We start from the raw sequence: 57,671 nt of genomic DNA, 5'->3' as shown, positions 1-57,671 counted from the left end.
ATACGCTCACGAAAACCATGATCACGTTTACGTTTTAAATTACTTGGTTGAAAGGTGCGTTTCATGATGAACCTGTTAATCAAATTATGAGGCAGGCAATGATAGATAACTTTTTTTCTACTGTCAATTTTGTAATTTGATTATTTTTTGTCTATTTTTTTTTTAACGCATAAATTTATTGTCTGTTAATAACTACATTATTTTATATTTTTAAATTCTTTTGTTGTTATTGTATGTCTTCTTCCTTGTTTATAAGTTTTTTATTTTATTATAAATCAATATGTTAAGTTAAAAATAACTTTGTTTGTAAGCCCTTTTTTATCCTGTGATCTATTTGTATGTATCTTTGTTATTTGATTTATTCATCACTTTATCATCATCTTATTCCCTATATTTGATCCCATTTATTCATAGTTAACTTGATTCAATATGATTTATATTTGCTTGTTTTACTTCGTTCTTAGGTATTTTTCACATGCTTTTTCTTGTTTATTGAACGTTTTCATAATTGGTACTGACTAAAATGGAAGCTTGTGGATGAGTTGATATTGCAAGATATAGAATCATAATTTTTTAAAAAATGTCTGTATTTCTCTGTTTCTTAATTTAAAGTTTAATCTTTTAATTTTGTTTGTTCTGTTTTTACATTAAAGATATGTTTTTAATATGACTCTTTTGATTCTTTCTACTTATATTGATTTCACATTGCTCGGGAACAATTATGGTTTTTTTAAAATCACTTTTAAATGGAGTTGGCTCGGGATCTGGTGTTGCGTGGCCATTGTTTGGTATTCTATTCGCGGTATTAGGTGGGGCGATCGCCAGTTTTTTTTCTTTAACCCTAGGGGTTATTTCCATCAGTTTATTTTTTACAGTTGGTTGTCTTATTTTTTATTTTTCCTATCAAGAGCAGAAAGATAATGAGAAACTTTTTCAAAATCAATTTCAAAAAAATCAACACAAATTAGTAACGGACATTAATGAATATATAAAGAGTATTTATATTTACTCCTCGCATAAAAAGAATGTTGAAGACTCTAATGAATTATTTAAACGAATACTCATTATGGATCTTAATAAAATAGGGGATGTAGATGCAAATTCACCTTTATATAATATTTTGACAGTTCTAAAAGAAGAGTATGAATTAAATCAACGTATTCCAAATGATAAAAAAGTATTAAAAAATATTGCTTATAAAGCATCGAAACAATCTGTACCCGCATCAAAAAAAATGATTCCAGCTTTTTCTGCCTTTGTAGGTACTTTTGGTTCTATCGCCGGGAGTTGTGCTGGAGTATCGGGTTTATTAACTGGCATGGGAATTTTTTCTGGTTTTGCAGCTTTTCCTCTATTAGGGTGGGGTGTTTTGTTATTTGCATTAATTAGTGGCGCTGTTTTGGCTTACGAAGCCTTTACTGAGTCAATTGATGATTTTAAAAAGATACAGCTTAATCTAATGATGAAAAATATGCATCAACAATTGAGTAAAGCTACGATGGAGCGTAATCTCAATGCAGCATTATACAATGCTTCTATATCTTTAAGTTTTAAAAATAAAGGGGAGTGGGAAGATACTCCTATTAACCATCGAATCTTTGCAAGTCCATATTTTAGAAATTTACATGGAAACAAACTCAGATTCTCCTTTTTTAATATGAATCAAGCGCAACCCCAACATGATCCTGTCCTAATTAATAGTTCTCTACAATGTTTTCTATAGAGCTATTTACGTGTTATTTAAATAGATTCAAGCCAATTTGCATGTTGTTTTTTAAAAATATCCACACTTTTTTTGTGGATAACTTTTCTTTATCCAAAAGCCTGAGTATAATTTGCCTGCAGCACCTTGGTGAATCGAAGAAATTCTACTTTTTCACTTCATGCAAAGTAATTTCATACTTAATTATCTTGCTGTCCGGGTACTTTCAGTGGCATATTTAAATGCTGTGGCTAATTAGTTTTAATATTCTTTTTACCACCCTTCTTTGATGAGGAGTTATGTTGTGTCAGCATCTGTTTGGCAAAAATGTTTAGGTCTATTACAAGATGAATATTCTGCTCAACAATTTAATACCTGGTTGCGTCCTTTACAGGCTCATACAGATGAGCAGCGTTTCATTTTATTTGCGCCTAATCGATTTGTTGTTGACTGGGTTAAAAAGCATTTTTTCTCTCGAATTGAAGAGTTAATCAAACAGTTTTGTGGTGACGAGATTAAATCAATTTCTATTGAAATTGGCAGCAGAACTTCCAGTACAGACTCAGATTCGAGCTCTTCTGGTTCATTTTCTCCTGAAATAAATACATCTCCTTCAGTCAGTTCTCCTGCAAGTAAGGCTGCACCGAAAAAGGCTGTTGATTATAAGAGTAGCCACTTAAATAAAAAATTTATCTTTGAAAGCTTTGTTGAAGGCAACTCTAACCAACTTGCTCGTGCAGCTTCAATGCAAGTGGCCGAGAGACCTGGCGATGCCTACAATCCTTTATTTATTTATGGTGGTGTTGGTTTGGGAAAAACACATTTGATGCATGCTATTGGAAATTCCATCTTAAAGAATAATCCTGATGCTAAAATACTTTATTTGCATTCTGAACGTTTTGTAGCAGATATGGTTAAAGCGATCCAGACGAATTCAATAAATGAATTTAAACGATTTTACCGTTCTTTAAATGCATTACTTATTGATGATATACAGTTTTTTGCTGGTAAGGACCGATCGCAAGAAGAGTTTTTCCATACTTTTAATGCTTTATTGGAAGGACAACAGCAAATTATTTTAACTAGTGACCGTTATCCCAAAGAAATTGAAGGCATGGAAGAGCGTTTAAAATCCCGATTTGGTTGGGGGCTAACCGTTGCTGTTGAGCCTCCTGAGTTGGAAACGCGTGTTGCTATTTTAATTAGCAAGGCAGAACAATCGAATATTGAATTGCCATATGAAGTTGCATTTTTTATTGCGAAACGTATTCGTTCTAATGTAAGAGAGCTTGAGGGAGCGTTACGCAGAGTTATTGCGAATGCTCATTTTACAGGTAAGGCAATTACCATTGAGTTTGTTCATGAAGCGTTACGTGACCTTTTGGCATTACAAGATAAATTAGTCACTATAGAAAATATTCAAAAAACTGTTGCTGAATATTACAAGGTCAAGGTGGCTGATATTTTATCAAAACGCCGCAGTCGCTCTATTGCTCGACCTCGACAAATGGCAATGGCCTTAAGTAAAGAGCTAACGAATCACAGCTTGCCTGAAATTGGTGATCATTTTGGTGGTCGTGATCATACAACGGTCATTCATGCATGTAGAAAGGTTAAGGAATTGATTCAGGACGACAGTGATTTTGCTGAAGATTATAAAAATTTAATGCGTATTTTATCATCTTAGAGTATGGATATGTCCTTATTAAGTCCTATTTGTAATCTGTGTAGATGGTTTTTTATTCTGTTTATTAATAAATCATTCTGCTTGGGCATACCTGTGTTGTGAGTTAGATGAACCGATTTATTTGTTATTTTATTCTTAAGATTCATATGGAGTTCTATCTTGTTTGAATTCGCTATTAAAAAAGAAGATTTACTTGCTCCCCTACTCACAGTGGCTGGTGCTGTAGATAAAAAACAATCTTTAGCTATTTTGTCAAATTTTTATCTTAAATTAGCGGATGATTTGTTGAATATAACTGCTACTGACTTAGAAATTGAAATTTCTGCGCAAGTTGCTTGTGAATCTGGACAGCACTCTGGCAGTATTACCGTACCTGCAAAGAAATTTATCGATATTATTCGCTCTTTAGATGATGAAACCAACCCAAATGTGATTGTTAATAATGGGCTTTTAACAATTAAACAAGGACGTAGCTCATTCAAATTAACGACTTTACCTGCTGAGAGTTATCCATTAAGTGAAGATGAATGTAATGAAGTTGAGTTAACTATTCCTCGTTTGGTTTTATTAAAGTTGTTGCAATCAACTCATTTTGCCATGGCACAACACGATGTACGTGTTTTCCTTAACGGTTTGTTTCTTGATTTTGAACCGAATCTTATCTCTGCTGTTGCAACGGATGGGCACCGAATGGCGATTTGTCGTCATCCGTGTTCTAACACCAGTGAGAAGAAATTGTTATTACCTAAAAAGGGAATTCAGGAGTTGTTACGACTTCTTAATGGTATTGATGATGAAGAAGTTTTATTGGCTGCAGGTAAATCGCATTTTAAGTTAGTCTCTCGTCAGTTTATGTTTTTATCGAAATTAATTGAGGCGCGTTTTCCTCCCTATTCCAAGGCGATTCCAAAAAACCAAGATAAACAGATTATTATCGACTGTTCTGTTTTTAAACGTTCTTTATCACGGATTGTTATTTTGGCCCATGAAAAGTCAAGGGCTGTTATGCTTCATTTACAACCCGGTATACTCACCTTAATTGCCAATAATAATGAACAAGAAGAAGCTGTTGAGTCCCTAACTGCTGAAACCCAGGGTGATGAATTAAAAATTGGTTTGAATGCTACTTATTTACTTGATGTGCTTTCTCACTTTGGGGAAGGAAAAATTCGCTTGTCTCTATCGAATACGGACAGCAGTATTTTAATTGAGTCATTAGATGATGATAATTATCAATATATTATTATGCCCATGAAAATATGATCCTTTCTGAATTAAAAATTCATCACTTACGAAATATTTCATCGGTACATCTTGGCTTAAGTCCTCGATTCAATTTCATATTTGGGCCAAATGGAAGTGGCAAAACTTCTATCATTGAAGGTCTTTATCTTTTAAGTTGCGGTCACTCCTTTCGTTCTCGTGAAATCTCGCCAATTATTTCATATGAACAACCATCTCTAACTGTGTTTGCTCGTTCGCAGCAAGAGGAAACGATCAGTATTCAAAAGTCTTATTCTGAAGCTACTCAAATTAAGTTGAACAATCAATTTTGCTCTACTACCAGTCAACTGGCTTATGCTTTACCTTGTCAAATTTTTTATGCCGATATTTTTCAAATTATTGATGCTGGTCCTTCCGTACGACGTAGTTTATTGGATTGGGGATTGTTTCACGTGAAACATAATTATCATTCCATATGGAAAGAATATAGAAGAGTACTTAAACAGCGTAATGCACTTTTGAAACAACATGCTCCACATATACATTTTATCCCTTGGAATAAACAATTAGGTCTGCTTGCAAACCAGCTTCATTTACTTAGAGAAGAATATTTTAACCAATGGGAGCAAGCGTTTATCACTGTATTAAGTGAATTAAGTGATCTTGATTGTACGATAACTTATTATAAGGGCTGGGATAAAAAAAACTCAGGCAAAGATTTAGAACACATTTTATCAGAGTGCTTTACTAGTGATCTTCAAAAATCATACACACAATATGGGCCTCATCAAGCAGATATTGTTATTGAAATAAATCATAATAAAGCAAAACAGGTTTTATCACGCGGCCAACAAAAAGTAGTTTTGATCTCATTGCGATTGGCACAGGCAAATCTACTTCAACAGGATTGTTTGTATTTAATTGATGATTTACCTGCGGAACTTGATGAGGACCATCAAAAAAAAATAATGGACTATTTAGCAAAAAGGACGGGCCAATATGTTATTACTTCCACAAATCACCCATCACCTTTTATCTCTGCTATATCGAGTCAAGAATATTTGTTATATCAGATTAATGAAGGTATTTTAAATCAAAGATAATGTTTCACGTGAAACAAACTGCAATGTGACTCTGATTATGATTTCTTGGTTCCATCTTTAGCCCGTTTTGCAAACCTTAAAGTTCCTCAATGAGATATAAACATAAGACAAAATATGCTATGATAAATTATTTAGAACACCATAAATAGGGTTAAGAGGACCACTAATGAGCGTTGATGCCAGTTATGATTCAAATAATATTAAAGTCCTAAAGGGTTTAGATGCAGTAAGAAAAAGACCAGGGATGTATATTGGTGATACAGATGATGGCACTGGTCTACATCACATGGTTTTTGAAGTTGTTGATAACTCAATAGATGAAGCACTGGCGGGCCATTGCAAAGAGATTTTTGTTACCATTCATACCGATGAGTCGATTACTGTAAAAGATGATGGACGAGGAATACCTATCGATATTCATAAAGAAGAAGGACGATCCGCTGCTGAAGTGATTATGACTGTACTTCATGCCGGTGGTAAATTTGATGATAATTCTTATAAAGTATCAGGTGGTTTGCATGGGGTGGGTGTTTCTGTAGTTAATGCCTTATCGGAAGAATTACATTTAACGGTGCGTCGTCATGGTAAAATTCATGAGCAACATTACCGTAATGGCGTTCCAGATGCACCAATGGCAGAAACAGGCGCTGCACCAACGACTGGAACTCAAATTTGGTTCAAACCAAGTGCCGGAACATTCTCTAATATTGAATTTCATTACGATATTTTAGCAAAACGGCTAAGAGAATTATCTTACTTAAATTCAGGTGTTTGCATCCATTTATTTGATGAGCGATCCCAAAGACAAGACACTTTTCATTACGAAGGTGGAATCACTGCATTTGTGGAGCATCTCAATAAAAATAAAAACGTCATTATACCCACAGTTTTTTCCATGACAGCTGAAAAAGATAACATCGTTGTTGAACTGTCAATGCAGTGGAATGATTCTTACCAAGAAACACTTTATTGCTTTACAAATAATATTCCACAGCGTGATGGTGGAACCCACATGGCTGGGTTTAGAGCTGCATTAACCAGAACTCTAAATAATTACATTGAAAGTGAAGGTTATGCGAAAAAAGCTAAAGTATCGCCAACAGGTGATGATGCTCGTGAAGGATTAACCGCAGTACTGTCCGTTAAAGTACCCGATCCAAAATTCTCTTCACAAACAAAAGATAAATTAGTTTCTTCAGAGGTAAAATCAGTAGTTGAATCCAGTGTTGCGGAAAAGTTCAATGACTTTCTGCTGGAAAATCCATCGAGTGCAAAAGCAATTGTCGGAAAAATAATAGACGCTGCACGGGCAAGAGAAGCCGCGCGACGCGCACGGGAAATGACTCGTCGTAAAGGAGCATTAGATATTGCCGGCCTTCCTGGAAAACTTGCTGATTGCCAAGAAAAAGACCCTGCACTGTCCGAACTCTATCTGGTAGAGGGAGATTCAGCAGGTGGTTCAGCAAAACAAGGACGAGATAGAAAGTTCCAAGCAATTTTACCGCTCAAAGGCAAGATATTGAATGTTGAAAAAGCACGTTTTGATAAGATGCTTTCATCGCAAGAAGTTGCAACCCTTATTACTGCCTTAGGTTGTGGCATAGGTCCAGATGAATATGATCCAGATAAAGTTCGTTATCATCGTATTATCATCATGACAGACGCTGATGTTGACGGATCACACATCAGAACTTTATTACTTACCTTTTTTTACAGACAAACACCGGAATTACTGGAGCGTGGTTATATTTATATCGCTCAACCACCCTTGTATAAAGTTAAACGTGGAAAACAAGAGCAATATGTAAAAGATGATGAGGCATTGTTTGAATATTTGACACAAAGCGCTTTGGATGGAGCCGCATTCTATCCAGGGAAGGACGCTCCTCCAATTGCCGCTTTAGCATTAGAAGAGTTAGTACAGCAGTATAGACGCGTTGAAAAAATTATTAAGCGTTATAAAAGAAGATATCCAGCGGAGATACTGAAGCGTGTTGCCTATTTACCTATATTGCAAAATGAGGATTTTAATCAGCAAGAAAAAATAGAAAATTGGTGTAAACAGCTGCATTTAAGCTTGCAACAACTTGGAAGCAAGACAGAGCAATACCAAGTTGTAGTGCGAGCAATTGAGGACACAAGTCAATTTATACCGCAAATAATGGTTACACAGCATGGAATGGAAAATTATATACCCATGAATCCTGAGTTCTTCTATTCAAAAGACTATAAAGAGTTGATAAATCTAGGATCCAAATTAGCAAGCCTGGTAGAAGAAGGCGCTTTTATCAAACGAGGTGATAAGGAGTTAGTGGTAGAAAACTTTGAACAGGCCTTAAACTGGCTCATGGACGAAGCGAAAAAAGGACAGACCATACAGCGTTACAAAGGCTTGGGTGAGATGAATCCCGATCAACTCTGGGAGACAACGATGGATCCAGCAGTTCGTCGTATGCTGCAAGTTAACATCGAAGATGCAGTTGCTGCTGATGCTATTTTCACTACCTTAATGGGTGATATCGTTGAGCCTAGAAGAGAGTTTATTGAATCTAATGCTTTAGAGGCAGAAAATATAGACATCTAAAATTTTCTCGCGTGCTCATAATGTTTAAATGATCACGCGACATCTATCTGAATAACTTCCAAATCTACTCTGCTTGCCTTCGGGTTACCTATAACTTTTAAAATAGTATAATCAATGAGCAGATAATCATTCTTAAATTAAGGCCTGCTTTTATCAGCTTCTTTTTTCTAACAGGCCTGTGTACTTTTCTTAACTTAGTAAAATTCTGCGGGCACAGCGAATATTATGTGGAGTAAATTTGTCATTGATTCCTTGCTGGCCATTAAAAAAACTCAGAAACCATGCATTATTTGTAGGATTAAGACTGGATTGAGTAGAACTCCAATATTGTCCAGATAATCCCGAAGTAAATCCTAAACTAAATAAATTAAAAATCGTTGGGAAATTTGCAGGGCAACCAGCGCTTCCCGAAGTTCCCAGTTCACAAATAGAAGGTAGGTACCAAGTAGCAATGGGATTCATTTCAAAGTAACAAAAACCCGCAGCAAGATTCATTGGATCAAAGCTTGTAATTTCCTGTGTATTACAGAATCCATCCGTAGCCCCATTGCATGCATCAGGAGGATGGGAGGTTTCATTAATTCCGGGCACGTTAACTTTATCGCTACTCCAAGCGAAGGGCATAGAAAAATCAGTATTTGCTATGACATGAGGAATGCCATCTGCCACAGAAAATACCAGAAAACCATCGATAGAAAAGGCCAGGGCGATTGCGGGTGGAGAAATCACATTATCTCCTGTAACTAATATACCACCTCGAGGAGCGAAAGGAGTAAAGGCTGTAGAGGTGATGTGTATAACACACGAGTCGTTTCCTGGAATAACAGCACAGGTGCTGCTGGTGACATTTGTCCAGAAAGAAGGCAAATCTATCCTAACATTGCGGGCTGGGGTGCTGGTTTGATTTGTCACTGTGATATTAACGCCAACAGAGTCATTGGTAGGAATAACAGCGTTAGTAGGGATGCTGAGTGTTGTTTGTTCAGCAGGACATTGTAAAGCTTGCATATCAAAGAAAGTGGCATTGGTATTGGTTCCTTTCACCATAACATTGGGAATAAAAAACGCTATAGAAGTATTGGTAAAAAAGGAAATGGTGCAACTTGCATGAGGCAATAAAGCATGTGGGCAGCTATTATTTTGGATGACATAAGAAAAATAACCATTTGTCGAAGAGGCCCTAATATCGTATGCAGTGACTCTGGAGTTATTCGTAATAGTAACAGTGCCTGGGCCTGGGAGACATCGAGGTAGATTTTGGCTCACTTGAATCACGCAATTTTGCATTGATTTGGAACCGCAAGTAACTCCATTTTTACCGGTACTAATTCTTAAATGAGCTTTCTTAGTGGTTGTAGATGATTCGAGTGCCCATAGAGATTGAATTGGAACCATAAAAAAAAGAAAAAAGTAGAATAGTAGTGATTTCAAGCGGCGCATAAAATTCATCCTTTAAATTAAACTGGGCGCATAGTTTTGCAACCATATTACAGACTCTGGCTTTTTTGCAAGAGTTTATTTATATATGTCGAAAGTTTTCCATGAAATGAAGCTCGCTGATCTGTTCACAGCTCATTAATATTTTCTTAAGTTTTTTTCATTAAAATAATCAAAACGTTTTAAATTAGATCAATATGTCAACAAAAAAAATATGTGCTACGCTAGAATCTGGAAGGCATTGTATCGATGCGAGTAGTCTTAATAAAAAACAAATGCTGAAATATGCGGATTCTGCAAGAGGAGCTATTGTTAACCGAAAACTAGATGATGGTACAGAAGGAATGGTTGCACGTGCGTTGTATCAAGTACTGGAACCACAAAAAGATAACTCGGGTCAATTTAAATTAATTGAAGCTACGAGTTTACAGGCTCAAGATTTACCTCCTGCAAAAAGACCAACTCTTCGCATTACATCAAAAGAAGTTTTATTTAATGCACACTGGTTTTCCCAATATGAAATGCCTGCGTGTGCTACAGATGGTAGTTCAAATGCATTTGGAGGGTTTGGGACCATAAAAATGCTATCAAATGATTCATTGCATATACCCGTTATCAATGCTCTTTATACCACAGATGAATTTTTAGCAGCATATGGAGTTAAGTTGGTGCATTTAACTGAATCCACCATCATTGATTTTGGAACGAGTCACGATTTAATGTTATTTCGTTATGATGTCCACGCCGAGTATTTCGACAAATATATTAAAACACCAAAAGGCGGTGGGGTTTATCTTGAAACGCACGATGATTTTCCTCACCTAGCCATACCACTACATCCATCTTGTGGTGGATCCTATACCATTGCAAGGAGAGTCAAAGAGGACGAATATGCAATCGTTTCTATTAAAGTAAGCTATGGTTGGGGGCTTGTGATTGCTCCTGGCGCTATTCATGACGATGCTACTTTGACTGGACCCTATATTATTGGTTTAACTACTAATGTGGACCCAACGCACGTAAATACTGCCTTAATGCGCACAAAAGATGGCAAAATCATGGACGCAGTTTTGACGAATCCTTCAACTGAGCGTTTGTCCGGTGATGGAGTTACAAGTATAAGCCAATGTAAAGCACATATGTTTGCGCAATTCCAAATAGGTAGAAAATATGATTTAGAAATGATTGCTCGTTCTGCAGATAAGCGTCCTGAAGAAGAGCGGTTAAAAATTTTGGCTTATCTAAAAACGTTACCTCTAGATACTTTATCTGAGATCCGCTATCTATCAGATACAGCACAGGAAGCATATGATCAAACATACGGGCTTGTGTTATCGAAATGTATCACTTGAGCAATTTAATAAATTAAGTTGTATCCAGAACAGATATAATCTCTCTTCCCACCAAACAGGAGAGAAGAGAGGCCTTTTTCTTATGGAGAAATAAGATATATTAAGCGGTTAGTGTGCTGCATCCTTGCAGCGAAGTACATTCCATGTACTGGTCCCTTAGTTTGACTTCCTGTCAGACAAATCCTTGTCATCCCTTTGAGTTACAGTATAGTATTTTGATGACAGTTGTCATCACGCTGATAGAGTAAGAGAGTGTAAGAAATATCTCAAAGAGTAGAGGGTATTGTCTTCGGTTGCTGTTGCGTAATGCAATGAATCCCTCCGCCGCCAGCAAATACATCCAGAGCATCAATTTGGGTAATTTGATAATCAGGATATAATTGCGTAAATAATTCGTAGGCTGCTTTATCTTGTTTTTCATAACCGAAAGCAGGCATGACAATTCCTTTATTTGCCAAATAAAAGTTGATATAAGACAAGGTTAGTCGTTCGTCATCAAGATACGTCGCTGGGGGTTGCTCTACAGTATAAACTTCTAACTTTCGTCCTTTCGCATCAGGTGTTGACTTAAGAATTTCCAGGTTTTCATGTAACGTAGAATAGTTTGGATCATTTTTGTCATGAGTAATAAGACATAAGACTTTTCCTGGTGCTATAAAACAGGCAATTTCATCAATATGACCATTGGTTTCATCACCTAATAATCCCTTGTTTAACCAGATAATTTTTTGACTGCCGAGGAAATGATACAGATAGTTTTCAATCTCTTGTTGATTGAGTTGAGGATTTCGATTTTTATTCAGCAAGCATTCACGAGTAGTTAAAATGGTCCCTTCGCCATCTACATGGAATGAACCTCCTTCCATAACCAAAGGTGCTGAAAAAGATAAAGCATGAGTTTCCTTTATGATTGCTGCTGCAATTTGGTTATCCAGCGCAGAATCTTGGTAGTTACCTCCCCAGGCATTGTGAATCCAATCGACGCCAGCTAATTGATGTTTTTGATTTAATAAAAAGGTGGGGCCTGTATCTCGTGTCCACGAGTCATTGAGGGGAAGAGGAAATAGGGTAATACCATCGCTACATAAGCTTTGAGCAGATTCTTCATCTTCAGGATTAACTAACATGGTTACTGGTTCATATTGAGCGATTGCTTGAGCAACTCGTGCATAAGCTGCTCGTGCTTTTTGCAGACCTATCTTAGACCAGGTTTCAAGATGACAAGGCCATGCCATCCAGCATCGCTCATGTGGATACCATTCTGCAGGCATAAAAAATCCACTTTGTTTTGGCGTCATCTTATTTTCTCCGAATGTTTTCGTCTAAATAGGTTAATTGAGAAAAAATGCTTCTTAATTCATTTAAATATAAAAGAGTTGTTTCTTTAGGCAATTCTGCGTGAATTAATTGTTTCTCATAGGATTGAACTAATTTTTTAGTGTCAAAATGAGCGAGATTCAGAACGTTGGTTACTGTATCTCCACTCACCAAATCATTCAGTTCAAACTGTCCATCGTCAAAAAGTTTAACATCCAGTGAATTGGTATCCCCAAATAAATTATGTAAATTACCCAATATTTCCTGATAAGCACCTACTAAGAAAAAACCCAATGAGTAAGGATTATTACTATCATATGGAGGAAGCATTAACGTTGAGTTAACGCAAGAACTGCCAAGATATTCTTTAATGGTGCCATCTGAATCACAGGTTAAATCTTGCAATACACTATGCATGGCTGGTATTTTTGTAAGATGTGAAATCGGTGCGATTGGAAAAATTTGACCTATAGCCCAAGCATCAGGAATCGATTGGAAAAATGAGATATTACAAAACACTTTAACAGCCATATTTTCGTTGATTTTTGCTAACAAAGTTACTTCATTAGGATTTTCCACATTGAGCCGCTTTTTAAGCTCCATGCATATATTGGTATAGAATGCTTCTACCTTAGCTTTTTCTTGCAAACTAATAACTCCATGCTTAAATAAAGAATGAGCTTCATTTAACGAATGTTCTGCATAGTTATAGATTTCAGTGGGTGAGCTTGCTGTGATTGAATGATACGTATCATAAATATCACGAATCACATGGGAATCTTCCTCGGTAATTTCTGGAAGGGAGGGCGATTTATTAATTATTTCTATATCACTGATATCTGAAATTAAAACAGCATGATGGGCCGTTAGCGCTCTTCCTGACTCTGAAATAATGTTAGGTTCAGGAACATTGGCTTCCTGGCAAAGATATTGAATTGCAAGGAGAATATGCGTGGCATATTCATGCAAACTGTAGTTCATCGAGCAGCCATGATTTGAATGAGTTCCTTCATAATCCACGCTGAGTCCACCCCCCACATCAATTGTATCTATGGGTGCATTTAATCTGCGCAACTCGACATAGTAGCGAGATACTTCTTGCATGCAATGGCGAATATCATGAATATTGGCAATTTGTGAACCTAAATGACAATGCATGAGTTGCAAGCAATCAAGCATATCATGCGCTTTTAACTGATTGATTAACTCAAGCACCTGTTTTGCTGTAAGGCCAAATTTGGATTTGACGCCGCCAGTATGTTCCCATTTTCCTGCACTTTTAGTGATTAAGCGGATACGAACGCCAAGAGAGGGCTTTATTTTCAAACGAGCAGATTCTTTTAAAATAATATCCAGTTCAGAAATTTTCTCAATAACAATAAAAACCTTATGTCCCATTTGCTGGGCGATTAATGCGGTGCGTATATAGTAGCTGTCCTTATAACCATTACAAACAATTGTACTGTTTTGATGATTGCTTAACATGCCAATTACTGCCATAAGCTCAGGTTTTGAGCCAGCCTCCAGTCCTATAGAGTGATTGGGGGACTTCAACAATTCTCTAACCACACTTTGCTCTTGGTTTACTTTAATGGGATAAACCAGTTTGTAGTGGCCTGTATATTCATTTTCTTCTATGGCCTGATTGAATGCCTCATAAATGCGGTGCACGCGATCATGTAAAATATCGGAACAGCGAATTAGAAGAGGTAAATGGAGTCCTGTCCTACTCGCCGCGTTAACAATAGCTTGCAGTTCAACACCAGGTTTACCGGGTGCCTTGCTGATTTCGATATTCCCTTCGGTATTAATACTGAAGTAGCCCTCACCCCAGTTGTTGATGTTATATAAATTTTCTTCAGATGGTGCACTGATGTTCATAATGTCGATAGTTCCAAAGGGATTAACGTGGTTTTACAAGTTCATGGTAGGTTGAAGGCTCTCGCTGTTGTGCAAAAGGAAATAATCTTCCCCATAATGCACGTTGGCTAAAGTCTAATTCTGCTACTAATACCGCAGGCTTGTCGCGAGATGCTTGCGCCAAAATTTCACCCATAGGCGTGCTAATGAAGCTGCTGCCATAAAATTCCAATCCATCTTCACAACCTATTCTATTGACTGCAATGATAAATGTGTTGCTCATGATTCCTTGTGCAACCATAACTTTTTGCCACATCGGTTGCGTATCCACCTCAGGAGCAGTAGGCTCCCCGCCTATTGCTGTGGGATAAACTAAAATTTCTGCTCCTTTTAAACCGTAAATTCGAGACAACTCAGGAAACCACTGATCATAGCAGGTAGGTAATCCCCATTTGTGGCTTACGATTTGATGGACTGGGTAATTGGAGTCCCCTGGTTTAAAATAGAAATTTTCATGGTATTTTTCACCGCTGGGGATATGTTGTTTTCGGGTTAGGCCAATAAGCTCTCCCTTATTACTGTACGCCACAGCGGTATTATAGCCAGCTTTTTCAAACAATGAGGCAGTAATGTATATATTATGAGCCTTTGCCATTTTACTAACAAATTGGGCAGTAGGGCCAGTATGAATATCTTCCATAAATGGAGTCGAATTTACATCTGAACGAGTACAAAAATAAGGGCTTAGTGTAAGCTCTTGCAAACAAACTACAGATGCTCCTTGTTGTGCTGCAGCATGAATTCCAGAGGCTAGCTTATCTTGATGTTCTTTGGGGTTTTCGTGCCATTTTTCTTGTACCAGTGCGACAGTCAGTTTTTCTTGCGTCATTAATTTACCTCTCGTGAAATTAAGGGTCAAAAAAAAGCGCCCTTACTTTGTAAGGGCAGATGTATTTAAAGCGAAGTGCTGGTGAATGAACCACTGAGTGTGCTTTCCTCATATTCTTCCTCTTTATTACATTGGGTGAGCTCTTTTTCATCAGCATCATTGATTAGTGATATACTCAACGGTGGTGTTGGTGATCTGCTATTAAAATAACCATGCGGATTTGTGGTTTGAAATCCTGTTTTCTTTTGTTCCGAGCTTTCTTTTGCACTCAGTGAATCAGCAATAAGCTTGAACGGATTTGTTTCATCAAATACTTCAGTATGCAACAATTCTAGGCGACGCTTGACGGATGCTCGTGCGCTTTCAGATTCGATAGAACCTAATTTTTCGCCGATTGTTTCTTCGTGACCTTTTAATAAGGCACGAAACATATTAATGAACATCCTGCAGGTATCTTTACTGTAATCGCGACTTGTAAAAAATTTCTCCGGGTTGTCTCCTAATAACAATTTTTCTATATTCCGACGCAGCATAAATGCGATTTGAATTTTTTCTGCAAGAATATGCCTGGGGAACGTAGTGCTTATGTTATGGGCTAATTGACTGCGATCCTGTTCTGGTGCGCACAACGCTAAGCGTTCTGCAATCGCTGGTTCATTACTTTCCAATACGTGCTTGGCTAGAGAGCTAAAACGATGGAAAGGAGCAGGATTAAATTCCTGTAAAAATAAAGCATGTGGTGCTTTATTTCGAGAATCAAGCAATGAATTGATGCACTGTCTGACTTGGTATGCTTCAGAAAGTACAGAGTGGAAGCTATCCTCGTTTTTAGTTAGATTCCCTAACGCGCTAATATGATAAGCATATTGTTTGAACTTTGCTTCAGGACAGGCAGCAATTATCTTAGTAGCAAGTGCGACTTGTTCTTTATCGATTAATGTATTGAGCATCTTTGCATTCTTTGCCAATGCATCACCATCGCTGAGTTGCTCATAGGGATTTTCTAGCGCAATTAGTTCTCTACGAGTAAATGTCATTTAATCCTCCTTAAATAAAGATGAGAAAGTGTAACCAATTATACAAAGGAGTTACTCCAACAAAAAATAAATGTTATCTCCTTCGCTCTCTTCCGGCGTAAGTGCTACCGAAATTCCTTTTTACTGACATTAGAGTTAAATTTGGAGACTATATTAACGGATTAAAACCGAACTGTCATGAAATTAAGCTAAAGTTTTATGAAAAAATGTCGAATAAGTGATCAGATGCATGTTTTGCCTTTAAAAAATACAATAACAACAAGGAGTGGGCAATGTCTAAAACTCATTTATTACAAGATCCCTTTTTAAATGAATTACGCAAAGAAAAGGTGCCTGTATCCATTTTTTTGGTAAATGGTATCAAATTACACGGTATTGTGGATTCTTTTGATCAATATGTGGTTATGCTAAAGAATTCGATTACTCAAATGGTTTATAAGCATGCAATTTCTACAGTAGTTCCTTCACGCGCAATAAAAATGCCTGTTGAAGACGAAACTGGTGGAAGCGAAGAAACTGTGGCAGACTAGAAAAATTTGCGTGTTCCATTATAGGTTAAGTCTTAGTTATTACCATCAAGTTAAGAGTATAGGCTTTTGTCATTCCCGCGAAGGCGGGAATCCATTTTTAGATAGCCGCAGTGCCTTTTTTAGGGATAGATTCCTGCTCATGACATAAGCTTTAACTTAATGGTAGAAAGCCTTAGGCTCAACCTGAATTCCTGGTAATGAGAAGATAATCCATATCGGGTGAGCGTATTTATTTAAGAATTTATTCTCTCAGCGAAGGCTTTTGCTTATACTTAACCGCGGATTATTAGTTTTTATCGGAGAATAGGTTAGTGTTTGAACGTCCTCAAGGTGGTGAGCGAGCGGTATTAGTGCAACTGGCACTACCGGGAGTCGATGCAGATAAGGCATTGCAGGAATTTGAAGAATTAGCTCTTTCAGCAAAAGCGGAAATATTGGATTGTGTTTTAGGTACGCGGGCAACTCCTGACGCCAAATATTATATTGGTAAAGGCAAGGCAGAAGAAATTGCGCAGAGGGTTAAAGCGCTTGATGCAGAGTTGGTTCTGGTCAACCATGAATTGTCCCCATCACAAGAACGAAATTTGGAGCGTTTATTTGAATGTCGTGTAGTAGATAGAAGCGGCTTGATTCTCGATATTTTTGCTCAGCGTGCACGAACTTTCGAAGGGAAATTGCAAGTCGAGTTAGCTCAATTACAACATTTATCGACGCGCCTGATACGGGGCTGGACTCATTTGGAGCGGCAAAAAGGGGGTATAGGATTACGAGGCCCTGGTGAAACGCAATTAGAGACAGACCGTCGTTTATTACGAGAACGCATCAAATACATTAATAAACGTTTGGAAAAAGTACGTAGTAGTCGTGATCAAAACAGACAGGCCAGACGAAAAGCCTCTTTGCTTACAGTGTCTTTAGTAGGCTATACCAATGCGGGTAAATCGACTTTGTTCAATACATTGACTGGCGAAAGCATTTACGTGGCAGATCAGTTGTTTGCTACTTTGGATCCCACCATGCGCCAACTCAACTTACCTGGTTCTTCCTCAGTGATTTTAACGGATACAGTAGGTTTTATTCGCGATTTACCTCATCAATTGATAGAAGCATTTCGCGCGACCTTGGAAGAGACACAACAGGCTGATTTATTACTGCATGTAATAGATATTTCTGACGTTCATTGGCGAGATAACGTTTTTTCAGTGCAATGTGTTCTAGACGAGCTGGGAGTGCATGACATCCCTATAATACAGGTATTCAATAAGATTGATTTAAAAGAGGGATGGAAGGCCAAGATCGATTATCAGGAAGAGAACTGCAAAGTCTGGATTTCTGCTGCAGCAAATTTAGGATTGGATTTGCTTAAAGAAGCAATTAGTACTCAATTGCATGGAGCAGTGTTTATTGAAAATGTAGTACTTAAAGCGACCCAGGCGAAATTACGTGCGCAACTGTATGAATTGGGCTCTGTTTTAAGTGAGTCACATAATGAAAAAGGTGACTGGTTGCTAAAGATTCGGATTACGCAAGCACAAAAACAACGTTTGTTTGCAAGTGAGAACTCCTATAGGGAGGGGTAATTTTTAAGTTAAGAAAAAACTGTTGTTCCGCAGAAGGCATTTCTAGCGAGGTACGGTGCCACTTTAAGAATAGATCCCGCTTCTATAATTTAAGTCTTTTCTATCTCCATATCCAAAGTCTTCAGGTCTTGGCCGCCATATAGAGTATTAACAAGCTCTCCTTGGGGATTAATGACGAAGGTAACCGGTACCCCAATAATATCACCTAATCCCAATGCAAGAGCTGGATCTGTAACCAGCGAGGGATACTGTATATTGAATTTTTGAATAAGTTTTTTTTGCTTATATACCGGTAGCCCGTCGTAATTTACTGCAAATAATGCAACAGGATCTTTTTCATGTTTTTGATAAAATCGATTCAATTCTGGAATTTCATCAATACAGGTTTTGCACCAGCCAGCCCAATAATTAATAAGTACCCATTTCCCTTTCAAAGAGGCAAAAGGAATGGTATTGCCTTGAGTATCCTTAAGTAGAACATCCGCCTGGCATAGGGGTGCAGTAGCCATTAAAATCAGGAGAACAAATAAGGTTTTTATTTTCGTCATAGTTATCTCATGCAATATTCGGGAATTACTTCATTCTATTGTAAGGGGCTGTCGATAATTTTACTATCTTGGTTAAAAAGCAGCGCTTTTATGTGTACCGATACTCACATATTTCATGTATGTATGCTGCGTTTCGGTGTTCTAAAATATCCCCATTTTGGCTCAATCTAGAGAATTGTCAACAACCCCTAAGGAGAAAAAATATTTTTTTACTGTATCAAAAATGCTTCTAAAATCGCATGAATTTAATGAATTAGGTCAGTATTGTAGACCATTGGCAAAGGATTTAGGTATGATGAGGGTATTTAAAAAAAGCGAAACGCTCCAATGGCAAAACTCTATTTTTATTTTGCAGCAATGAATGCTGGGAAAAGTACGGTTCTCTTGCAATCAAGTTATAACTATCGTGAACGAGGTATGGATACTTTGTTATTTACACCGGCAATAGATAATCGTTATCAGCATGGTGCTATCCATTCGCGTATTGGTTTATCTGAACACGCCTTGATTTTTAATTCTGAAGATGATCTGTACAAGCAAGTCCTAATGCAAGAAAAAAAATACGCTTGTATTTTAGTTGACGAGGCTCAATTTTTAACGCGGGAACAAGTTCATCAATTAACGGAGATTACTGATCAATTAGATATTCCTGTTCTCGCATATGGATTACGTACTGATTTTCGTGGTGAGCTATTTGAGGGAAGTCAATATCTTTTGGCTTGGGCTGATGAGTTGGTTGAGCTTAAAACCATCTGTCACTGCGGACGTAAAGCGACCATGATCTTACGATTAAATGCTCAGGGTGATGTAATTACCGAAGGTGAGCAAGTCGTTATTGGCGGTAACGACATGTATTCATCAACGTGTCGCAAACATTTTAAACGTCGAGAACCGGGCTGTATGCTCACTATAAAAGAGCGAACAGAAGATTTAGTTTGATCTGGATTAGGTTGATACCTTAAATTAAATCCCACTTGCAAGGAGAATAGCTTTTCATCGATTGTTATCACAAGGTAACGTTTTCTTAACTTCCAACTTATTGGAAGCTAAGAAAAGAAATTTTGTTTCATTATTTAAAGCGATGCATCTAGGGTACTGTCATCGATAATTTCTGAAACTTGCTCTTTTTCAGGACAATCCATAATTCGAGCTATTGCAAACTCAACGAGCTCCCTCCCCCTTACACCTTTCGGAACACCTTTTAATGCAATCGTTTCGCCCGTTGCCTTAAATGTATCTACGGTGACCCTGTATTCTTTAGAGTTCATTAGATAAATAACGTCAGCCATGGTTAAAATTCTACTACCTTGGTCAATAAGTCCAAGTCCTAGTGCTCGTTCATTCATTTTGGCAATGTATTTTTCATACATGGTTCCTTTTCCAGTAGCAGTTGAGAAAAGCTCTAGTGACATGATTCTTTTACGAAAGTTGGGATTAACTATAGTTGTTGTTTCTATTTCATCTGCTTTTGCAAAGCCGCTCCAAATACGTCCAGCGGCCTGCACAATCATCAGACTATGAATATCTGTGTCAAATAATGGGCGCCAATCATCGTCTCCGGTTGCTCCCAAGATAGCTGTTGTTTCATTATTTCCCTCAGCAAGATCAAAAATATTCTCAAGCCGCGTACGATTCCCCATTTCTACCTCTGCCGCAAGAACTTTTTGAAAATATTCAAATTGTTCAATATCAATATGTCGTACTATTTGAGGACAAACATATACCGCAGGTAAACACATTGATGCGATGGTTCCTTTTGCTTGAATCAGCTGAAATCCTATGGTGTATTCTTTAACTGTATGTGGATCCGGTGAGGTTGAAAGCAACAAGCGACTTTTAGTAGGATCGAATATAAACTCAGCAATATTTAAACCCAGAGGTCTTTTTTGATATCTCCCTGCACCAAGCCTTCCATCTTGTGCAATATTCTCCGCTTCTTTCAAACCAGCCATTCCACGATGAACTATATCTTTGCCCGATGGCAACCTCTTAGGCAGCTCTGGATATTTTACTTTTGCTTTTACAACAGGCGGAAGTTTATGGTGCTCAGAATGTGTTATTTTAGGGAGATCTTGTCCGAACAGTCCTTTATTTGAGTGAAGATGGCTTAAAAGAAAACGACGACATGGACTCATACTTAAAATTCCGGTTGCTTTGCTTCTCATAATGGTGTCTCCCAATAATTTTAACCAAAAATTACTATTTTTAGCCTCTATGTCTATTTTATAAGCATAGATTAAAAAAATTTTTGTTCAAAAATGAATGGAGAGAGCTCTCTTATAGGACTGAATCTTCTACACATCCCTGAAAAACCAATCCAGATATACTCCGACGGGGCGTCGGCAAAGATACTGGGGGAGCTAAAACAATTTCTCAGCCTCCAATTTGCTGAAGGCTAAGAAAAGGATTTTTTCCGTTAAATTTACATGCGCAATTCATTGAAAGATGATGCGAGTTCTTTTTCAGGATTTGATTCAATTCTATGAAGTGCATACTTAAGAAGCTCTTCAGAAGCAATAGGAATACTTTTGGGAACGAAACTTAATATCATAGTTTGTCCGTTTGTCTTGTATTTTCTCTGAACCTCTTGGTATTCAGGAGAATTCATTAGCTTAGAAACATCAGCCAGCGTTAAAATTCTACTACCATCATCGATTAATCCTAATTTGTGTGCTCGTTTAGTCATGCGGCTAAGGTATTCTTGAAAGAGTTTTCCTTCGCCTGAGGATGTAGTAAAAACCTCTATCGCCATTACTTTTTTATGAAAATCTGGATTGCTAATGGTTGTTGCCTCGACCATGTCCGCTTTCATAAAACCATTCAAAATACGCCCGACAGCGTCGTTCACGAGCACTATACTATGAAGATCTTTGATTCTTGGACGCCAATCCTCTCCTTCTTTTGAGGCAAAGATAGCCGTTGTTTCATTATTTCCGTCAGCAAGATCAAAAATATCTTCATCCCGGGTAAACTCTGTGCTGTCTCGCTCTGCTTCAAGACATTTTTGATAGTATTCAAACTGTTCTTCATCCACATGCCGTGAAGTTTGCGGGCGAACATATACAGAGGGTAAATTCATTGAAATGATACCGCCTTTTGCTTTGATGAGTTGAAACCCTATCATGTATTCTCTAACGGTGAAGGGGTCTGGCGAGGTAGATAATAATACTCTACTCTTGGGTTTATGTATAAACAAAGGAAGGCTTAAATCAAAAGGTTTTTTAGCATAAGTGCCGCCGCCTACAACGCCTTCATTTGCAATATTAATAGACTCCTCATGACCGGCCATGCCACGATGAACCATGTCTGTGCCTGATGGCAAACTGCTAAGCATTTCGGTATAACTCACCTTCCCTTTTTTAATAGGGATATGAGCACACCCTGCGAGGTCAATAGTTTGGCCGCTAAAAAGTTTTCCAGTTAATGAGGATGCCTTTGTCTGACTTAGAATTACGGCGCCAAATGAATTTATATTAAAACCAGGTATAACTTTGGCTTTCTTCCACATAATTTTGCCCTCCAGGTTCTTTAATTGAGCAACAATAATTATTTTTAATTAAAGTGGTATATTTTCAATCATAGCACAGGCAGGGTTTTGTACACAATAAGGACGAATTGCTTCATAAAAAACGTTAATGTTACTGGCAATATATTGAAGGCATTATTATGGAAGCTTATTGAAAGCGATAGTTTGCCATTTTGTCTCGATTTAATATCTAATCGGATGACGGATTTTAGACTATGCTATATTAGCAATAATGGAAATTAATGTTTTAGTTGGCTAGCATGGAGTGTATTCATGAGCGAAATTAAAGTAGAGCGATTAATCAAAGGTATCTTGGTGCGTGAAGGCGGTGGTGTAAAATTACATCGCTACATTGGTATCGAGAGGAGCAATGATTTTGAACCTCTTCTTTTACTTGATTATTTCAATAGCACGGATCCTTTGGATTATATGGCTGGTTTTCCTCCTCATCCACATCGTGGGTTCGAGACAATTACTTATTTACTTGATGGTAGCATTACTCATGAAGACAACAAAGGGCATAAAGGAGTTATTGGTGCAGGAGATGTTCAATGGATGACTGCTGGTAAAGGAATTATTCACTCAGAAATGCCCTCGCCCAATGGTAGATTACATGGGTTGCAGTTGTGGTTGAATTTACCTGCCTTAGAGAAAATGAGTGCTCCACGTTATCAAGAAATGCAACACACTCAATTGCCAGTGGAGACAAATGAAACTGGTGCTCAAATAAAGGTTATTGCGGGTAAGACCGATAAAGGAACTCATTCGCCAATTTCAGGTATTGCCACACAGCCCTTATTATTTGATATTATTTTACCTCCTGGCGCAAGCATGCACCAACAAATCCCTAATGATTACCAAGCTATTCTTCTTGTGATTTCTGGAACCGTTCGCATAGGCGAGCAATTAGTACAACACGATACTTTGGCGAAACTTGGGAGCGGAGAAGTTTTATTTTTGAAAGCTGAGACAGCAAGCCAATGTATTATGATTGCAGCGGCCAGGCTTCATGAGCCGATTACTCGTCATGGGCCATTTGTAATGAATACCCAGGAAGAAATAATACAAGCCCTGGATGATTTTCGTAGTGGCAGATTCTAATTTCCAATGCATCCTATTTCAGAAGGATTAAAGTGGGCCTGAGCGAATTTACTTAAGCCACTCAGTCAATAGCGATTCCATTGTTTTACGTGCAGAGCTTAACGCGTCAGAATCAAGTGAAGAGGGGCTATGTAAATCATCGCAATGAGCCGCTCCTTGAATTAATTGATAAGTTAATTTGGGGTTAACCGCGTTCCCATTTTTTTCTGCCAAAGAAAGAGTAGACCAGGGATCGTTCTCTCCATTAGTGAAATAAATATTGGATGCCAGGATGTCCATTAAAGGGAAGTATAATGTATTATTGAGCTCTGCTGTATTGGCAGGTTGAGTTAGACCAAATAAGCGTTGACATACATTATGGTGGTAATCCAGATTTATTAATAAAGAGCGAGTAGAAAGCACAGAATCGGGATGGGCATTTTGCCAATAGCCGTATTCTTTGCATGATTGATAGTACCATTGGCGCATTCCTAAGCCATCTTTATAATCGCCGGGGTTTTCGCTCATAGCACCTTGGGCTGTCATATCTACTGCATTAACATGCATGTCTTGATATAATTTTTTTGTAAACTCGGCATAACCTTGGAGTGGAGTTGGGCTTGCAGATAACTTGCTGCAAAAATCGTCACGCATTCCGTATTGCACTGCTGCGGCACCGGTATCTGCAATCAAGTATAAAAAATCAACTGGATCAGCAACTGCAGATGCATCAAACAGTGTTTTCAGTTGTGTCAACTTCGCCGGATTACTCAAACTGGCTTCCACTTCTCTGACTACCTCTCGCATGTGACTGGCGCATTGAAAGCCGGCAACCTGGGTTACATGCGCATCGTACTCAACAAAGTCCTCTTTAGCCATTACGGGTGCTGATGAAGCCAAGGCACCGACAACCAAATAAGGAAATTTTAAGCGGTAATAAGCCGACAAAGAGCCTGGATAAGAACCTCCAAAAGCAACCCATTTCCCGGTCCAGTTTTTTTCATTTTTTAAATGGCGTTGGAAATAAGCTAAATCATCTAAAGCTGCTTCTGTAGTTAAGAAGCGTAAGTCTTTAGTGGACAATGAATTGAAAGGTAAACTTTCACCATAATATCGATGTTCTAGGGCAACAAGTTTGGCATGAAATTTTTGTGCGTAATTTCTTATTGCGCCATTTAGTGCGCGCTTAGTGCAGGCAGCTTCGCCGCAAATATAGAAAAATATCGGTGAATCCTCTTTTGAGCCATATGTTTCATCAATATAGTAACGTTGAGAAAAAGTTTCCGTAGCAGGATCATTATGATCGATCAATTGCTTAAAATACCCGAGGTGGATGGTTTTTTCAGCAATTAAAGGAATTTTTTCTTCTTGCTTTTTTTGCAAATAACGATCTACAACTCCTGCTTGGGCAGCAGAAAAAGAAGAGCAGAGACCAAGAAAAAGTATCATCCATTTTTTTATACCCATCATATTATCCTTAATTCATCTTTTATTATTAGGCAGGGGCGTATAGTCATGCAACCATAATTACAGACTCTAGCTTTTTTGCAAGAGTTGTTTATGATGGGGTTAAAAACTTGTCGCCTGTTCATTTTTATGCCATCATGGTGTCATTGTGAATTTTTTGAGTGATTTTTATGTTAAAAAAACTTCTAAGCGTTACTCTTTTTTTGGTCACTTATGATGTATTTGCTGTAACAGAATTGGATTTATATCAAGCCCCATTAAGCAGTTTGAATCAATTTTCACTCAAACAACAATCAAACATAAGAGCTCGTGCAGCGGTTCCATCTGCAGAAAAGAATGCATTACAGCAAGTGAATCAAAGCCAAGAGCACTCAAAAACAATCATGAGATACCAACAAATGTATCAAGGAATACCTGTTGTTGGCGCACAAATTATGATTACTAAAGAGGATGCACAAGTCAATGGACATTTACTTAACGACATCCAGCTGAATACGAAACCCACACTGACGTCAAAAGAGGCTGTTGACTTAGCCAAAAAATCTTGGTCCAGTTTTAATTCACAAATGCCTACTTATGAGGAATTGAGTGACTTGCAAATTAGGGCAGATCAAAATAATGAACTGAAACTGGTTTATCAGGTTTCATTTAAAACCATTCAAAATGATAATAAGCCAGCGTGGCCATTTTTTATTGTAGATGCACAAAGTGGCGAAATCATCAAACAGTGGAATAACATAAAAAACTTTATGGATGGTGGGCCCGGTGGAAATGAAAAGGTCCATGAATACTGGTATGGAAGAGATGGATTGCCTTTCTTAGAAGTAACTCAAAATGGCAGCCAATGCATCATGGATATCGCTAAGGTAAAGCTGGTTAACCTGGGGTCTGTCTGGGATTGGAATGATCTTTTGACTACCCCCTTTCAATATCCTTGTAGCAAGAATGTAGAAGAAAACGTCAATGGTGCATTTTCACCAAGCAATGATGCATATTATTTTGGCCAGACTATAGTAGATATGTATAAAAAATGGTATGGAGTTAATGCATTGCAACACACAGATGGAACCCCAATGCAGTTAGTCATGCGTGTCCATTTTGGCCAGAATTATGATAATGCTTTTTGGGATGGACAATTTATGTCTTTTGGTGATGGCGAGGATTTTTATCCCTTAGTCTCACTTGATGTAGCAGGTCATGAAGTAACACATGGCTTTACTGAACAGCATTCAGGACTTGAATATCATGATCAATCAGGCGCTCTCAATGAATCTTTATCCGATATGGCAGGCCAGGCATCGCGTGCTTATCTTTTGGAAAAATTTCCTCAGCTTTATAATAAACTGTATCTGCAGCCGAATATTGTAACTTGGGGTATTGGCGAAACGATTGTTCGTGATTCTTTTGGTAAGGCTTTACGTTTTATGGATTATCCTTCTTCAGATGGTAGTTCGGCTGATTGTTTGGATAAAAATCTAGCGCAAAGTCATGGGGCCTATTGCGCAATTAGTTATCCAGAATTGGTTGCTTATGCGACATCACATATTTCTAATCCTCAAGAAAGACAAAGTTTTATTGTACATACTGCCAGTGGAGTATTTAATAAAGCATTTTATTTATTGGCCAAAAATATAGGCATTAAACAGGCTTATCAGCTGATGATCATTGCCAACAGCAAATACTGGACGCCTACCACTAATTTTATTCAAGGCGCTTGCGGTGTACTGTATGCTGCAAAAGACATGAGTGTTGATCAGAAAATGGTTCTGTCAGTTTTTGGTCAAGTGGGTGTGAAGACCGCCAGCTGCAAGGTAATTTAAATCAGTATCCTCTGACCCTGGAGGATCATAGCGCACTCATCCAGGGTTCCACTACACTCAAGATCACTTTGTGTAATTCGTTGTGTCCGGTAACTTCTTTATTTAAGACTCGAGGATTGGATAAATGTGTTCCATTTTTGTCTGCGTGTAATTCATAAAGCATTTTTTTTAGTCTACATGTTGTTTGCCGGTCAACAGAATTAGTATATAATTATCAGGTTTTTTAATTTGAGTTCACTATTTTATTTAGGTTGGTAGCCGAATGGTCATCTTTTTTATTACTCTAAGCATTTTGGTATTAAGCCTGCTTTGTGTAACCGTGATGGTTTTCAAACTCATTCGTCAACCCGCAGAACCTGTATCTTTAATGCAATACTTGAAATTAAGTATAAGTGGAGCGATTGCTTTTATTGCGGATACATTGGGCGTTGGGAGTTTCGCTGTTAATGTGGCTTTGGCAAAATTAATGGGTACATTCCGTGATGACGAAATGCCTGCTGTAAATAATGGAGCACAAGTGATCCCAGGAACAATCGAATCTTTGTTTTTCATGAGGTTGATTGATGTTGATCTAACTACTCTCCTGACCTTAGTTATGGGTACTTGTGTCGGTGGTTTACTCGGTGGTTTTGTTGTAAGCCATATGAGCAAGCAGACAATTCGTTTATCTATGGTTTGCTGTTTTGCTTTAATTATTCTACTTTTAATTTCACATCAATTTCGGTTGTTACCTGTTGGTGGTGAATTAACTGAATTACATTCATGGAAATTAATCATAGGCTTTTTAGCGATGATGGTTTGCGGTGCCTTAACCTCAGTGGGAATCGGTTTATTTGTTATGGTACAAGGTGTACTGTTTTTAATGAATGTTTCGCCTGTAGTGGCGTTCCCAATTATGACTACTGCAGGAGCCATGCAGCAACCATTAACTACTTTTGTATTCTTAAAGCATAATAAAATTCCTTTAAAGAAAACCATGATTTTAAGCCTTTCAGGTTGTTTAGGCGTTTTTATTACTATTCCTGTTTTTATGCAGTTAACTATTACCTGGTTGCACTTACTTTTATTATTCATCCTGACCTATAATTTTTTTGCGGTGGGCCGTTCGTATTTGCGCTCTAGACCCAGAAAACAATATGCACAAACTCCAACACCTGCTTCCCTTGTAGCAGCTGAATAATCGTTTATACTTTACACTCTCATTTTGTGAGCGTGTAAAGTATAGAGTATGATTAGCTAATTTTAAGGTTAAAAGTACATACTATGGATGAACCAGTTAGTAAATCACAAAAAAAACGAGATGCCGATTTTTTACAAAAAATGGGCATAAAATTGATTGACTTGAGCTTGTCCAAGCTTGAATTACTTCCGCTTCCTGAAAATCTGTATAAAGCAATTATCGATGCAAAGTCTATTAAAAGTCATGGTGCTAAAAGAAGACAAGCTCAATTAATTGGAAAGTTAATGCGTGCGGCTGATCATGAAGAAATTTTAGCAGCTTATGAGCGTTTGCTTGAAGAAGATAAAGCGGTAACGTTGTCATTTCATGAGGTTGAGCATTGGCGTCTTCGCTTGCTCAACGAAGGTAAAGAAGCATTAACTGCGTTTATTGAAGTGTATCATCCTGAAGATGTTCAGCATTTAAGGCAATTAATAAAAAAAGCGGTTGATGATCAGCAGAAAGAAAGAAATTCAGGTGCTGCTAAAGCTCTTTTTCGCTATTTGAGGTCATTCATAGAATGAAATATTCTCTATTTATAAGCTGTCCGCGTGGACTTGAATATTTATTGGAAGAAGAATTAAAAACCTTAGGCTTATCGGTTACACGTGTCAACCCACAAGGAGTATATGGAGAGGCCGATTTACTGACTCTTTATAGATTATGTCTTTGGTCACGAATAGCCAATCGTGTGCAATTAATTCTTTTTAGCGGCTATGCGGGTAATGAACAGGTTCTACATCAATTATGTACCGAGTTTCATTGGCAGACTGTATTTTCACACGATAAAACGATTGCCATTGAATTTCACGGATTTTCTGAGCACATTCGCAATACGATGTTTGGTGCACAGGTTGTTAAAGATGGAATAGTCGATCATTTTCGTCGATTAAATCATTCACGCCCTTCAGTAGATAAAGAAAAGCCACAAATTCTTATTCATGCCTATTTGAAAAACGATGTAATCACTGTGAGTTTTGATCTTACTGGATACAGTTTGCACCAAAGGGGATATCGTCATAGAGCAGGTGCTGCTCCATTAAAGGAAAATGTTGCTGCTGCACTGCTTATGCGCGCGAAATGGCCAGAGTTAGCTGCCAAAGGATATGCTTTGCATGATCCTTTTTGTGGTGCGGGTACTCTAGTTATTGAAGCGGCTATGATGGCAGCACATGTTGCTCCTGGTTTATTGCGCCAAGATCAATCGTTACAATATTGGGCACAACATCAATCTTCATTATGGGAAAAATTGCGGGTAGATGCCTTGCAACAAGTTAAAACTCTGCCCCTGACTTTATTGGGCACCGATACAGATAACAAAATAATTGCTATAGCGCGTAAAAATGCGGAGCGCGCGGGTGTCGCTCCATTGGTTAGTTTTAAAGCTCAAGCACTAAATGAGGTTAAGGCCCCAGCAAAAAAGGGATTAGTTATATGTAATCCTCCTTATGGCGAACGCCTAAGTGAGGTGACGCATTTGGTTCCGCTTTATCAGCAACTGGGTAAAATTTTGCATGCACATTATCAGGGTTGGCAAGCCGCAATTCTGACCTCCAATCCCGTTTTGGCCAAAGCCTTAGGACTTCGCGCCAGTAAACAATACACCATATATAACGGTGCATTGGAATGCAAACTGTATTGTTTGGACATTCACGTAACGAATGAGCTTAAAGACATCATGAGCAATACCTTATCTGAAGGGGCGCAGATGCTGTTTAACCGACTGGAGAAAAATTACCGTCATTTACATAAATGGGCAAAAAATAATCATATTTCATGTTATCGAATATATGATGCAGATTTACCTGAATACGCATATGCCATAGATATATATAATGATTGTGCTGTACTCCAAGAATACGCGGCTCCTGCAAGTATTCCTGCCCATAAAGCAGAAAAACGTAGCTTGGAAGTAATGCAAGTTGTGCCCAGAGCGTTAGGGTTGGAAGCGAATCAATTGATAGTAAAGCAACGCAGGCAACAAAAAGGCAGTGAGCAATACCAAAAACTAGCACAAAGTCGAAAAACCATGGTCGTTACAGAGGGACAGGCTAAATTTAAAGTTAATTTATACGATTATCTGGATACAGGTTTATTTTTGGATCATCGATTAATGCGTCTAAGCTTTGCTAAATTAAAGCGAGGAACACGATTTCTCAATTGTTTTTGTTATACTGCCAGTGCCAGTGTTCATGCAGCTTTAGCCGGAGCATTGACAACTAATGTCGATCTCTCCAATACTTATTTGCATTGGGCTGAAGAGAATTTCAAGTTAAATCATCTTGATTTATCGAAACACCAATTTGTGCAGTTTGATTGCCGTGAATGGATGAGAATTGCTCGTGATCGTTTTGATGTTATTTTTTTGGATCCACCTAGTTTTTCCAACTCGAAGCGCATGACGGATACTTTGGATATTCAACGCGATCATGTTTCTTTGGTGAACTCTGCTATGCGTTTGTTAAACCCAAATGGAGTTTTATATTTTTCTACTAATTTTCGACAATTTAAATTGGATCCTCAGCTTATAGAAAAATATTCAGTGCAGGATATTAGCACTCAAACAATAGATCAGGACTTTAAACGAAATCAAAAAATTCATCGCTGTTTTAAAATAATGATGCCGCAATTTGCCGATACTTGAAACAGAAGCTGCAACAGGATGTACAAATGCAAAAACAAGAAAAAAAGTATAGTGCATCCTGCAAATGTTTAATGTAAACAGACCCTAAAGAGTATTTTTATCTATGCCATATATTTGTTCTTTTAAAGAGCTCATGAGTCCAGCCATAAAAAACAGCTCTGCAATAAGAAACAAAGGGGCAATGAATGCTTGGCTCAAGTTGTCCATGAATGCCGGTTTTTTACCTTCCAGAAAATGGCCGTAAAATTGTAGTCCCAAGCCTATAATAAAAAAGATGGCAAATGCCCACACACCTAAGGTTGTCGGGCCATCGTGGCTAAACCAATTGGCGATCAATAACAGGATGAGCATAATTGGAGTCAGTGCTAAAGCAAGTTGCCAATTTAAGCGGAAGTAATAAATTAAGGCAATTAAAGTAGCAAAAAAGGCAAGATTTGTTGCAAAAACACCTGGCATAATTATTTTTATAAAGCCTAACAAGATCATTACCGATAAAATTATGAGAGGAACCCCTGCCATATGTGTATAACGTGTCTTGAGATTCTGATGATATTCAGCGTAAAACTGTGCTTGTTCAATAAAAGATTTCATTTTAATAATATTCTAATTGCGGTTCTATAAAACATAGCACATTCTCTTAAAAAAAACAGTTGTACTGATTAACCATCATAAATAAGATTATGCTCAAAACGTATCTCTAAATACTTTATGAAATAAAAGGGTACGAATATCTTTTTTGCTAAATAAATTTAATGACAAGCTCTCATCCATGTTTTTAACATGAGGAGTATCACAGAACACAATAGGTCGCCGATTTCATTAGAGAGGTGTCTTGGGTTCTAACGTTGTATCAGAATTCGTAGTTCCAAGTTCCATACCGCTGAGTTGTTGCTCAAATATGGCATGATTATCATGCGAGTCCGTGTTAATTATCGGAAATACAATATGGTCAAAAAAATGGGCTCTTTTTGCAATTTCTTCATTATATATTTGTGCTACGATTTGAGGATCATTTTTAAATGCTCCACAACCCCAAGCACCTAAAATGACATTGCGTTGTCCTTCAAGAATTAAGGTATCGAGTTGGGCTGCAATACGCCTCTGTAAGTCTTCCTTGTAGAGCGCCAGGGCTTCATGATTGAATCCATGTGGTCCGAAAGAAAGTTCTGGAGCAGCTGATCTTATCTCATAAAAGGGAAAAATATCGGATGAGGGAAGGAAAAGGTAACTTCTGCTGCTGTCTGGAAGCTGTCTTTTAGGTGCAAAGTCATCAAAACCAGAGGTAATAAGCGGTACTTCTGGTCCTCGGAAACACACCCTGGGTTCTCGGTTAAATAATACTTTGTAGGCTATGGAATCTGTTTCACCGTAGTGTTTTCTTAAGGCCTCTCGTTCTTCATCCGTCATTTTTATCTTGGCCTCTAAAAGCTTTCTTGCCATTTCACTGTAACGAAATGTCATAGAGTCTTTATCTAGAAAAACGATTTTGTCCTGTAAGGATTCTGCACAAGTAGTTCGATGCCACATATTTTCTTCTTGGGCGCTTCCTCCTTCCAAAGCGGCACCTCCAGGAAAAACAGGATTTGCCATATTGAGTACAGAATAAGGTACACCGTGTTTTTTAGTTACTTCAAGTGCTGCAATTCCCCAATCTTTATAAAGTACTTCAACTGACTTTGGTAAAGGTATCTTATTTTTTGCCCATTGATTTAAATTTATCTGTGCTTGTTTTTTTAGTTCTATAACTTTCTTAGCATCGGTAATCCAATCCAAGGTTTTCCCCATGCTTTTATGTCGCCATCTATCTCCAGAAATGGATCCCGAAAGAAGATGCGGTCTATGCGCGGCATATATTTCTTTAATTGATGAACAGGAGTTTTGTGAGCATCTTCTAAATAACTTTGATCTCATTTTTCCATCCTTATTTTCTGATACTCTTTTTACTTATAATTCAACATTAAGTAAATTGAAGCAAAAGTAAAAAGAGTAAACCACAGCGTTCAAAAAAGGTCAAATTGGATTTTTATAGTCAATCTTATTTACTCCATAAAAATTTTTAGATATTCTGCCGCTTTTGTGTTTCCTCCTTTTATATAGATGTAGGGCCTTTGTCTTCAGGAACGATATTTCGTTCCAATTCTTTCCATAATGTCGATTTTAAGTATTCCAACATGTCATGGCCATGAAGTTTTTTGGGTACAGACTCTAGAACCATTGTACCTGAGGAGCCTGCTGTAGCTGAAAATAGTAGATTCAATTCTGAGTCAGCCATGATTAGGGCGGCATCATCAGCGGTTAAGACACGCTGACCACGTTGCAGCTTCCCAGTGTTTGTCATTGTATCTGTCAAGATTTCAAGATGTTCTGGGTCTTTTGTAAGTACAATTTTTACAGAAAGTGCTCGCTCCTCGTAATCAGGATTAACAAATGTTTCTACCAAACATGATGAGACAGGCACTAATCCTAATCTTGGCCGTCCTGTACCTATGACATGCAATATTTTTTGTATATGTCTATCTACGTCATACATTCCGCCAAAACTTACTCCCTTTTGTTTACCAACTACAGCACATACTTCATCACATTCTGCTGTGATCTGTGTGACATCGGGAGCTTCTCGATAATAATCTCCTCCTTGTAATATACGTTCACGTGCTTTCTTTTGCTCTTTATCGCACATTTGCGGACACATTATAGCTTGCTCACTGATATCAGTGAACACAGCAGGGAGGCAACCTATTATAATGGCTCCGTCTCCCGGTAACCAATATCTATTGGCTCCATAATGATTCGCTGTGGATATATTACGAGTAAATGATAACAGATTAGGATCCCCCCCTCTTACTACTTGACGACCTATATCACTATGTTCCACATCTTCAACTTTTATTTTTATAAATTTTGATGTATCTACTTGAGTTAGATTTCTGGTTTTCAGCATATAGTTAAGCTGAGATTTTGTCATGCCACGGCATAATTGTTTCGAGCTTATTTTTACCGTTTCAGGCTCCCATCTTTTTAATTTACCTTCTCTTAAAACTCTAGAGACAGAACCCACGACACCCCCCGATGATAGGGATTGGCTTACAGTTTTACTGAAAGCTATCTTTGTTAGTTTACTTCGCATGATAAGTCTCCAATTAATTTAATCTGGCTAACTTTGAGCAAATAAGGTCTTTTTTAAGTATGGTTGATGAAATAATATATGGCAATTTTTGACCATATTGATAGAAATAAATAACATCATTTAAGAGGCGCGAACTATAGTTATTGCTAGATATAGTCTTTTGATTTTTGAAGAATAGCTTTAAATGAAAATTTATAGCCTCAGAAAGTCAGTGAAAATGGAATAGCTATTTTTGATGAATGCTTTATACATTATCCAAAATTGCTTAATAGGATAAAAGCACCATAATAAGATGAAAGAAAGAATAGATGGTATTGAGCCTGATGAATTAGCTAATTTTCTAGCCTATAGAAATAGACTGTTCTCTATTTATCAAAAGCATATGTTCCCACCAGATAAAGCACGTTCCCATTGGTAGATGAACCCGGAACGTAGGCAGCTTTAAGAGAAAGTTTTTTATAAAATGCGCCTGCCCAAGGGACTGCTCCTGGAAAGGGCACACGGTGCAGGATATCAGGGCGTGATGTAATCAAGACAGAAAAACCTAATCCTGCTTTAAAATCTTTAGTCAAATTTGCAACTTTCAAATAGGCATATCCAGCAGTTGGTTCAAGATTGCGATGAGAATCGAGGAATGCAAAGGCATAAAGGCCGTGCCAATTTCCTTTTTCATCAAAAAAACCTTTACCAAATCCACCTCCCCAAGCGAGTTCATTGTATTTTTTTTCTCGGAGTTGCTTTGCAGAATAAGTAAGGCGATTATGCCATGCATAACCTGAGAGATATAGTTCAGTATTGCCTTCATTCCACGTTTGATGCAGATGGCGACACCAAGGTTTAAAAAAAGGAAGCCAATATTTACATCCTTTGGGTTCTGCGGTATTAAAAGAGGTAATGTCCTTTTTGTTCCTATCAGTTTGTACTGCTGGGATTGCAGGAGAATTTAAGTTTTTTTCGTTGTTGAATAAGGATGTAGAAGAAGTTACAGAAAATTTGTTACTGTAAGCATTCAAAGAAAACAGTATTAATAGACCAACAATGATCATTCGTAAGGTTATTTTTTTCATTTACTTTAAACCTATGCGGGATCTAGACTATAAATATAATTTTTGATCTATTTTCCTATTGTTGATTGGCAGAACATTCTTACTTGTAAATAGAACAATGATGTTTCAAACTTGTGAGCATACCATGGACTTGTTTCGTAAAAAAGAGATTAATGCGTCATTTGAGAGCGAGTCTCATCTCGTTAAATGTCTTACGGCTTTTGATCTGACCTTTTTAGGTATTGGGGCAATTATCGGCGCAGGTGTTTTTATTTTGACAGGTGTTGTTGCTGCAATAGATGCAGGGCCTGCAGTGATCTTTTCCTATGTATTAGCTGGGCTGGCCTGTGTTTTTTCGGCGTTATCTTATGCCGAATTAGCCGCATCCGTTGGCGGATGCGGGAGTGCTTATGGTTATGCTTATGTGGGTTTCGGAGAGTTAATTGCATGGATTGTTGGTTGGGATTTATTGTTGGAATATGCTATTTCAGTTTCCGCAGTATCTGTCGGCTGGAGCAGCTATGCCAATGATTTTCTCAAGGCAATAAAAATAAATATACCAACCATGCTCGTACATGGTCCAAAGGATGGCGGTGTTTTTAATCTGTTGGCTTGTGTGATTATTGCGCTTTTAACGGCATTATTAATTTGGGGCGTCAAATCAAGTTCTCGCGTAAATAACGTTATGGTGATTATCAAGCTTTTAATCGTTTTGCTTTTTATTGCTGTTGCTGCCATGGAGGTTGACCCATCTAATTGGTCACCATTTTTACCTTTTGGCTGGGATGGTGTAATTAAAGGAGCTTCATTAATATTTTTTGCTTACATTGGATTTGATGCTGTATCTACAGCGGCTGAAGAGGCAATCAACCCACAGCGTGATTTACCCATAGGAATAATAGGCTCATTATTTATCTGTACTTTATTATATATTATCGTTGCTGGATTATTGACCAGTATAGCACATTACAGCACCCTTAATGTTGCCTCTCCCATCAGTCATGCTTTATTCGTTTTAGGTTATAAAACGATAGCTGGTTTCATCAGTATTGGTGCTGTGGCCGGATTGACTACAGTCATGCTGGTATTATTTTATGGTTTAACACGTGTTATGTTAGCAATGACACGTGATGGCCTATTACCAAAGGTTTTTTCCAAAACAAATCAGTATACTCATACACCCGTACGCATTATTTTATTATGCGGCATTTTAATGACATCACTAGCTGCCGTTGCTCCAATACAAGCTTTGGCTGAGTTAGTGAATGTAGGTACTTTATTTTCATTTTTTATTGTCTGCGCCGGCGTACTTTATTTACATTATAAACAGCCACAGATGCACCGACCGTTTAGAACTCCTGGAATGCCTTATGTACCTATTTTAGGGATGATAAGCTGTTTTTATTTAATGATTCATTTACCCATGATTACGCTTATTCGTTTTATTATTTGGATGGGCTTTGGTATGGTGATTTATTTTGTCTTTAGCTATAGAAATAGTGCTTTGGCAAAAAATAGGCTCACGTGAACGCTTTAGGCTCTTCCTGCGTTTATTACTTAGATATGACTTAATACTAATGCAGCTGAAATTATTGACGCTGCAGGAATTGTAATAAGCCAGGAGAAGAAAATTTTTTTGATGACTCGCCAATGCGGTCCTGCGATTCCATTAATCAAACCAACCCCAGCAATTGCACCCGTAACTGTATGGGTGGTTGAGATGGGAATACCATATTGAGTTGCTATAAAAAGCGAAATGGCTGCGCCAGTTTCTGCAGCGGAACCCTTCATTGGGTTAAGTTTTGTTATTTTAGTTCCCATAGTATGGACGATACGCCATCCTCCAGCCAAAGTTCCAAGACTAATTGCTGCCTGGCATGAAATAACCACCCAAAATGGGACATAAAAAGGACCTTCAATCCATGCAGATGAAAACAGTATTATAGAAACAATACCCATGGTTTTTTGTCCATCATTACTGCCATGGGTTAAGCTAAGCAGTGCAGAGGAACACAATTGGAAGATTTTAAATAGTTTGAACTCGGTTTTTTTTCCATTATGTAAGAATTTGTGAAAAAAATAAATAATAAGCAATGCGATGAGCAGTCCAAGTGCTGGCGAAATAAAAATCCCTCCAATCACTTTGGCAAAACCTGAAATTTTAAGCGATGAAAAACCGCCTTTGGCGATTGCAGCACCTGCTAACCCACCAAACAGTGCATGTGATGAACTGGATGGAAGTCCATAATACCAAGTAACGAGATTCCAAAATATAGCGCCGATCAATGCGGCTAAAATAAAATGTGCATCGACAATATCTGAATCAATCAAGCCGTTTCCAATAGTTTTTGCAACTGTAAGATTGAATACTAAAAATGAGATGAAATTGAAAAAAGCCGCCCATACTACCGCTTGCCTAGGGGTTAAAACCTGGGTAGTAACAATAGTTGCTATAGAGTTTGCTGCATCATGAAAGCCATTGATAAAGTCAAAGATATAGGCAACCAAAATAACAAAAAGTGTAAATAAAATGGCTGAGTCCATACCTGATAGCTCCTTGTGCCATAATTTTAACCGTTCCAGCAAGAATTCAAATATGTCCTAATTTTTGTGATCTGGACGAAGCGTAGCGAACTCAGGAATTCAACTTCACTTAGGTTCTGCTCTGTTTCATTATACTACTATACATAATAACTACTTTTAGTCATTAATTTAGATACAATACGCATTAATTGTTTAACAATATAAGGAAGTTCTATAGCCCCGGCGTTTAACGCAGTAGTTGCATGTTGTTCTTCATCTTCTTTCATTTTCATAAGAATTGCATGTGATTTTTTATCTTTTGCTGGTAAATTTTTTAAATGACGATGCAAATGGTGAGCGACTTGTCGTTCGGTTTCTGCTACAAACCCCAAGCTGACCTTATCTCCGGCTAAGCCAGCAAATGCTCCTAATATAATCGACCCGCCATACCATAAAAGGTTTAATATGCTGGGCTTTGAACCCAGTTCAGTCAATCGCTCTTCACACCAGGCTAAGTGATCTGTTTCTTCAGCCGCAGCATCACTCATTTGCTTTTTAATATGGGTTAATTGTGCCGTTAAAGCCTGACCTTGGTAAAGTGCTTGGGCACAGACTTCTCCTGCATGATTGACACGCATGAGTCCGGCCACATGTTTTTTTTCTTTTGTAGACAGATCCGTATCAGCAAGTGATTCTGCGGGGGATGGGCGAGTCCTCGGCCTCTGTGCAGGTGGAAATAAGGTACGTAGAGCATTATCTACTTCGGAGATGAGTGTATCAAGCGCGTTCATATAAAGGGGCTGTCTTGTGTTAGAAAGTTGTTGTGTCTATGGTAGCTTGATTATCATTAGGTTTGAAGTCATCACCTGTTTTTTCTTTAGTTCTCGAATAGAGTCTTCCAAAAGATGAGTCCAACATATCACTTTCTCCGAAAGGAGCCACGATTTCAACTTCATCAACGCTATGATCGCTTGAGCTTACTAAATGGTTGCTCACATTACTTCCTGTTTGAGACTGGGGGCTTATATCATCCAGTTTCTTAGACTGGTTTTCATCCGGATAAATTGTTTTTCTGCCGAGCAGATGCAGAACGCCTAAAAATAATGCTCCAGTAGCAAATGTCAGCATTGCCCCAGTGGCAGAGGAAATCGATAAACTCACTAAAGAAAATAATTGAGCAAAAGGGTAGGCCAAAGTGCTAAGCAAGGAAAGTGCTCCAGGCCCCATAGAAGGCATAAGAGCTGCCATGATGGGTGGAGCAAAGACAGCAAGAAGAGCTATTGCGGTACCAATAAAGAGTACGGAGGTCAAAGCACTGAGATACCCTAAAACAGGATGAACTTTCTGAGCTTCCTTAAAGCTGGCTATGGGTGAAGTAATGGTTCGAATTAGATAGTAAGCACCTTTAAATAGGTTCTGCAATCCCATAGTTGATAATAGCAATAGACTGCGTATGCTTTGAGTTACCCCATTAGTTGGTGCCCAAGAGAGTATTTTATTTTTTAAAAAAGAGAATGTTTCGCTGAGCACATTAAGCGGAAATTCGGTGGCTAGCGACAACAAATTGGTTAATGGGGTGGTGATAAATTTCAGGGTTAGAAAGTAGGGTAATTTAGACGCGTTTGGCTTTGAAGGCCAACCCATAAAGTAATGTCCAAAATGATACTGATCTTTTTCCTCGTTCTTTTTCAGTGGCAAGAAGGTATCTTGCCAGGCCTTTTTTAAAAAGGCCAAAAGGGACATATCCACTCGCTCGGGAAATGTTTTTTTTACTATCTGTGCCGAAGTTGTTATCGGATTTCTTGATGTTTCTGCAAGTTGTTCGGGAGATGGTTTGATGCCTTGTTCAAGAAAGTCGGCCAAAGTTTTGATGAGATTTCCTGTATGATAATCACAAGTAATGCCATCAAAAAATGATTGTGTTCCAAAAGAATGATATGTTGCCGATTTGATTTGCTCAAAGCCTAAATGACTTAAGTTAACTGTTTGATTTTTGTTTGGATTTAGAGCGAGTAATGCACTACGTATTTTGTTACCGAGGGTGTTTTTTGACGGAGGAAGTGAAAAAAAACGTTTGGAGTCACCGTGCTTAGAGTCATAGACTATAGGCTGTACTCCATTTGGCGGAAGATGCATCGTGACAATATGTCGTTCAGTAACTCCTTGGCCTTCGACTCCAAACAGAATATGTTTTTGGGCTAAATCTTCTCGTTTCGCAAGATAGTTAAAGAATGCGTTAAGTGATCCAACAGGTATTGAATGATGCACAATAACTACATGGTCACGGATTTCCAAAGTTATATCTAAATCAGAATTATATTCAATTACACCTGTAGTTTTTTTAAATAAGCATCGAAAAACAACACTACCGAGTAGAGAATAGCCTGGCATGAAAACTCTTGGTCAACTTGATTTATTTAAGTATATATCGGTTAATATTAAGATAACATTAATTTGCCTTTGTTTATTATTAAAGAGGAGTTGAACCTTGGTTTTGCTGTCATCTTCTAAATTTTTGTTTGTATGTATCTAAGAACATAATTATTGTTGCATCCAATGCTGGAGTGCTGTTACTGTTTCTTGATGTACTTGGAGAAGTTGCTGATAAAGTGCTGTAGGGTATAGTTCTGGGTGGTTTTGAAAATGTTTTTCTAGGGCTTCGCATGCATAGCGCATACGAAGAGTGCCGCAATAAAGTGCACTGCTTTTCATTTTATGTGTTAGCTTATGAATTTCAATTAGGTCTTGTTTTTCCCAAGCCTGAGCTGTTTTTATTAAATCCTTAGTATTTTCTTCAATAAAGAGATGCAGCATTTTTTTGAGTGTTTTTTCCGAACCCAGGTTATTGATTCCATGAGTACTATCAAATAATGGATATTCATTAAACGGGAGAATGGACTCAACCCTTGTGGCAGGCAAATCGTGGATTTGCAATTTGGATGCGCTGTATCGAGCTAACAATTCCTGCAGCATACTGCTACGAAGAGGTTTGGTAATCACTTGATTTATCCCAGCCTGTACACATTCATTTTCAACATCAGTTACCGCATGAGCAGTTAAACAAATGATAGGGGTAGGTGTGAGATTTCGGTTTTGTTCATACTGACGAAATTTTTTGGCTAAGTGTATCCCAGTGGTATCAGGTAGGCCAATGTCACTTAAGATCCAATCAAAGGTATGTGCTTGGAACAATTCCATTGCTCTAGTACCTGTAGATGCTGATAAAAATCGGATACCAAGCTGTTGTAAAAGATTTTCTATCATCTTTAAGGCAATTGCATTATCTTCAATAAGCAGCACAAGAGGTGAATCACTCGCTTTTTCTAAAATCAGTTTCTCAGGAGGAAGAGATGTTGGCTCTGGGTGGTTTACAGGCTTCTCTACATAATTGACGGGGATGGTTAGCGTAAATGTGGTTCCTGTATGTACTGCAGAGTCGACGTGTATCTTACCTTTTAAAAGCTGGGTATAACGCTTCACAATATGCAATCCCACACCATGACCAGAGTAGATTCCTTGATGTGACGGGGTTGCTCGGTAAAATCGTTTGAAGATTTTGTTTTTATCCTTAGGTTTAATTCCTGGACCAGTATCTTTGATGAAAAATTCCAGGAACAATTTTCCATGGTGATGCGATTTGGGCCTAACTCCAATTTCAATAAACCCTTTTTCAGTAAATTTAACTGCATTACCTAAAAGGTTTAATAAAATTCGATGAAGTTTTACGGTATCTGTAGTTACCCATTCAGGAGTATTGCAGTCAATACTAATTAATAAATCCAATTTTTTCAAAGCGATGGTTGGAAACTCCAGATCGGCAATACTGTGAATCAAATCATGGACATTGCAGGCTGTTTCATTGATTATATTTTCTTGTTGACTCCCGGCGGCGATAATATCGAGTACTCCATTAAGCAGCGCCAAGAGTTGCTCCCCACTTATATTGATCATATGAGCGTATTCTTTTTCTTGGATATTTTGAACTTCTCGTTCAAGGATGCTGGACATGCCGATAATCCCACTTAAAGGGGTACGAATATCATGACTCATATTACGGATGAATTCATCTTTGGCATTGTTCGCTGCTTCAGCTTTTTCTTTGGCTTCTTTGAGCTCGGATTCAACTTTTTTTAGATAAGTAATGTTAATTGTATTGCCGAGGATGCCAATAATCTTTCCTGATTCATCCAGAAAAGGTCTTTTAGTCGAGAGCAAAACCACTTCTTCACCTGATGGCAAAAGAGTTATCTCTTCTCGTGATAATTCAACGTTTTTTTCAATCACTTCAAGGTCATTAGCTCGATAAACATCAGCAGTTTGCTTACTAAATAGTTCATAATCTGTTTTACCAAGGACTTCGTTCTCATCGCATTTATTAATAAATTTCATATGATAAAGACTTTGAACACATCGTTGATTCATTCCGGACCAAACACCTTTTAGATCTTTCCAATAGACATCTCCAGGCAAGACATCAAGCAGATTTTTTAATTGGGCGTATTGCACTTCCAGCTGATTCATTTTATTTTGCAACGTATTAATAGTTTTTTCTAAATCAGCTATTAAATTCGCAGTGTTGGAAGTTTCATTTTTTGCCATTTTTTTCCATAGTAAATTAAAATTCTTTATTTAGAGTATGTTGAATGCCCAAAACATGAATTATCCTGTATTTTAAGGCTTGGTCAATCGTGCCCAAAGGCACAAAAAACCAAAGAAAACCCCTTTTATTTTAAGCATAGCATAGGGGCTGTAAACAGGTCCTAGATATAGGATTTTTATTGAATTAGATGTGCTTATAATCGATATCATGTTTTATTTGTATTCTGTTATAATGAGTAAAAATTGAGTATTTGGTAATACCATGTTAACCCCTGATGGACATTGTGCTAAAAAAATTGAAAAAGTGATGTTGTTAGCATTATGGGCAAATACTTTAAGGGATGAAATTCAAGCGCAAGGTTTAGCCGAAACAAAAAAACTGATATTTGCAGGTCTTGGGAAGCCAACCTACCCTATTAATTCAAATACCATTGCTTCTTATCTTTCATATTGGCAAAAATTAGATGATTTAACTAAAAAATGGAAAGTAGACCCACACCAGGTTGAAGAGGATATTGCCATTGATTATGGAGACCCTCGAGGTGATCATGCGCCGCGAACATTAATGGCTGATGTTATGTCACGTTGGTATGAGACAGAAATTAAATCGGAAAATATATTGTTCACTGTGGGTGGTATTGGTGCTTTGCGAGTATTATTTGAAACCTTTAATACTCATTTTGAAGGTGTGCCAGGATATCGAATTATTACCCCTTTTCCTTATTACAGTGCGTATTCCAACAACGCATTGCATTGTTTGCATCCGATTTATGTAATGGATAAACCCGGATATAAACTCACGGCGCAAGCAACGGAAGAGAGTATTAAAGAAGCTTATACTTTAGCTGAGATGGATCACGGTTGGCCTAAAGCTATATTAATTTGTAATCCATCAAATCCTTTGGGCAACATTATTGATGAAGACGAGTTAATAAAAATTGCTGAAATTTTGCGCCAGTATCCTGACTTGTACATCATTTTTGATGAAGCTTATACTGAGATGTGTTTTTCAGATACGCCTTCTTTTTTAAAAATTGCTCCTGATTTAAAAGAACGAGTAATCGTCTTGCGCTCAGCAACCAAGGCTTTGTCTGCAGCAGGAGAGCGAATGGCTGTACTTTTAGTGTTTGAATCAAGTTTGATGAATGAAATGCTAAATAAAAATATAAGCTATTTCATTCATGCACCGCGCTCAGCACAAGCTGCCTATGCACAAACCATGGCGAATTTTGGAACAGAAGAAAAAAATAACATAGCAACTTTTTATAAGAAAAAAGTGGATTATGTGGTTGCACGCTTAAAAAACATGGGTGCTGCAATGCCTGACCCCTTCTACCGTGTAGAAGCTACTTTTTATGTTCTTGCGGATTTTAGTGATATGTTCGGGTTGCCTCTACCCAAAGAAGCAGCACGAGTTTTACAGAAAACTGGTATTGTGAAGACGGATGAAGATCTCGCATATTATTTGTTATTTGAAGACAACTTGATGGTTACACCTTTATCTTATTTTGGTTTGTCAAAATATGATGGTTTTATACGCATTACATGTAGCGGTCGAGAAAATGAGTTATGCGATCTAATGGACAGGCTCGAAAGAAGGTTATTTGAGTCAAGAAAAAATATAAAAAACTTTTTCCTAGAAAGAATTAATCAACGGCTCCCGGAATTAAAAAAAATAGATACACATATGTTTGATCTTATCCGTCAAAAACTTCAAGCAGGGAATAAGGACGAAGATACATGTTCGAATTTAAAGTCAAAAAATCAATCATTAAGGAAAATTAATGACACGATTGTTGATTTTTTTGCAATCATGAGGCCGGAAGGGATGTAGCCTGGGCGCCACGAAGCGAAAACCCAGGTTACACTCCAATCATCATGTGAATGGTTATACTGAAGTCAAACTACGAGAAGATTACCCCTGAATGAATTGCTTCATCGTTAGCATTAACCGCTTAACTAATTCATCAATCTCTTCTTCATTAATAATCAGGGGTGGTAACAGTCTTATTACCGTATCTGCAGTAACATTGAAGAGTACGCCGTTAGTAAGTCCCAGTAAGCGAGCATCATTAGCGGGTCGATCCAGTTCAATCCCAATCATGTAGCCTTTTCCGCGAATCCCTTTTACACCAGGATGTTCCCCGAGATTTTTGATTAATTTCTCCATCAATAGACGGCTATTTTTTGTGACTTGTTCACAAATTTTATCGCGCTCTATAATTTCCAGTACAGTTAGAGCTGTAGCGCAAGCCAGGGGATTGCCGCCAAAAGTTGATCCATGATTTCCAGGTTTAAATAAATCTTTTGCCCTTTTATTCATCAGGCAAGCACCTATAGGAACGCCATTGCCCAAACCTTTGGCTGTAGTAACAACATCAGGTTGAATGTCATAGTGCATATAGGTAAAAAGTTTTCCTGTACGACCGTTTCCTGTTTGGATTTCATCCAAAATAAGCATCCAGTCATGTTGCTCACAAAGTTTGGCTAGGGAACGAAGATAACTTTCTTCTGCTGCATGAATTCCACCTTCTCCTTGAATTGGCTCAAGCATAACCGCAACAACATCTTCTCTATTTGCTGCAATAGTATGAATGGCATCCAAATCATTAAAAGGGGCGCGAATAAAGCCTGGCACCAGGGGTTCATATCCTGCTTGTACTTTTCGACTTCCTGATGCGGTTAAGGTTGCCATAGTACGACCATGAAAGGCTCTTTCCATAACAATAATTGAAGGGGTTTCAATTCCTTTTTTATGACCAAAAAGACGTGTCAATTTAATCGCTGCTTCATTGGCTTCAGCACCTGAATTAGCAAAAAAAACTTGCTCCATATTTGCCAAGGTTGTCAGTTTTTCAGCAAGTAATTCTTGTTGTTTGATATGAAAGGTGTTCGATGTATGGATTAGCTTGGCTGCTTGTTGTTGTATGGTTTTTGTCACATCCGGATGAGCATGTCCTAATCCACACACTGCTATCCCACTTAGACCATCCAGATAGGCCTTGCCCTGCTCATCATACAACCAAACTCCTTCTCCATGTGTGAAAGTAATTGGCATAGGATTGTAACTAGTAATTAAAGCCATAATGTTTTCCTTAAAGCTGAAGGATCTCCACTCAAAGAATTATCTCTCCTTTTAATGGAGAAACAGAGGTGACCACATTATAGACATAACTTTCTTTGCTACGCTATATGAGCGGAGAAATCCTTAGTAAAAAGAATTATTTTATTTAATATTGCTGGTTACAAAATCCCAATTTACTAATTTCCAAAATGCAGAGATATAGTCGGGGCGCGCATTACGATAATCAATATAATAAGCATGCTCCCATACATCACAAGTCAATAGTGCATTTAAACCCTCAGTCATTGGCGTGCCTGCGTTGCTGGTACTGATTATTTTTAAAGCACCTGTATTATCCTGAACAAGCCAGGCCCAACCTGATCCAAAAGTAGATATTGCAGTTTGTGTAAATTGTTCTTTAAATTCGCTAAACGAGCCAAAATGTTTGTTAATTGAGTCAGCTAATTTACCTTTGGGTTCACCGCCACCATTAGGACTGAGGCAGTGCCAGTAAAAGGTATGATTCCAAACTTGTGCGGCATTATTAAACATTCCGCCCTTTGCTTTTTTAATGATCTCTTCCAGTTCCATGGATTCAAATTCGGTCCCAGGAATTAATTTATTTAAATTGTTAACGTAGGCCTGATGATGCTTGCCGTAATGATACTCTAGTGTTTCACTCGAAATGTGGGGCTCTAATGCATTCTTAGCATATGGTAACTCAGGCAATGTAAAGGTCATCCTAATCTCCTATTATTTTATTGTGTGGTAAGTTTAGCAGGATGGATATGATATTCAATGAAGATTAACCATAATCCTAGAAAAAGCAATTATGTTTGTAGAACACAGGATTACGGAATAAAAATACATGTGTGTGCTTAGGATAATATTATTTTTAACTGTTTTTTGATTATTATTGGATCAAATGGATCATTAGTTGGCTTTTAGACTAAGATCTGCTACTCTATTATGCTAAAAATTTATTGGTTGCGGGCTTTACAAGTTTTCGCGATAATGGGTGGTAATTAATTTATTATTTTAAGGTGTGTGAGTGGATACTTTAGAAAAAATTAAAAAGCAAATAGCAGACAATGCCATTCTGCTTTATATGAAAGGCACGCCGAAAATGCCACAATGTGGATTTTCTGCACGTGCGGTGCAATGCATAGAATCTTGCGGCGTTGATTTCGCTTATGTAGATATTCTTGCTAATCCTGATATTCGCCAAACATTACCACAGCATTCTGATTGGCCTACTTTTCCGCAACTCTATGTGAAGGGAGAGTTAATCGGTGGTTCTGATATCATTGCTGAATTATTCCAGCAAGGTGAGTTAGAAACGATGTTGCGTGATGCGATTACCGCATAACATAATGTGTTAATGCCATAATAATAACTATAATGATGGAGATCATAGAATGAGTGTATTAGTGGGACGAAAAGCCCCTGATTTTACCGTTGCGGCGGTTATGCCAAATGGTGAGATTATGGATAAATTTAATTTACATGAACACATAAAAGGTAAGTATGGTCTCGTATTTTTTTACCCTCTAGATTTTACTTTTGTATGCCCTTCTGAGTTGATTGCTTTAGATCATCGTATTGATGAATTCAAAAGTCGTAACGTTGAAGTGGTTACTGTTTCTATTGATTCACACTTTACTCACAATGCATACAGAAATACTCCAATTAATAAGGGCGGTATTGGTTCTGTTCGATATACTATGGCGGCAGATATGACTCATAGTATTTGTCAATCTTATGGTGTTGAGCATCCATCCGCAGGTGTTGCATTCCGTGGCGCATTCATTATTGATACCAATGGAGTAGTTCGCTCACAAATCGTTAATGACTTGCCTATAGGTCGTAACATGGACGAAATTATAAGAATTATTGATGCAGTTCAGCATTTTGAAGAAAATGGCGAAGTTTGTCCTGCTGGTTGGGAAAAAGGTAAAGCGGGAATGAAGGCATCTACAGAAGGTGTTGCTGCTTACCTAACAGAACACTCTGACTCATTGTAAAATTTAACCCGGGTATCGCGAAGCGTGGTCCGGGTAGTTTCTGCTTTTTTATTTGAATCACCCTTGACATAATAGAGCCACTCTCTTTTCAATCACCTATATGCTTCGGCAATCCATTGCCTCTTGGTGCGATATCTAAACTAAGTATTTTCCTGCATGGTTTTCCACGTGTTGGCCATATGACAAAATAAATCGGCGGTTTTTTCTGCGTCATAAATGGCTGAATGAGCTTCTTGAGTGTTAAAAGGAATTCCTGCTGCCTGTGCCGCTTTGGCTAATACAGTTTGCCCATAAATAAATCCCCCTAATGTTGCTGTATCAAAGCAGGTAAACGCGTGAAATGGGGATTTGATCCCGGTTCTTTTTATGGCTTCTTTGATAAATAATAAATCAAACCATGCATTATGGCCGACTAAAACAGCGCGCTGGCATTGAGTTTTTTTTAGTGCAGTAAAAATGGGATGAAACAAATTTTCTAAAGCATTTTTTTCATCTAAAGCAAAACGCAGTGGCTGGTAAGGGTCAATCTGATTGAATTCTAGAGATTTTTGATCCAGCTCAGCCCCAGAAAAGGGCAAAATATGTTCAAAATAACTTTCACCACGGCAAAGATTACCTTGTTCATCCATAAAAATTAATACAATACACATTTCTAACAATGCATTTTTATAAGGATCTATGCCTGCAGTTTCTACATCAACAACTACAGGTAAAAAACCGCGAAATCGTTCTTTTAAATTCATGTAAAGTAAATTATCGTTTGGACTCATGAACGCTCCATTGAATGATTTCACCTGCAGCGATTGGAACAACTTGATTGGAACCTAATGGCAGATAGTCAGGTATCGTTTGTGGGGATTTAATTAATTCAATGTGTTGCTGATTGATGGGTAGTTGATAGAATTCCGCACCAAAACGACTGATAAAAGGGTTGAGTTGTTTTAATTGATTTAATTGATCAAATACTTGTGTATATAAAGCGAGAGCGAATGGTGCAGAATAAATTCCTGCGCAGCCACAGGCACTTTCTTTTGTACTTATGGTATGAGGCGCGCTATCTGTTCCGGCAAAAAACTTTGGATTACCGCTGCAAACAGCATTTTGTAATGCTTTTTGATCCTTCTCATGCTTTAAAATAGGCAGACAATAATAATGAGGTCTCAGCCCGCCAACGAGTAATTTATTTCGATTATACAATAAATGATGCGGGGTAATCGTTGCAGCAACCGTTGCAGGGGCTTTTGTAACATATTCTACTGCAGATTGAGTCGATATATGTTCAAGGACTATTCTTAGCTTGGGAAAATTTTTAACGATTGGTTTTAAATACTCATCAATAAATAAAGACTCGCGTTCAAAAATATCACTATGAGTCACTTCCCCATGAATTTGGAGTACTAGGTTATTGTTTTGTAATACTTCAAAAAGAGGATAAAGATCTTTTAGTGATTTTGCACCTGCTTCAGAGTTGGTTGTTGCGCCGGCTGGATAAAGTTTTGCGCCAAGAATATAAGAAGTATTTGCTGCATGATGTAATTCTTCGGCGTTTACGGAATCATTTAGGTAAAAAGTCATATAAGGTTCAAAAGTATTATCTTTAGGTAGAGCAGTTAGAATCCTATTTCTGTATTCATTAATGGATGCCAGCGTTGTTAGCGCTGGTTTAAGATTCGGCATAACTAACGCACGAGCAAAATGTTGTGCGCTGTCTGCTACCGTATGGTGTAACATCTCATTATCCCTAAGATGGACATGCCAATCATCAGGGCGATTAATCATTAGCGTTTGCATAATAAAGATTCCTGCATTTTTGCCGATAACTAAGAATAACATGAAATAAGCCGCAGGAATGAATAAAAGATGGCATTTGTGGATCACAAAGGACAATTTATAGCATGTATTGCTTTGAGTGCAGTACTTACAATGGACATGGGATACACAATGACCCAAGTTCATTTTGCAAATCCATTAGGGGCAAAGGGGTGGCGCGTGAGCCGCCACCCAATTCGCTGTGGACTATCACTTACTATCCCTAACTATGGCATTGCATATTTTGAACAGTATGCAGCAAAACCACCTCATTTTATTTTACGTACATGGGATGAGGTACAGAGATTTTTACCTGCAAAAATCATTGTAAAAACTCCCATCTGGAAAGCAGAAAAACCTCCTATTCTAGTGGGGCAATTCATAGTTAAGCCGGGGGAGTATGGTGTTTTTCTAAGACGAGATGGTGCTTTAAAATTACTTACTTTTCTATCTCAAGGCTATGAACCAAATTTTACTTATCGTGCGGAAACAGGATTTAACACAATGGTCTCATTGTCACCAGTTGGTTTTCAAAAGCCTTATTCACGCTATCAAGAATGTATTGGTAATTTATTGCCATTTGGCTATGAACAAGTTAGAGAAAGCATATTTCATTATAAAGAAGATGGCAGAGAGCTGTCTGATGAAGATAAAGAACAATTACGTCGTATTGCTCGATATGTGAATGCAGATGCTCAAATAAAAGAAATACGAGTAGTTGGTTATGCTGATGCAAATGGCCGCAAGGGTTATAATAATGCGATATCTGAAGAAAGAGCACGAATCGTTCAAAAATATTTACTAAAACTTGGCATACCTAAAGAACAACTCTCTGTGACCTGGGTCGGTGAGCTCTATCCTATTGCGAGAAACGATACGGATGCAGGCCGGGCTGCAAATCGAAGAGTAGTGATTACATTAATAAAAAGATAAGGTCGATTGAGCCTAATTAAATTAATGGAGGCGTTCGTAACTAAAAAGAGTTGCAAGTTTTAAAAGATAATTTATATTATTTTTCTAGAATGTTTTATTGCTAGTTCTAAAAGAGTAGTGTACACAAATCGTTTCCATCTATATCAAAAGAACTACCACCCTGCCCAAAAAAAATATCCTCTGCGTTAAAAAAGCATATCTATTTGAAAAATATTATTTTTTTTTAATAAAATTTCTTGACTTATTCCATTCCGCTGCTAATACTCACACTGTTGCATGCATCGACCTGAAGCGACGAAGGCATGCTAATGACAACTCCTAGTAGAGAGTTATCAATCAAAGAGGAACTAATAATAATTTATGCGGAGACATAAGCATGTTAAGTTTAAAAAAAACCACTTTAGCAATTTTAGCTTTAGGCAGTAGTGCAGTATTTGCTGGTACCATGGGTCCAGTTTGCACTCAAGGTAACGTTACTGTTCCTTGCCCAAGTACTGGATGGAATGTCGGCGGACAGGCATTGATTTTACAAACAATGACTGATAACGATGTTTCATTGAATATCGCTACTACTCCAACAGGTGTTGCTATTAACACTGAGCTGGAAGCGCAATGGAACTGGGGATTCCAGATTGAAGGTTCTTACCATTTCAATACTGGAAACGACATTACTCTAACTTGGTATCACTTGGATACAAGTTGGAACAATAATGAATTCTTCCTTGCTTTTGATCCAGACACATTAGTTGGTTTTGGTCACAAGAACAGATGGGACGCAGTGAACGGTGAGTTTGGTCAGTTTGTTGATTTCAGCGCGAACAAGAAAATCCGTTTCCATGGCGGTTTCCAATTTGCGAGCATCAAGAGAAGTGTACATGCGTTTGCATCAGACTTTGATGACGGTGTCCTTGACTACACAGTTGGATTCAATGGCGATACTCAATACAACGGATTTGGTCCACGTACTGGTATTGACATGAACTACGTATTTGGTAACGGTTTTGGAATTTATGCTAAAGCAGCTGCTGCAGTATTAGTTGGTTCGCAAAAGCATGGTTACAATGTTGACTTCGTTGATCCAGATGGTTCTGTTCCTTTACTTCCTTCTGTATTCACAGTTAATGTTAGTGGAACCAGAACAGCGATTGTTCCAGAATTAGAAGCTAAGTTAGGTGCTAGCTATACTTATGCAATGGCGCAAGGCGATTTAACTCTGGATGCTGGATACATGTGGTTTGACTACATCCATGCGTTAAATACAACTGTATTGCCAGTAACTGCAACTGACTTCGCTGCTGCTGGTCCTTACTTCGGCCTGAAGTATGTAGGAAATGTTTAATTTCTTAATTGATTAAGATCTTATGAAAGCCCGTCATTCATGATGGGCTTTTTTTTTCTAATGGAGTATTCATGTTTAAAAAAGCAACTATAGCTGTATTGGGATTGGCAGCAAGTATCGCTTCTGCCGGAAGTATGGGGCCAGTTTGTACCCCTGGTAATGTCACAGTTCCATGTGCGACAAATCTCTGGGACTTTGGTGCGCAAGCACTTTATTTAAGATCTATTTATGGTGCTGGAAAAGCATTTCAAGCTGGCACATTGCCTTTAAATAAAGAGTTAAAAAATGATTGGAATTGGGGGTATTTTTTAGAAGGCTCTTACCATTTCAAAACGGGAAATGATATTACTATCAACTGGATGCACTTCAGTACATCAGCAGGACCAACAGAGCTTTTCGGGGTTTTAAACATCCCGTCAGCAGGGGTTCCAGTAATACCAGTTCCATTTGAATCCATTAATCGAAATAGAATCGACCAGGTTAATGTAGTTATGGGACAATATGCTGATTTCAGCATAAGAAAAAAAATGCGTTTCTATGCCGGTTTGCAATATGCAAATATACAATCAACCGGTAATAATTTTTATATAACACAAATAATTCCCGCACTTGCAAGCAATCCGTTTAGCAAATTTGACAATACTAATTATAAAGGTATTGGACCTGTAGTTGGAATTAATTATGCATACAATATTACAGACTCACTAAGCGTTACTGCAAATGGTGGGGGCTCTATTCTCTATGGGACAAATCGCTATCATGCTGGCTTTGTCTTCTCTCCTCTGCACGCTATTGTTGAGCAAGTATCCTTGCGTAAAAATGGTATTGTTCCAAGCCTGGAAGCAAAACTTGGTGTAAATTATGCTCATGCTACTCCTATAGGTCTTGCTAATATCCAAGCAGGTTATCAAGTAGTCAATTATTTTAATGTATTGCAAGAGCAAACACTTCCCAATTTATTTGGTCCTGTTCGAGCAGTTGATTATGGAGTTTATGGACCATACTTTGGCCTGAAGTTAATCGGTAACGCATAATCAAATCATCATACTCTCTATTCATTAAGCCCGTACTTTGTTACGGGCTTCTTTTATACAAATAAAAGTTACAAAATTTAAGCAGATTTGCAAAAAAGAGGCTAGCAACTCCTTGTTTACCAAGCTATAATTTTCTCCCATTCCGATGTGGAAGTAAAAATAATGAACAGGAGTACCGCATATGCAGTATAAAAAAATAATATTGGCTCTAGTCTGTTTGTCATCGCCACTCTATGCGGAACATGATCAACAGTTGCAACTTCAAATAGCACGTCTACAAAAACAAGCACAGCAATTACAAGCTCAATTAGACTCTTTACAAAAGGAAATGGTCTCTCACAAAGCGAAACCATCGAGCAAATCGAGCAAAAAAGAATCAAAAAAGCAAGAGCCAAAAGCTCATGCGAAACATGGAAAAAAACATGAACATGAACAAATTATGCAAGACAACATGGTCAAATATCACTCATCAACATTGTCGGTGCATACACCCGAAGAACATCCAGAATCAGTAGGATTTTATCCAACTGCTTTAGTTGCTGAAGGGCGGGTTGTTACCTACATTGCAGGAACACCAGTGGTTGCTTCTCCATATTTGGGGGATAGGCCTGCGTTTGATGGATCAGATTATATTGTTAATATCTCGAGTATCAATCGCGACATCCGTTTGCTGCAACAACGCCGAAGATTATATAGAGCATATCGGAATATGGGTTACCCCATTCCTGAAAGACCAATCATTGCAATTAGTGGTAAATCCGAGCCTGTAGGCATGCTCAATAGTGATTATGTTGGGGGTACAAATGTTGATTTAACCCTAGGCTCAAGTGAGCTAAATGTTGCTGCTGCGTTGAACCAAAACGTTGAGGCTTATATAGCAATCGCATATGATGCAAGCCCTCCGGAGGTAGGTCCAAGAATTAATAATTCGGCATTTAACCTCAATATGGGCTTTGTGAATATTGGTAATCTGGATAAAACACCATTTTATTTTACTGCTGGCCAGGTATATGTGCCTTTTGGTCGTTATTCCAGTTCTATGATCAGTTCGCCATTAACTTTAGATATGTCTCGCACTAAAACAAGGCCTTTTATAATAGGTTATAAGTCTCAAGAAGATACAGGACCATTTGTTTCAACATATATTTATCGAAGTGATACCACACTGGGGAGAGCTGGGGTTGGCGGTGTGAATGGAGGCTATGTCTTTGCGTTTGACAAAATGAGTGGTGAAATAGGCGCAAGTTATATCAGTTCAATTAATGATGCAGCTGGAATGCAAAATACTGCTGCGAATCCTGGAACTTTTGGTGGTTTTGGCTCCTTACTCAATGGAAGTGAGCTAGTGCGTAAAACGGAAGCTATAGATGTACACGGTAATATGGCTTACGATCGATTTAACTTTGCTGCTGAATGGGTCGGAACTATTGATGCATTTAGAACTCAGGATTTGAGTTTCAATGGTCATGGCGCAAAACCACAAGCATTACAGACAGAAATTGATATGACATTTAGGGCATTCAATAGACCTGCATCTATTGGTGTTGGCTACCAAAGGACTCGAGAAGCACTCGCACTAAATTTGCCAGAACATCGATTTATTGGGGTATTTAATATTTCTATTTGGAAAGATACTGTAGAAAGTATTGAATACCGACATGAAATTGATTACAGCGCCAATGATATTGCCAATGGTGCCGCACCTCCTGGTCTTGTAAATGCACCGACAATAGGAACTGGAGGCACAGCAGATACAGTTTCAGCACAAATTGGCGTTTATTTCTAAAAGCTATCTCTAATATGAAGCAGCCCGGGGGATGTGAACACATTGCCTGGGTTAGCCTGGAAAAAAACCATTATACAAGAGCTTTATTAATTATCATGTAATTGTTCATCTAATAAATGGCTCAAACTGTGCTATCTTTTATCATATAACGTATTTGCATAAAGGAAAGGAGCATGTGTAAATCTTACAGCATGCCAAAGTCCATATTCACACCTTCTGGTCGAAACATATTTTTATCTCAGCTGGGTGTGTTCCTTATTTTTTTAATCATTTATACCTCTTCTTATGCAGCAAAAGTTATTGAGCTTAAAATAAAAGGGGCAATCGGACCTGCCACAGCAGACTACATTATTCGTAATATTGATAATGCGCAAAATGTAGACTTAATCTTGATCACTCTTGATACGCCAGGTGGGCTTGATGAAGCAACACGCATAATTATTCAAAAATTTTTATCATCTAATGTTCCCATAGTGACTTATGTCAGTCCAAATGGTGCACGTGCTGCTAGTGCGGGAACTTACCTGCTCTATGCCAGTACCTTGGCAGCAATGGCTCCAGGAACTCAATTAGGAGCAGCAAGTCCGGTTAATGTCGCTTTGACTGGTTTTGCTGATGAAACCAAATCAAATAAGCAGACAACTATGGAGAAAAAAATTACTAATGATGCGGTGGCAACCTTGAGATCATTGGCACAATTGAGAGGACGCAATCCAGATTTTGCGCAAAAAGCAGTTTTGAGCGCCGAGACTTTAACTTCCACAGAGGCCTTAAAGGAAGGAGTTATTAACTATGTTGCTCGGGATGTGGACGACTTACTTTCTCAGTTGGATGGTGTAGCGGTAATGCAAAACAATCAAAAAATAATACTCAATACCAGTAATGCGCACATTGAGACAATCGAGCCTGACTGGCGTACACGATTTTTATCAGTAATTACTAATCCAACGGTTGCTTATCTTCTTCTTTTACTAGGGATATATGGTATTTTCTTCGAACTGGTCAACCCAGGTAATATATTACCCGGAGTGGTCGGCGCCATATCAATGTGTATTGCGCTCTATGCACTGCAATTATTACCAATTAGTTATGCAGGGTTTTTTCTTATTATATTGGGAATAGGGTTTATTATTGCAGAGGCATTTGTACCTGCGTACGGTTCTTTAGGTATCGGGGGCACAATAGCATTTATCATCGGATCCATTATGTTAATTGATAGCGACAATCAGACATATCAAATCGCATGGTCGGCAATCGGAGCAATGGCCTTAGTGAATATTATTTTCTTTGTGATCATACTTGGGATGGCGCTAAAAGCGAGACGACAAAGTGTGAAACATGGTTTAATTGTTTTGATAGGGGTCAAAGGCCATACGCTTGGTGACATTAATCCTGAGGGGCAGGCATTTATTCGTGGCGAGATTTGGAGTGTGCACTCGAAAAAGTTTATTGCAGCAAGCAAGCCAATAAAAGTAATCGGAGCCTCAGGGTTCGTGTTAGAAATCGAAGAAGATTTAGGTAATCAAGGAGGATAAAATGGGACCTTTTTTCACAGTGATAATCATAGCAATCATATTGCTTTTGATAGCGGCAATTAAAGTGTTTAGAGAGTATGAGCGCGGTGTAGTATTCATGTTAGGGCGCTTCTGGAAAGTTAAAGGACCTGGATTGGTGCTTATTATTCCAGTGATCCAACAAGTAGTGCGAGTGGATTTACGAACTGTAGTTATGGATGTACCAAGTCAAGATATAATATCTAAAGATAACGTTTCAGTAAGGGTAAATGCAGTTTTATATTTTCGTGTAGTGGTACCAGAAAATGCAATTATTCAAGTAGAAAATTACTATGAAGCTACCAGTCAATTAGCACAAACAACACTCCGCTCTGTATTAGGACAACATGAGTTGGATGAAATGCTTTCTGAGCGTGAACAATTAAACGCCGACGTACAAAAAATATTAGATTCACAAACAGATAGCTGGGGAATAAAAGTGTCTAATGTTGAAATTAAGCATGTGGATTTAGATGAAAGCATGATCCGTGCGATTGCGAGGCAAGCAGAAGCAGAACGCGAACGACGTGCTAAAGTAATTCATGCTGAAGGGGAGTTGCAAGCATCAGCAAAATTATTGCAAGCGTCACAAGTACTGGCACAACAACCGCAGGCAATGCAATTACGTTATTTGCAGACATTAGCTGCTATAGCAAGCAATAATAACTCCACCATTGTTTTTCCAATGCCAATGGAGCTGGGTGAAATTTTGTCAAATATAGCTGCAAAGAAAAAATAGTCTAAATCATAGCGGTAACCTGGGATCAGTGAAGCAATGATCCTGGGTTTCAATTTCTAATTCATAGAAGATGCATTGTATTTCGTGTATTTTTTATTTCTTAACCTTTTGAATAAGATAATAAAAATAATATTTTCTTCCCCAAAACCTGTCTCTTCGAGTATTTTTCACAATATAACGAAGCACAGGATTTTTAAACCTAATTTTCCACCATGGAAGAAATATTAATCCTAAAACAGCAGAAATCTCTTGAAGTTTGTAAAAGTCATCCCCTGCGAAATACAAGGCTTGTTTATAGAAAGTTTCTTCATTTACAATTAACCGTTGATAGAGAGAGGCTTGAACCCACTTAGTAATATTTACCTTTTGAATTATTTTTAATTTATCACCCTTCTTAATAAATCGTTCTAATTTGTTTGATTGATCTTTATTTCTAAAATAATGATCAGCATAACAAAAAAATCCACCTAAAGAGAGGACGCGCTCAACCTCAGAAAAAAAGTCCTCAATTCTGGGATAAAGATGAGAACTTTCAAGATTGATAACAATATCAAAGCATTCATTGTCTAAGGGTAAATTTTCTGCATCAGACTGAATGTAATTCACTTCGTCTTGTTTGTAGAAATGACGATTGGAATTTATTACTAATCGAGTAACCAAATCGATACCTAAGGCATAGTCAGTTTTTAGTAACTCCGAACTTGCTTTAAGACCAAGACCATTACCACTACCTATCTCAAGCAATCGCTTATTAAAAAACTGAGTTTTTATTAATGGTCTTATCAGTGTATAAAGAAGTAATTGCGAATAAATATCTTGCACCTCAGAGACCGCGGAAAAATCAAAATTTAATTGCTTATACTCTTCATAGATCTTTTTATTCCATAATCCTGCATTCAAAAATATTTTATTATGATGCCATTGGCCTAAGGTATTATAACTATCTTGAATAAGTTTTTTAATTAATTTGATTTCTGAACGGTCTAGGTAGTGACGTTTCATTACAAAATCAATTTGTTTGGCAGCATGACTGTAACTTTTGCGGTCTTCATCCATTTGGCTAACAAGTACTTATGCAATTCATATAATTAAGTATAAACGATTTTATTAACGAAAGTGTTAAGTATTTAACCCGCAGAAATTATGTATCATTTAGAGGAATATCAATTCAATCTTTCGTTTGTCTGACTTTTATGATAGAACAGTCATTTTGAAAAAACTCATGAGGTTTTTATTGTGTCGATTAAATCAGATAGATGGATAGAAAAAATGGCGCTTGAACATGGAATGATATCTCCATTTCAACCCGGGCAAGTGCGTGAAAATGAAAATGGAAGGATTATTTCATACGGTGTATCCAGCTATGGGTATGATGTTCGTTGTGCGAATGAATTTAAAATTTTCACTAACATTAATTCTGCTATTGTGGATCCTAAAGCTTTTGATGAAAACAGCTTTGTTGATGTGCAATCAGACGTGTGCATTATTC

General features: G+C 37.9%; 48 protein-coding genes (2 of these 48 running past the window's edge). 25 read left to right on the top strand and 23 right to left on the bottom strand.

Going from position 1 to position 57,671, the window contains the following annotated elements:
* Positions 1–65 carry the start of a 50S ribosomal protein L34 gene (gene rpmH / locus Ltuc_RS01275; RefSeq protein WP_019232681.1) on the bottom strand. The gene continues 70 nt to the left of window position 1, outside the view, so 65 of the gene's 135 nt are visible here — the first part of the coding sequence; it begins with the start codon at positions 63–65; the stop codon falls past the left edge of the window.
* 656 nt (positions 66–721) lie between these two features.
* On the opposite strand from rpmH, the gene Ltuc_RS01270 reads away from it, so the two are divergent.
* The 5 genes from Ltuc_RS01270 (at position 722) to gyrB (ending at position 8,300) form a co-directional block, all read left to right on the top strand.
* Positions 722–1,723 (top strand): hypothetical protein, encoded by a 1,002-nt coding sequence (locus Ltuc_RS01270; RefSeq protein ID WP_058519557.1) that lies wholly within the window; start codon positions 722–724, stop codon positions 1,721–1,723.
* A 283-nt stretch (positions 1,724–2,006) separates the two neighbouring features.
* On the top strand, positions 2,007–3,389 hold the full coding sequence (dnaA, locus tag Ltuc_RS01265; protein ID WP_058519556.1) for a chromosomal replication initiator protein DnaA: 1,383 nt from the start codon (positions 2,007–2,009) through the stop codon (positions 3,387–3,389).
* 159 nt (positions 3,390–3,548) lie between these two features.
* The gene (gene dnaN, locus Ltuc_RS01260; RefSeq protein WP_058519555.1) at positions 3,549–4,652 is read left to right on the top strand and encodes a DNA polymerase III subunit beta; all 1,104 of its coding nucleotides are present in this window, start codon (positions 3,549–3,551) and stop codon (positions 4,650–4,652) included.
* On the top strand, positions 4,649–5,716 hold the full coding sequence (recF, locus tag Ltuc_RS01255) for a DNA replication/repair protein RecF (RefSeq protein ID WP_058519554.1): 1,068 nt from the start codon (positions 4,649–4,651) through the stop codon (positions 5,714–5,716). Before dnaN ends, recF begins: the two co-directional genes overlap by 4 nt.
* Before the next feature lie 166 nt (positions 5,717–5,882).
* The gene (gene gyrB, locus Ltuc_RS01250; protein WP_058519553.1) at positions 5,883–8,300 is read left to right on the top strand and encodes a DNA topoisomerase (ATP-hydrolyzing) subunit B; all 2,418 of its coding nucleotides are present in this window, start codon (positions 5,883–5,885) and stop codon (positions 8,298–8,300) included.
* Between the two features lie 189 nt (positions 8,301–8,489).
* Here the strand turns inward: gyrB and Ltuc_RS01245 are convergent, their stop codons facing one another.
* Positions 8,490–9,740 (bottom strand): Lcl C-terminal domain-containing protein, encoded by a 1,251-nt coding sequence (locus Ltuc_RS01245; protein WP_058519552.1) that lies wholly within the window; start codon positions 9,738–9,740, stop codon positions 8,490–8,492.
* Positions 9,741–9,934: 194 nt separating this feature from the next.
* Here Ltuc_RS01245 and Ltuc_RS01240 point away from each other — a divergent pair, with 194 nt between their 5' ends.
* On the top strand, positions 9,935–11,089 hold the full coding sequence (locus tag Ltuc_RS01240; RefSeq protein WP_058519551.1) for a hypothetical protein: 1,155 nt from the start codon (positions 9,935–9,937) through the stop codon (positions 11,087–11,089).
* A 266-nt stretch (positions 11,090–11,355) separates the two neighbouring features.
* On the opposite strand, the gene Ltuc_RS01235 is transcribed toward Ltuc_RS01240, so the two are convergent.
* From Ltuc_RS01235 to Ltuc_RS01220, 4 genes are all read right to left on the bottom strand, one after another.
* Positions 11,356–12,387, bottom strand: coding sequence for an agmatine deiminase family protein (locus Ltuc_RS01235; protein WP_058519550.1), 1,032 nt, complete (start codon positions 12,385–12,387; stop codon positions 11,356–11,358).
* A 1-nt stretch (position 12,388) separates the two neighbouring features.
* Positions 12,389–14,287, bottom strand: a complete 1,899-nt coding sequence (gene speA, locus Ltuc_RS01230; RefSeq protein WP_058519549.1) for a biosynthetic arginine decarboxylase — start codon at positions 14,285–14,287, stop codon at positions 12,389–12,391.
* 22 nt (positions 14,288–14,309) lie between these two features.
* The gene (locus Ltuc_RS01225) at positions 14,310–15,155 is read right to left on the bottom strand and encodes a carbon-nitrogen hydrolase (protein WP_058519548.1); all 846 of its coding nucleotides are present in this window, start codon (positions 15,153–15,155) and stop codon (positions 14,310–14,312) included.
* A 65-nt stretch (positions 15,156–15,220) separates the two neighbouring features.
* On the bottom strand, positions 15,221–16,192 hold the full coding sequence (locus tag Ltuc_RS01220) for a lpg0008 family Dot/Icm T4SS effector (protein ID WP_058519547.1): 972 nt from the start codon (positions 16,190–16,192) through the stop codon (positions 15,221–15,223).
* Between the two features lie 272 nt (positions 16,193–16,464).
* Here Ltuc_RS01220 and hfq point away from each other — a divergent pair, with 272 nt between their 5' ends.
* Both hfq and hflX read left to right on the top strand, forming a co-directional pair.
* Positions 16,465–16,722: an RNA chaperone Hfq gene (hfq, locus tag Ltuc_RS01215; RefSeq protein ID WP_058519546.1), complete on the top strand. Its 258-nt coding sequence runs from the start codon at positions 16,465–16,467 to the stop codon at positions 16,720–16,722.
* Between the two features lie 311 nt (positions 16,723–17,033).
* Positions 17,034–18,302, top strand: a complete 1,269-nt coding sequence (gene hflX, locus Ltuc_RS01210; RefSeq protein ID WP_058519545.1) for a ribosome rescue GTPase HflX — start codon at positions 17,034–17,036, stop codon at positions 18,300–18,302.
* Between the two features lie 89 nt (positions 18,303–18,391).
* Here hflX and Ltuc_RS01205 read toward each other — a convergent pair whose 3' ends face one another.
* A complete protein-coding gene (locus tag Ltuc_RS01205) occupies positions 18,392–18,850 on the bottom strand; it encodes a TlpA disulfide reductase family protein (RefSeq protein WP_058519544.1) in 459 nt (152 codons plus the stop codon).
* Between the two features lie 327 nt (positions 18,851–19,177).
* Here Ltuc_RS01205 and Ltuc_RS01200 point away from each other — a divergent pair, with 327 nt between their 5' ends.
* A complete protein-coding gene (locus tag Ltuc_RS01200; protein ID WP_058519543.1) occupies positions 19,178–19,789 on the top strand; it encodes a thymidine kinase in 612 nt (203 codons plus the stop codon).
* Positions 19,790–19,923: 134 nt separating this feature from the next.
* Here Ltuc_RS01200 and Ltuc_RS01195 read toward each other — a convergent pair whose 3' ends face one another.
* Positions 19,924–21,015: a hypothetical protein gene (locus Ltuc_RS01195; protein WP_058519542.1), complete on the bottom strand. Its 1,092-nt coding sequence runs from the start codon at positions 21,013–21,015 to the stop codon at positions 19,924–19,926.
* Positions 21,016–21,272: 257 nt separating this feature from the next.
* Positions 21,273–22,358, bottom strand: coding sequence for a hypothetical protein (locus Ltuc_RS01190; protein WP_058519541.1), 1,086 nt, complete (start codon positions 22,356–22,358; stop codon positions 21,273–21,275).
* Between the two features lie 291 nt (positions 22,359–22,649).
* Between Ltuc_RS01190 and Ltuc_RS01185 the strand changes: the two genes are divergently transcribed.
* Positions 22,650–23,477: a pirin family protein gene (locus Ltuc_RS01185; RefSeq protein ID WP_058519540.1), complete on the top strand. Its 828-nt coding sequence runs from the start codon at positions 22,650–22,652 to the stop codon at positions 23,475–23,477.
* A gap of 48 nt (positions 23,478–23,525) precedes the next feature.
* Here Ltuc_RS01185 and Ltuc_RS01180 read toward each other — a convergent pair whose 3' ends face one another.
* Positions 23,526–24,926: a S28 family serine protease gene (locus tag Ltuc_RS01180; RefSeq protein WP_193786835.1), complete on the bottom strand. Its 1,401-nt coding sequence runs from the start codon at positions 24,924–24,926 to the stop codon at positions 23,526–23,528.
* A 167-nt stretch (positions 24,927–25,093) separates the two neighbouring features.
* On the opposite strand from Ltuc_RS01180, the gene Ltuc_RS01175 reads away from it, so the two are divergent.
* The 4 genes from Ltuc_RS01175 to rlmKL all read left to right on the top strand — a co-directional run bounded on the left by Ltuc_RS01175 (position 25,094) and on the right by rlmKL (position 30,606).
* A complete protein-coding gene (locus Ltuc_RS01175; RefSeq protein WP_058519538.1) occupies positions 25,094–26,743 on the top strand; it encodes a M4 family metallopeptidase in 1,650 nt (549 codons plus the stop codon).
* A gap of 262 nt (positions 26,744–27,005) precedes the next feature.
* On the top strand, positions 27,006–27,923 hold the full coding sequence (locus Ltuc_RS01170) for a sulfite exporter TauE/SafE family protein (RefSeq protein WP_058519537.1): 918 nt from the start codon (positions 27,006–27,008) through the stop codon (positions 27,921–27,923).
* An 83-nt stretch (positions 27,924–28,006) separates the two neighbouring features.
* Positions 28,007–28,486: a ribosome biogenesis factor YjgA gene (yjgA, locus tag Ltuc_RS01165; RefSeq protein WP_058519536.1), complete on the top strand. Its 480-nt coding sequence runs from the start codon at positions 28,007–28,009 to the stop codon at positions 28,484–28,486.
* The gene (rlmKL, locus tag Ltuc_RS01160) at positions 28,483–30,606 is read left to right on the top strand and encodes a bifunctional 23S rRNA (guanine(2069)-N(7))-methyltransferase RlmK/23S rRNA (guanine(2445)-N(2))-methyltransferase RlmL (RefSeq protein ID WP_058519535.1); all 2,124 of its coding nucleotides are present in this window, start codon (positions 28,483–28,485) and stop codon (positions 30,604–30,606) included. Before yjgA ends, rlmKL begins: the two co-directional genes overlap by 4 nt.
* Positions 30,607–30,690: 84 nt before the next feature.
* On the opposite strand, the gene Ltuc_RS01155 is transcribed toward rlmKL, so the two are convergent.
* The 4 genes from Ltuc_RS01155 to pagP form a co-directional block, all read right to left on the bottom strand.
* Positions 30,691–31,197: an Mpo1 family 2-hydroxy fatty acid dioxygenase gene (locus Ltuc_RS01155; protein ID WP_058519534.1), complete on the bottom strand. Its 507-nt coding sequence runs from the start codon at positions 31,195–31,197 to the stop codon at positions 30,691–30,693.
* Between the two features lie 228 nt (positions 31,198–31,425).
* A complete protein-coding gene (locus Ltuc_RS01150; RefSeq protein ID WP_058519533.1) occupies positions 31,426–32,517 on the bottom strand; it encodes a poly(ADP-ribose) glycohydrolase domain-containing protein in 1,092 nt (363 codons plus the stop codon).
* A gap of 178 nt (positions 32,518–32,695) precedes the next feature.
* Complete coding sequence (locus Ltuc_RS01145; RefSeq protein ID WP_058519532.1) at positions 32,696–33,733, bottom strand: hypothetical protein; 1,038 nt, start codon at positions 33,731–33,733, stop codon at positions 32,696–32,698.
* A 365-nt stretch (positions 33,734–34,098) separates the two neighbouring features.
* Entirely contained in the window at positions 34,099–34,800 is a 702-nt protein-coding gene (pagP, locus tag Ltuc_RS01140) for a lipid IV(A) palmitoyltransferase PagP (protein WP_058519531.1), read from the bottom strand.
* Between the two features lie 124 nt (positions 34,801–34,924).
* Between pagP and Ltuc_RS01135 the strand changes: the two genes are divergently transcribed.
* Positions 34,925–36,307 carry an amino acid permease gene (locus Ltuc_RS01135; RefSeq protein WP_058521561.1) on the top strand — a complete coding sequence of 461 codons (1,383 nt, stop codon included), beginning with the start codon at positions 34,925–34,927 and terminating at the stop codon, positions 36,305–36,307.
* Between the two features lie 29 nt (positions 36,308–36,336).
* On the opposite strand, the gene Ltuc_RS01130 is transcribed toward Ltuc_RS01135, so the two are convergent.
* From Ltuc_RS01130 to Ltuc_RS01115, 4 genes are all read right to left on the bottom strand, one after another.
* The gene (locus Ltuc_RS01130; RefSeq protein WP_058519530.1) at positions 36,337–37,323 is read right to left on the bottom strand and encodes an inorganic phosphate transporter; all 987 of its coding nucleotides are present in this window, start codon (positions 37,321–37,323) and stop codon (positions 36,337–36,339) included.
* Between the two features lie 137 nt (positions 37,324–37,460).
* Positions 37,461–38,093, bottom strand: coding sequence for a 2-polyprenyl-3-methyl-6-methoxy-1,4-benzoquinone monooxygenase (gene coq7 / locus Ltuc_RS01125; RefSeq protein WP_058519529.1), 633 nt, complete (start codon positions 38,091–38,093; stop codon positions 37,461–37,463).
* A gap of 19 nt (positions 38,094–38,112) precedes the next feature.
* Positions 38,113–39,693 carry a hypothetical protein gene (locus Ltuc_RS01120; RefSeq protein WP_058519528.1) on the bottom strand — a complete coding sequence of 527 codons (1,581 nt, stop codon included), beginning with the start codon at positions 39,691–39,693 and terminating at the stop codon, positions 38,113–38,115.
* 150 nt (positions 39,694–39,843) lie between these two features.
* A complete protein-coding gene (locus Ltuc_RS01115) occupies positions 39,844–41,901 on the bottom strand; it encodes an ATP-binding protein (RefSeq protein WP_058519527.1) in 2,058 nt (685 codons plus the stop codon).
* A 262-nt stretch (positions 41,902–42,163) separates the two neighbouring features.
* On the opposite strand from Ltuc_RS01115, the gene Ltuc_RS01110 reads away from it, so the two are divergent.
* Entirely contained in the window at positions 42,164–43,735 is a 1,572-nt protein-coding gene (locus Ltuc_RS01110) for a pyridoxal phosphate-dependent aminotransferase (protein WP_058519526.1), read from the top strand.
* 81 nt (positions 43,736–43,816) lie between these two features.
* On the opposite strand, the gene Ltuc_RS01105 is transcribed toward Ltuc_RS01110, so the two are convergent.
* Together Ltuc_RS01105 and sodB are read right to left on the bottom strand one after the other, a co-directional pair.
* Positions 43,817–44,986 (bottom strand): aspartate aminotransferase family protein, encoded by a 1,170-nt coding sequence (locus Ltuc_RS01105; protein ID WP_058519525.1) that lies wholly within the window; start codon positions 44,984–44,986, stop codon positions 43,817–43,819.
* 141 nt (positions 44,987–45,127) lie between these two features.
* A complete protein-coding gene (sodB, locus tag Ltuc_RS01100) occupies positions 45,128–45,706 on the bottom strand; it encodes a superoxide dismutase [Fe] (protein ID WP_058519524.1) in 579 nt (192 codons plus the stop codon).
* Positions 45,707–46,016: 310 nt separating this feature from the next.
* Between sodB and grxD the strand changes: the two genes are divergently transcribed.
* Both grxD and Ltuc_RS01090 read left to right on the top strand, forming a co-directional pair.
* On the top strand, positions 46,017–46,334 hold the full coding sequence (grxD, locus tag Ltuc_RS01095) for a Grx4 family monothiol glutaredoxin (protein ID WP_058519523.1): 318 nt from the start codon (positions 46,017–46,019) through the stop codon (positions 46,332–46,334).
* 49 nt (positions 46,335–46,383) lie between these two features.
* Positions 46,384–46,989, top strand: coding sequence for a peroxiredoxin (locus tag Ltuc_RS01090; RefSeq protein ID WP_058519522.1), 606 nt, complete (start codon positions 46,384–46,386; stop codon positions 46,987–46,989).
* 140 nt (positions 46,990–47,129) lie between these two features.
* Here the strand turns inward: Ltuc_RS01090 and rnt are convergent, their stop codons facing one another.
* Together rnt and pyrC are read right to left on the bottom strand one after the other, a co-directional pair.
* Positions 47,130–47,759 (bottom strand): ribonuclease T, encoded by a 630-nt coding sequence (rnt, locus tag Ltuc_RS01085; RefSeq protein ID WP_058519521.1) that lies wholly within the window; start codon positions 47,757–47,759, stop codon positions 47,130–47,132.
* Positions 47,743–48,780, bottom strand: coding sequence for a dihydroorotase (pyrC, locus tag Ltuc_RS01080; RefSeq protein WP_058519520.1), 1,038 nt, complete (start codon positions 48,778–48,780; stop codon positions 47,743–47,745). The genes rnt and pyrC overlap by 17 nt, the downstream gene beginning before the upstream one ends.
* A gap of 69 nt (positions 48,781–48,849) precedes the next feature.
* Here pyrC and Ltuc_RS01075 point away from each other — a divergent pair, with 69 nt between their 5' ends.
* From Ltuc_RS01075 to Ltuc_RS01050, 6 genes are all read left to right on the top strand, one after another.
* On the top strand, positions 48,850–49,731 hold the full coding sequence (locus Ltuc_RS01075; protein WP_058519519.1) for a flagellar protein MotY: 882 nt from the start codon (positions 48,850–48,852) through the stop codon (positions 49,729–49,731).
* A gap of 376 nt (positions 49,732–50,107) precedes the next feature.
* Entirely contained in the window at positions 50,108–51,070 is a 963-nt protein-coding gene (locus tag Ltuc_RS01070) for an Lpg1974 family pore-forming outer membrane protein (RefSeq protein WP_058519518.1), read from the top strand.
* Between the two features lie 71 nt (positions 51,071–51,141).
* Complete coding sequence (locus tag Ltuc_RS01065) at positions 51,142–52,104, top strand: Lpg1974 family pore-forming outer membrane protein (RefSeq protein WP_058519517.1); 963 nt, start codon at positions 51,142–51,144, stop codon at positions 52,102–52,104.
* A 181-nt stretch (positions 52,105–52,285) separates the two neighbouring features.
* On the top strand, positions 52,286–53,890 hold the full coding sequence (locus tag Ltuc_RS01060; protein WP_058519516.1) for an LbtU family siderophore porin: 1,605 nt from the start codon (positions 52,286–52,288) through the stop codon (positions 53,888–53,890).
* Between the two features lie 191 nt (positions 53,891–54,081).
* Positions 54,082–55,425, top strand: coding sequence for an NfeD family protein (locus Ltuc_RS01055; protein WP_238584123.1), 1,344 nt, complete (start codon positions 54,082–54,084; stop codon positions 55,423–55,425).
* A gap of 1 nt (position 55,426) precedes the next feature.
* A complete protein-coding gene (locus Ltuc_RS01050) occupies positions 55,427–56,182 on the top strand; it encodes a slipin family protein (RefSeq protein WP_058519515.1) in 756 nt (251 codons plus the stop codon).
* Between the two features lie 93 nt (positions 56,183–56,275).
* Here the strand turns inward: Ltuc_RS01050 and Ltuc_RS01045 are convergent, their stop codons facing one another.
* The gene (locus Ltuc_RS01045) at positions 56,276–57,238 is read right to left on the bottom strand and encodes a class I SAM-dependent methyltransferase (RefSeq protein ID WP_058519514.1); all 963 of its coding nucleotides are present in this window, start codon (positions 57,236–57,238) and stop codon (positions 56,276–56,278) included.
* 180 nt (positions 57,239–57,418) lie between these two features.
* Here Ltuc_RS01045 and dcd point away from each other — a divergent pair, with 180 nt between their 5' ends.
* A protein-coding gene (dcd, locus tag Ltuc_RS01040) for a dCTP deaminase (RefSeq protein WP_058519513.1) crosses the window boundary here: on the top strand, positions 57,419–57,671 show its beginning. The gene runs 314 nt beyond the window's last position; the window shows 253 of its 567 coding nt (coding positions 1–253); the start codon lies at positions 57,419–57,421; the stop codon falls past the right edge of the window.

The sequence above is a fragment of the Legionella tucsonensis genome (assembly GCF_001468035.1).
GTDB lineage: Bacteria > Pseudomonadota > Gammaproteobacteria > Legionellales > Legionellaceae > Legionella > Legionella tucsonensis.
The sequence above is the reverse complement of the archived record's forward strand: the minus strand, read 5'-3'. Positions and strand labels throughout refer to the sequence as shown.

Coding starts and splice junctions, on each gene's coding strand:
- Ltuc_RS01120 (WP_058519528.1), bottom strand. CDS start 39,693: ATGCCAGGCTATTCTCTACTCGGTAGTGTTGTTTTTCGATGCTTATTT.
- speA (WP_058519549.1), bottom strand. CDS start 14,287: ATGAACATCAGTGCACCATCTGAAGAAAATTTATATAACATCAACAAC.
- Ltuc_RS01220 (WP_058519547.1), bottom strand. CDS start 16,192: ATGACATTTACTCGTAGAGAACTAATTGCGCTAGAAAATCCCTATGAG.
- Ltuc_RS01180 (WP_193786835.1), bottom strand. CDS start 24,926: ATGATGGGTATAAAAAAATGGATGATACTTTTTCTTGGTCTCTGCTCT.
- Ltuc_RS01185 (WP_058519540.1), top strand. CDS start 22,650: ATGAGCGAAATTAAAGTAGAGCGATTAATCAAAGGTATCTTGGTGCGT.
- Ltuc_RS01135 (WP_058521561.1), top strand. CDS start 34,925: ATGGACTTGTTTCGTAAAAAAGAGATTAATGCGTCATTTGAGAGCGAG.
- Ltuc_RS01115 (WP_058519527.1), bottom strand. CDS start 41,901: ATGGCAAAAAATGAAACTTCCAACACTGCGAATTTAATAGCTGATTTA.
- Ltuc_RS01110 (WP_058519526.1), top strand. CDS start 42,164: ATGTTAACCCCTGATGGACATTGTGCTAAAAAAATTGAAAAAGTGATG.
- yjgA (WP_058519536.1), top strand. CDS start 28,007: ATGGATGAACCAGTTAGTAAATCACAAAAAAAACGAGATGCCGATTTT.
- Ltuc_RS01270 (WP_058519557.1), top strand. CDS start 722: ATGGTTTTTTTAAAATCACTTTTAAATGGAGTTGGCTCGGGATCTGGT.
- Ltuc_RS01170 (WP_058519537.1), top strand. CDS start 27,006: ATGGTCATCTTTTTTATTACTCTAAGCATTTTGGTATTAAGCCTGCTT.
- Ltuc_RS01050 (WP_058519515.1), top strand. CDS start 55,427: ATGGGACCTTTTTTCACAGTGATAATCATAGCAATCATATTGCTTTTG.
- Ltuc_RS01195 (WP_058519542.1), bottom strand. CDS start 21,015: ATGAGAAGCAAAGCAACCGGAATTTTAAGTATGAGTCCATGTCGTCGT.
- Ltuc_RS01155 (WP_058519534.1), bottom strand. CDS start 31,197: ATGAAATCTTTTATTGAACAAGCACAGTTTTACGCTGAATATCATCAG.
- Ltuc_RS01225 (WP_058519548.1), bottom strand. CDS start 15,155: ATGACGCAAGAAAAACTGACTGTCGCACTGGTACAAGAAAAATGGCAC.
- recF (WP_058519554.1), top strand. CDS start 4,649: ATGATCCTTTCTGAATTAAAAATTCATCACTTACGAAATATTTCATCG.
- Ltuc_RS01075 (WP_058519519.1), top strand. CDS start 48,850: ATGGCATTTGTGGATCACAAAGGACAATTTATAGCATGTATTGCTTTG.
- pyrC (WP_058519520.1), bottom strand. CDS start 48,780: ATGCAAACGCTAATGATTAATCGCCCTGATGATTGGCATGTCCATCTT.
- Ltuc_RS01245 (WP_058519552.1), bottom strand. CDS start 9,740: ATGCGCCGCTTGAAATCACTACTATTCTACTTTTTTCTTTTTTTTATG.
- gyrB (WP_058519553.1), top strand. CDS start 5,883: ATGAGCGTTGATGCCAGTTATGATTCAAATAATATTAAAGTCCTAAAG.
- Ltuc_RS01045 (WP_058519514.1), bottom strand. CDS start 57,238: ATGGATGAAGACCGCAAAAGTTACAGTCATGCTGCCAAACAAATTGAT.
- Ltuc_RS01090 (WP_058519522.1), top strand. CDS start 46,384: ATGAGTGTATTAGTGGGACGAAAAGCCCCTGATTTTACCGTTGCGGCG.
- Ltuc_RS01175 (WP_058519538.1), top strand. CDS start 25,094: ATGTTAAAAAAACTTCTAAGCGTTACTCTTTTTTTGGTCACTTATGAT.
- hfq (WP_058519546.1), top strand. CDS start 16,465: ATGTCTAAAACTCATTTATTACAAGATCCCTTTTTAAATGAATTACGC.
- Ltuc_RS01200 (WP_058519543.1), top strand. CDS start 19,178: ATGGCAAAACTCTATTTTTATTTTGCAGCAATGAATGCTGGGAAAAGT.
- rlmKL (WP_058519535.1), top strand. CDS start 28,483: ATGAAATATTCTCTATTTATAAGCTGTCCGCGTGGACTTGAATATTTA.
- sodB (WP_058519524.1), bottom strand. CDS start 45,706: ATGACCTTTACATTGCCTGAGTTACCATATGCTAAGAATGCATTAGAG.
- pagP (WP_058519531.1), bottom strand. CDS start 34,800: ATGAAAAAAATAACCTTACGAATGATCATTGTTGGTCTATTAATACTG.
- Ltuc_RS01150 (WP_058519533.1), bottom strand. CDS start 32,517: ATGAGATCAAAGTTATTTAGAAGATGCTCACAAAACTCCTGTTCATCA.
- Ltuc_RS01190 (WP_058519541.1), bottom strand. CDS start 22,358: ATGTGGAAGAAAGCCAAAGTTATACCTGGTTTTAATATAAATTCATTT.
- Ltuc_RS01205 (WP_058519544.1), bottom strand. CDS start 18,850: ATGACGAAAATAAAAACCTTATTTGTTCTCCTGATTTTAATGGCTACT.
- Ltuc_RS01145 (WP_058519532.1), bottom strand. CDS start 33,733: ATGCGAAGTAAACTAACAAAGATAGCTTTCAGTAAAACTGTAAGCCAA.
- Ltuc_RS01235 (WP_058519550.1), bottom strand. CDS start 12,387: ATGACGCCAAAACAAAGTGGATTTTTTATGCCTGCAGAATGGTATCCA.
- Ltuc_RS01055 (WP_238584123.1), top strand. CDS start 54,082: ATGCCAAAGTCCATATTCACACCTTCTGGTCGAAACATATTTTTATCT.
- Ltuc_RS01065 (WP_058519517.1), top strand. CDS start 51,142: ATGTTTAAAAAAGCAACTATAGCTGTATTGGGATTGGCAGCAAGTATC.
- Ltuc_RS01070 (WP_058519518.1), top strand. CDS start 50,108: ATGTTAAGTTTAAAAAAAACCACTTTAGCAATTTTAGCTTTAGGCAGT.
- Ltuc_RS01105 (WP_058519525.1), bottom strand. CDS start 44,986: ATGGCTTTAATTACTAGTTACAATCCTATGCCAATTACTTTCACACAT.
- Ltuc_RS01240 (WP_058519551.1), top strand. CDS start 9,935: ATGTCAACAAAAAAAATATGTGCTACGCTAGAATCTGGAAGGCATTGT.
- coq7 (WP_058519529.1), bottom strand. CDS start 38,093: ATGAACGCGCTTGATACACTCATCTCCGAAGTAGATAATGCTCTACGT.
- Ltuc_RS01060 (WP_058519516.1), top strand. CDS start 52,286: ATGCAGTATAAAAAAATAATATTGGCTCTAGTCTGTTTGTCATCGCCA.
- rnt (WP_058519521.1), bottom strand. CDS start 47,759: ATGAGTCCAAACGATAATTTACTTTACATGAATTTAAAAGAACGATTT.
- Ltuc_RS01130 (WP_058519530.1), bottom strand. CDS start 37,323: ATGGACTCAGCCATTTTATTTACACTTTTTGTTATTTTGGTTGCCTAT.